Here is a 57,671-nt window from a genome sequence, read left to right on the forward strand (position 1 = left end):
TATTACTGATGAAAATGCTCTCAATTGGTTTCATCATTGTGGTCTGTTTTTCAGCCCTATTAAATAGCTCTTTTTGTGGCTGGTTTGATCGCAAATTGCTGTAATTGCTCTTGAAACAACTTTACCAATTCAAGAGGATGCTCGTTTGCGCCGCCTAGCTTTAGCAGCCTTAAACGCTCAATTTGAGATTGATGGATGGAATCCAAGCCGCCGTTTGCGCCTTGTTCAATATCAAAACGATCCGGCGGCTTTTATAGCTTCTACTGCTCAGTTTATTTTTCCCACTCCAGAGATGGATGCGATCGCCCAATAGTTGTCAGCTTTTCGATAAAAAACCCGCTTTGTTGAGAAAGCGGGTAGAGTATTTTTAGCCAAAAGGTGTTAGTAATCTGACATTGGCAGACAAGAACAGATAAAATTGCGATCGCCAAAAGCGTTATCTATCCGACTAACCGCCGTCCAAAACTTATACTCTCGCGTCCACGATGCGGGATAAGCAGCGCTGTTACGACTATAAGAATGTTCCCATGCGTCAGCCATTAATACTTCCGCCGTATGGGGGGCATTTTTCAAGACATTATCTTGCATATCTGCGTTGCCTTGCTCAATCTCTGCGATCTCTTGGCGAATTAAAGTCATAGCTTGGCAAAAACGATCTAATTCTGCTTTCGATTCGCTTTCTGTGGGCTCTACCATAATCGTTCCAGCTACGGGCCAAGAAACTGTCGGCGCATGAAAGCCGTAATCCATAAGTCGTTTGGCAATATCATCTACCTCAATACTGGCGCTTTTTTTCAAGCTCCGCAAGTCCAAAATACACTCATGGGCGACGAGTCCAGCTTTGCCTTTATACAATACGGGATAATGATCTTGAAGTTGATGAGCAATATAGTTAGCGTTGAGAATTGCTACTTTAGTGGCTTGAGTTAACCCTTCAGCGCCCATCATGGCGATGTACATCCAGGAAATAGTCAAAATGCTGGCACTACCCCAAGGAGCCGCCGCTACCGCTCCGATACCTTGTCCGCCCAGAGAAACTACCGCGTGTCCTGGCAAAAATGGCACTAAATGAGCCATTACCCCAATGGGGCCCATTCCTGGCCCGCCGCCACCGTGAGGGATACAAAAAGTTTTGTGCAAGTTCAAGTGACAAACATCCGCGCCAAAGTCTCCCGGACGACATAAACCGACTTGGGCGTTCATATTTGCCCCATCCATGTAAACTTGTCCGCCGTGACTGTGAACTATAGCGCAGATATCCTTAATTTCCTCCTCAAAAACACCGTGAGTAGAAGGATAAGTTACCATCAGCGCCGCTAGTTCGTTGCTATGCTTTTGGGCTTTAGCTTGCAAGTCGGCTAAATCTACATTTCCTTGTTCGTCACAGGCGACGGGAACTACTTTCATGCCGCACATTACCGCACTAGCAGGGTTTGTACCGTGAGCGGAAGTAGGAATTAAACAAACATTTCGATGTCCTTCGTTGCGCTGTTCGTGGTACTGACGAATTACGAGTAAGCCTGTATATTCTCCTTGAGATCCTGCGTTTGGTTGCAGCGAAATTCCGGCAAAACCTGTAATTTCTCCTAGCCAGTCTTCAAGTTGGGCAAATAATTCTTGATAACCCCTAGTTTGACTTAGCGGTGCAAAGGGGTGAATGTTACCAAATTCTGCCCAGGTTACAGGCATCATTTCCGCCGTTGCGTTTAACTTCATCGTGCATGAACCCAAAGGAATCATTGATGTAGTTAAAGATAAATCTTTAGATTGCAAGCGGTACAGGTAACGTAAAAGCTCGGTTTCGCTCTTGTAACTGTTAAATACTGGATGAGTTAAGTAGCTGCTAGTCCGTTTTAAAGTGGGTGGATTTACTTTAACTTGACTTGCTAATTCTTCAATATTAAAAGGCAACTCACTATTCAAGGCAAAAATTTCTAACAGTTCTTGAACGTCTACTAATGTAGTAGTTTCATCTAAAGAAATGCCAAGAGATGTATTGCTCAAATCCCGGAGATTAATTTTTCGTTCTTGGGCGGCTTTGAGGATGCCCTTGACAATTAGGCGATCGCCCAGTTCTACCCTAACTGTATCAAAAATCTCTGTACTACCCAACTTATAACCCAACTTTTGCAAGCCTGTAGCCAACACTGCGGTCAAATCGTGGATATCTTGAGCAATGTTTCTTAGTCCTTCTGCGCCATGATACACCGCATACATACCCGCCATTACCGCTAGTAAAACTTGCGCCGTACAAATGTTGCTAGTGGCTTTGTCGCGTCTAATATGTTGCTCTCTTGTTTGCAAAGCTAAACGTAGCGCCGTTTTACCTTTTACGTCTTTAGAAACTCCCACAATTCGCCCTGGTACTTGGCGTTTATACTCCTCCTTGGTGGCGAAATAAGCCGCGTGAGGCCCCCCGTAGCCTAGGGGAATCCCAAAGCGCTGAGTGCTTCCTACAGCTATATCTGCGCCAAATTCTCCTGGAGGCATGAGCAAAGTCAAACTCAATATATCGGCAGCTACCGTTACTAAAGCGCCTTGAGTATGAGCTTTTTCTACAAAAGCGCGGTAATCATAAATTGTCCCGTCGGTGGCTGGATATTGCAGCAATCCGCCAAAAACTTGTTGCTCAAAGGTAAAATCTTGATGGTTGCCAACAATTACTTCAATACCTAATGGTTGGGCGCGAGTTTGGATAACTTCAATAGTTTGAGGATGACAGCTATTACTAACAAAAAATGCTTTTGATTTATTTTTGCTAATTCCATAGCTCATAGTCATAGCTTCCGCCGCCGCCGTTGCTTCATCTAACAAGGAAGCATTGGCAATTTCTAACCCTGTTAAGTCAATAATTACGGTTTGAAAATTGAGCAGCGCCTCTAGTCGTCCTTGGGCTATTTCTGGTTGATAAGGAGTATAAGCCGTGTACCAACCGGGATTTTCTAAAATATTTCTTTGAATTACAGGCGGGGTAATGCAGTTGTGGTAGCCCATGCCAATAAAAGAGCGAAAAACATCGTTTTTGAGCGAAATTGCCTTTAATTTGGTTAAAGCTGCTTGTTCGCTCAAAGCTGCGGGTAAATTTAGCCTTTTATTATACCTAATTGACTGGGGAACAGTTTTATCTATCAAGTCATCTAAGCTTGCTAGTCCTAATACTTCTAGCATTTGTTGAATTTGAGCGGCGTTCGAGCCAAGATGCCGTTGCAGAAAATCAGGCGATCGCGCTAATATTTCCTTGTCATTTATTGCTTGAGTAGGAAGACTAACTACCACTAAATGGCTCTCCAGGTGTGACTTTATACATATTCTGCAACATTTTTTTGCAAATGGGGACTAGATTATTAATAATTTTGAGTGAAAATTTATAGTTTTCTAGTCCCGCAATATAAAGTTAGTGACCTTCTACTAAAGCGCGGTATTCTGAAGCCGTTAAAGCATCATCCGCTTCGCTTTGATCGTCAACGCGGACTTTGAGCAACCAGCCTTCACCATAAGGATCTTCAGCTACTTGTTCGGGGGTTTCTATTACCGCCTCATTGCGCTCGATTATCGTACCGCTAATAGCTGATACTAAGTCTTCAACGGCTTTTACTGATTCTACTGAGCCAAAGGTTTCGCTCTTTGTGACAACTTCGCCAACTTCGGGCAATTCTAAAAAGACAATATCGCCTAATTGGTCTACAGCAAAAGCACTAATCCCAATAGTTGCAATATCGCCATCGAAGCGCACGTACTCGTGAGAGTCTAAGTATTTCAAGTCGTCTGGGTATTCTAAAGCCATAAAATTATTACTTTTTTGCTCCTAGGATTACTTTTTGCGCGATAGCGCAAGCGCGCCCGGTAACGGGCTTCGCACTTTGATAAAAATAGCAATAACAGGGATCGAATTGACAGCAATAGGGTAACTTATCTATTTTGCACTGCTTGTAGTATTAGGGAGTGCGAAGCCCTGCATACGCTTGTGCTATCGCGCTTCCTTATAATGAAATTAATGAAATTTGAAGCATTTTGCCTTAAACATTATGGATCTCCGGGCAAAATACTGTCCTCTAACGCCAAGTTTGAGATCGAAGCAGATAAAGCCCACTAACACCAAAAAGTTTGAGGTCTTGGAATGAGCAATAACGAGTTAATTTTGGCATCTAGGCTAATAGTACGTCCAGCAGAAGTCGCAGAAGCAGAAATAATTTTATCTTTTATTACCAAGAAGTCGGAGTTTGACCGCAATATCGGCGCTTTCTCCGGAAAGATTGAAACTTCCGCACCAAAAATCCGCCAAACTATCTTTAGTACCAATCCTTCAGCGCAAGTTTTGTTTGCTGAGATAGAACAACCGATTGGATTTGCTTTGTATTATTTTAGATACTCCTCGTTTAAAGGGTTGCCTAGTATTTGGCTTGACGATTTGTATGTAGATGAAAAATTTAGAAGTAAACAAGTAGGCGCAGCACTAATGAGTTATTTAGCTCAAGTTGCTAACAATCATCACTGTACTCACCTGGCTTGGACGGCTGATGTTCGCAATACTCGCACGGTTGGTTTTTATCATCGCTTGGGCGCAGAAGTTATAGAGCAAAAGGGTAACGTTTGTTTTTTCCAGTGGATACCGCAATAATGTACCTGCTTGAGGACAGATACAGTTTTTTAACCCAATACGTTAAATTAGAAGTACGCAGTCAGACATTCTCTACAGCATGAATTTACCTAATCTTGATTCGGAAGCTATCGATCGCATCCTAGAAATGGCGTGGGAAGATCGCACCCCCTTTGAAGCGATCGCCTTACAATTTGGATTACAAGAACCTCAAGTTATTGAGCTAATGCGGCAACAAATGCAAGCATCTAGCTTTAAGATGTGGCGCAAGCGCGTCACTGGGCGCAAAACTAAACACCTCAAACAGCGCGACTTTATAAGTGGGCGTTTTCGCTCTGATAATCAAAAAGGTTCGTAAAACTCAATAAGCTTTTTTATAAAAAGGTTTTTTAACTACCAATGCTGGGTAAGTTTTCCCTCTAATTTCTACTTCCAATGATTGCCCAATTTTAGCAAGTTCCGTAGGCACGTAAGCCAACGCTACCGGATAACCCAAAGTTGGCGATATTGTCCCGCTAGTAATTTCCCCTACAATCCGACCGTTTGATAATACTTGGTAGCCGTGACGGGCAATATTGCGCCCCTGCATTTGCAAACCTACAAGTTTCCTCGGTACTCCTGCTAATTTCTGCTGCTCTAATACCTTTCTGCCAATAAAATCACCTTTAGTATCTAAATGCACTAACCAGCCTAAACCCGCCTCTAGAGGTGTAGTGGTTTCATCAATATCCTGCCCGTAGAGTGCCATTGCTGCCTCTAAACGCAATGTATCTCTTGCACCCAAGCCGCAGGGAATAACACCCGCCTCAAACAGATTTTGCCATAACTGTATACCTACAGTTGGCTCTACCATAATTTCAAAGCCATCTTCTCCTGTGTAACCCGTCCGCGCTATAAACCCTGGCTGCTCTAATACAGTAGCGTTGAGGTGTCCAAAAGCCTGAATTGGGGTTAAATCTTCTTTGACAAATTGCTGTAAATAAGTAGCCGCTTGAGGCCCTTGGACGGCAATTAATACCTGTGGGGGTAGCTCCTGTAACTGTGCTAAATTTGGGTCTAACTCTTGCAACAACCAGGCTTTGTCTTTAGCATTAGTTGCAGCGTTGACAATTGCGATCGCGCGCTGCTGCCCCTTGGCATCTTCTCCTTGGTAGTAGAAAATAATATCATCAATAATCCCCCCTTGAGGATTTAATAGTACCGTGTACTGCGAAGTCCCGCTTTGCAATCGGCTTAAATCTGAAGGAACTAAACGCTGAAATTGAGTAATTAAATCTTTCCCTTGACACGCAAACTTACCCATGTGGGAAATATCAAACATTCCTGCCGAAGTTCTCACCGCTTGATGTTCGTTCCCAATTCCTCCAAATTGTACGGGCATTTCCCAACCGCCAAAGCTAGTTAGCCTAGCTTTGAGTTCTACAGCTAGTTGAAATAGTGGTGTTTGAGCTAGAGGTTGCAGTAATTCTTCGTTCGCCACAGATAGTTATTTTGGTAGGTGAATATTACCTTTATATCTTGGTTTCTAACCTTGGCTAGGGAAAGTTCTTTCTACAGCAAGTCTTATAAGAACCAGTATGTAGAATTAGCTAGAGAATCCGGGGTCATTTTTAAAGCCTAAACCCTCAGTTCTTAAAGCAAGTTCAAAGCGATTCTGGCTTAACAATTTCTGTCTTACCTCAATTAAATTATGGATATATATGGATATATAGGATCGCTTTACCGCCCGTAAATACGACAATAGGCAATAAACCAGTAAGTTATATTCGTATAGTAGAGCGCTATTGAGAAATCTTTATGATATTTGGACTTGGCAAAAAAACAACTCTCCCTACCGCCGAAAAAGCACTGCCTGGGCGATCGCAATCAATGCAAGTACCCAAGAGCCATTTCGTCAATAATAATCCCCTCCAGCCTCCTTATCCTGATGGTATGGAAACTGCTGTGTTTGGACTTGGCTGTTTTTGGGGAGCGGAGCGCAAGTTTTGGACGATAGAAGGCGTTTATACTACGGCGGTAGGCTACGCTGCCGGAATTACACCTAATCCTACCTACGAGGAAGTTTGTTCGGGAATGACAGGACACAATGAAGTAGTTTTAGTTGTCTTCGAACCCAAGGTTGTCAGCTACGAAACTCTGCTTAAAGTTTTCTGGGAAAGCCACAACCCAACTCAAGGAATGCGTCAAGGCAATGATGCCGGGACTCAATACCGTTCGGGCATTTATACTTATTCTGACAGTCAAAAACTTGCTGCCGAAGTTTCTAAAACCACTTATCAGCAAGCACTAACTAAAGCAGGCTACAAAGAAATTACTACCGAAATTGTTGATGCTCCTGAATTTTACTTTGCTGAAGGCTACCATCAACAGTACCTCGCCAAAAACCCCGGTGGTTATTGTGGTTTAGGTGGCACAAATGTTTCTTGTCCTATCGGCGTTCAAGTTTAACTTCTTCAGCTAAAAGTAACAAAAACATTGACAAGCGTATTCATAATGAGTACGCTTTATATAAGTTCACAAAGATTGAGTAGCCAAATTAATGTTGACTAATATTGAAGGGCAAAGAGTCCCTACTGTCACCTTTCGGACTCGCAAAGATAATCAATGGATGGATTTAACCACCGATGACTTATTTGCAGGTAAGACTGTAGTCGTATTTTCATTGCCTGGTGCTTTTACGCCAACTTGTTCTTCAACGCACCTCCCTGTTTATAACGAGTTAGCGCCAGTCTTTAAAAAAAACGGTGTAGATAGTATTGTCTGCATTTCTGTTAACGATACCTTCGTGATGAACGAATGGATGAAAGATCAACAGGCAAACAATCTCACAGTAATTCCCGATGGTAATGGCGACTTTACCGAAGGTATGGGAATGCTAGTAGATAAAACAGATTTAGGCTTTGGTAAGCGCTCGTGGCGCTATTCGATGCTAGTGAAAGATGGCTTGATTGAAAAAATGTTTATCGAGCCAAATGTACCCGGCGATCCCTTCGAGGTATCGGATGCGGATACAATGCTAAGTTATATCAATGCTGAAGCTGTCAAGCCCAAAGTAGTATCTTTGTTCACAAAAGTAGGTTGCCCTTTCTGCGCTAGTGCTAAAAAAATGCTCACTGAGCATGGCTTGGAATACGAAGAAATAGTATTGGGCAAAGAGATCACTAACCGCTCTTTACGGGCTGTTACGGGAGCAATAACCGTTCCTCAAGTGTTTATTAATAGCAAACTAATCGGCGACTCTGAGGCATTAGCTTCCTACCTTCAGGCTTCCTAGTGTATTGGTAGAGACGTAGCATTGCTACGTCTCTACATAATTAATTATTAGGGCGATCGCCAATCAAATTAAACATTCCCCCAAAGGTAGATTCTTTCGTTATGGCTAAAAAGTCATGAGGAAAGCCAAGCTCAATCGTGCTGACATCATCTAGAGCTTTTAAGTGTTCGGTTGATAGCTGAAAATCAAGACAAGCTAAGTCGGCTTGCAACTGGGATATTTTATTTGCTCCCAAAATAGGGATAATACCTTTGCTGCGTACCCAATTGATGGCTACTTGGGCGGGAGTGCAGCCCGTTTCTTGGGCTATTTGTTGAACAAGGCTGGCGATCGCAAATTCGTAATTAGTTAGTTCGCCAAACCCTACTTTGTTCAATGATACGGCTTCCGGGAGCGATTGACTATTGACTTTTCCTTTTAAAAGAATCCCACTTGCCAAAACAGACCAAGCAACTATGCCAATATTAAGCTTTTGTGCCATTGGCAAAAGTTCGCGCTCTGGAGTACGTTCTACTAAATTGTACTCAATTTGGGTAGCAATAAAGGGTGTCCAGCCGCGCAACTCAGCTATAGTATTAGCGCGAGATATCACCCAAGCAGGAGCATCGGCAATCCCAATATAAAGTACCTTCCCCGATCGCACCAAATCGTCAAAGGCGCGCATAATTTCTTCTATCGGAGTCACAAAGTCCCAAGAATGCAGCCAGAATAAATCGATATAATCGGTTTTGAGCCGCTTAAGACTTCTTTCTAAAGACTGCACCATATTTTTGCGTTGATTGCCTGCAAGGTTAGGATCGTTTGTTGGTAGGCTATCAGTGTATTTTGTAGATAAAACAATGCGATCGCGATCGGTGGCGATAAATTCTCCTAAAAACTTCTCACTACTACCACCGTTATAAACTTCGTTGGCGGTATCGATAAAATTTCCCCCGCCTTCTACAAACGCATCAAAAATTTGGCGGCTTTCTGGTTCGGAAATTCCCCAGCCAAAATCTTCTCCAAAACTCATAGTTCCTAAACAGATTTCTGAAACCCTTAGCCCACTGTTTCCAAGTAACTTGTATCTCATAACCTTTTGTTATATTTATCTACTGTTTTAAGCCCAAAAAATACTTTTTGGGCAACTTGGATTAAGGCTTTGCTAATTTTCGCTAAATCTTGATGAAAACACTATTAGGCTACGAATTTTTGCCCGTTACATTTGACTAAACTAGGCAAATACAGTTAGGATGAATGATTTGCACTGTCTCTAAAATTAGAGAAGCAGTTGTTGGTTGTTTATTAACGAGGTGAACATGGCAAAGCGCCGTAACCCCAAGAAAGAAAAGGCGCTACGGAACCAGGCATATGCCCGGAAGTTTCGTAAACGGACTACTACAGGGCGGTTCCAAAGAAGGTTTAATCAAAGATCGCCTAAGAGTGAAGAAGACGAAGGAGCAGCTACAACGGCTGCTGACTAAGTAGCACTCTAAAGTATGATTAATTAAAAAAAAGTGGCAGCGAACTAATTGCTGCCACTTTTTTATTTAGTTAAATAACGTTGCAAGTCTACGGTGCGTTGCTGTGTCACTCTAGAGATGCAAGCGGAGTAAGCAGCAGATGCGCCCGTACCTCCTTCCCATTCCCCTGCTTCGTATTCACAAGTGCGATCGCGAAATTTAATCCACTCCGACTGAGCTTGGGTTAATCTTTGCCTTTGTTTAGTAGATAGTTTTGGTCTTAATTTTTGATAGGTTTGGTTAAGTTGGCGATCGGCGGCTTTTGCTTCCCGCGCCGTACATTCATTTATCTCTACGGTATTTGTAGCTTTAACACAATTAATAGATAGTGTTAATGGCGGAGCAGCAATACTTTGTCCACCGAATAGAGAAATACTTGCGATAATTATCGTTAATAAGCGCCAATTCATGCTTTAACCTCGATTTGAACGCGAGCGGTAGCGATCGCACTTTTTACCTGCTCAAAGCCTGTACCACCGTAGCTATTACGGGCTGCAACTACTTGATGGGGTGCGATCGCATCATAAATATCTTCCGCAAAGGCTGGGTGCAATTGTTGCCATTCTTGCAGACTTAAATCTTTAAGTAATTTCCCTTCAGCTAAGCAAGTTTTGACTACTTTACCAACTAAATTGTAAGCAGTGCGAAAAGGAATACCCCGCGCTGCTAAATAATCGGCGACATCTGTTGCATTAGAAAAATCTTCCGCTACCGCTTGCGCTAGGCGTTTAGTCTGAAATTCTAAACCTTCTTGAAACAAAATTGTCATTGCTTCTAAGCAAGCCCTAACAGTTTTTACCGTGTCAAATAAAGCTTCTTTATCTTCTTGTAAGTCTTTGTTATAAGCTAGGGGTAATCCTTTCATTAACATCAATAACCCTTGCAGATGTCCGCAAACTCTCCCAGTTTTGCCCCTAACTAATTCTGGTACATCAGGGTTTTTCTTTTGAGGCATAATACTAGAACCTGTCGCACAGCTATCTGTAAGCTTGACAAATCTAAATTCTTCTGATGACCACAATATCACCTCCTCAGACAGGCGGCTGAGGTGAACCATGATAATGCTGGCTGCACTCAAAAACTCAATGGCAAAATCGCGATCGCTTACTCCGTCTAAACTATTTGCATAAACTCCATCAAAATGCAACAGTTCGGCGGTGTAGTGTCTATCAATAGGGAAAGTTGTCCCCGCCAAAGCACCGCTACCGAGGGGAGAGATATTTACTCGCTTATATACATCTTGCAGGCGTTCCCAGTCACGCTGAAGCATTTGCAAGTAAGCAAGCAGGTGATGAGCCAAACTTATCGGTTGAGCGCGTTGGAGGTGGGTATAACCGGGGATGAGCGTTTCGACATTTTGCTCGGCAATTTGAAGCAAAGTTTTTTGAAACTTGCGGATATCTGTACTAATAAACTCTATTTTGTCGCGCAGATATAAGCGAATGTCTGTACCAACTTGATCGTTACGGGATCTAGCAGTGTGTAGCTTTTTTCCCACCTCCCCAGTAATTTCTGTTAGTCGTTTTTCGACAGCAAAGTGTACGTCTTCCGCGTCAACTCCGGGGGTAAATTGTCCGCTCTTGTATTCAAGGCGTATTTGTTCCAATCCTTGAACTAATTGCTCGGCTTCCTCTGGGGGAATAATTTTACTATGAGCCAGCATTTTGGCGTGAGCAATGGAACCTGTAAGATCGTACTCAATTAATTCAATGTCAAAGCCAATACTAGCATTGAAAATTGCGATCGCTGGATGTAAAGCTGATTCAAATCGTTGGCTCCAAGTTGGTTGTTGACTCACAGCACCTTATAAGGACGGTTTTCGTCCCTGATAATACAATAAATAGACATTCAACTATAAAGGTTTTATCTACTTCAGTTTGTCAAAATAGATGCAACGGTTGTGCCAGACTTGGATAAATTATCTTTAGCTGCTGTTACGCGCTTGGTAAACTAACAATTAGCTAGTAGCTAGTCAGACTGCGGAACAAATAGCCGATGATTAATCCTGTAAGCAAAGCCCAAATTTGACCAGTGGCGACGAAATGAGCAAAAGCTTTTTGTACGTCGCCTCCTAAGTCTGTTTGTTTGAGAGTTTGAGCTACGATAGTCCAATTGATGGGTAGCTTTAGCAGTAGTTGAGATATAGGATCGTAGCCTTGGCTGAAACTATCTATAAAAGTGGTTACTGTCTCAATTGCCATCATTATTTTAAACTCCTAAACTAAAAATTCAGTTTTAACACCAAATAGCAAATAAGCCTCCAATTGTTAAAGGTGGAGACTTATTTGCAAATCTGTCTCTGAGCAATATACAGGAAATTAATAGTTTTTAGCTAAATGCGTGGCAAGTGTAGATAAAATTAATTTTCTGCTTTTAAGGCAAAAATCTTTTCTACAATATCTGCTACAACTATATCCGGTGTAGAAGCTCCCGAAGTTACTCCGATTGTAATTGCACCTTTTGGTAGCCAGTTTTGACTTACTTGCAAGTTACCATCTAGCAACCGATGCTCGATTCCTTTGGTATCAATGCGTTCAACGCAATCGATATGATAGGAAGCTATACCCCTTTCTACAGCGATTTCTTGCAAATGGGTAGTATTAGAAGAATTAAACCCGCCAATGACTACCATCAAATCTAGCTTTTCCTCGACAAGCTGAAACATCGCATCTTGACGCTCTTGAGTAGCATCGCAGATGGTATTGAAGGTTTGAAAATGCTCGGTTAGCTTACTTGGACTATATTTTCGCATCATTGTCCGCTCAAACAACTTGCCAATAAGCTCGGTTTCACTTTTGAGCATGGTAGTTTGGTTAGCAATCCCAATTTGTTTTAAGTCTTCATCGGGGTTGAATCCCTCCGAATGAGCATGGTTAAATTTGCTCATAAATTCGTTAGCGTCACCGCCATTGAGAATGTAAGACGCTACATACTCCGCTTGAGTGAGATTGAGGACGATTAAATACTTCCCAGCAAAAGAACTTGTGGCGATCGTTTCTTCATGGTTATATTTACCGTGAATAATTGATGTATAGTCGCCTTTTTTGTGCTTTTCAACGGTATTCCAAACCTTAGAAACCCAAGGACAGGTAGTATCGACGATTTTACACCCTTTATCGTTGAGTAGCTGCATTTCTTGGACGCTTGCGCCAAAGGCGGGAAGAATAACTACATCGCCAGAATTGACAACAGAAAAATCTTTGTTACCGTTAGTTACTTCAATAAATTTCACCTGCATTTCGCGCAAACGCTGATTTACTGAAGGATTGTGGATAATTTCGTTAGTAATCCAAATTTGTTCGGTAGGAAAATGCTGACGAGTTTCGTAAGCCATTGCTACGGCGCGTTCTACACCCCAACAAAACCCAAAAGACTCTGCAAGCCGGATCGTGACATCACCGCGCGTAAGAGTGTAGTTATTGTCACGGATAAGTTGAACTAAATTGCTTTGATACTCGGTTTTCAACAATGTAGCAACTTCGGCGGCTTTACCAAATCCTTTACGGTGGTAGTTTTCCGAATGTTGAAGCGACTTTTTAAAAGCTTTTGTATCCATTATTTATACGCCTTAAGGCAATTTAGATTAAACAGAATCTATGTCAAATTGTAGACTAATTCGTTTTACCAGCATTTAATAATATTTCTGCACCAAAACGCACAGGATCGGTACAAGGTAATTGTGTCTCTTTTTGAACTTGCGCGATCGCATCTTGTGCCATATTTTCATCCAAATGCGCCGTATTTAAAGCGATCGCTTTCACCTTCACCGCCTTAAACGCTCCCCCCGCCGTCGCCACTGTTTCATAGAGCTTAACGACCTCTGTAAGCGGTGGAATCAATACATTTGGGTGGTTGCGGACGTTAGTTTGTCCGGCACGGTGAACTAAAATTAATGCCGTTGGTTGCGTACCCCGAATTAAAGGTAAAGTTGCGGTAGAACCGGGATGTAAGAGCGATCCTTGTCCTTCTACGTGCAAAATATCACAATCGCCATAACGCATAACTAATTGTTCTACCGCACCTGCTGCATAATCTACTCGCACCGCATCTAAAGCTACACCATCGCCAGAAATCATGATTCCAGTTTGTCCTGTAGCGATAAAATGCGATCGCATTCCCTGTTTTTGAGCAGCTTTATGTAATTCTAAGCTAGTAGACATTTTACCGATTCCCATATCCGTACCAACGGTAAGGAAGCGGTGACAAGAAAGAGTTTGCGCTTTAGCACTAGCAACTTCTATATTGCTTGGTTCTTTTCTAACATCCCAAATCCATTGTCCAGATTTGAGGGTTTGAAATTCTGGCATAGTCTTCATTGGAGTATGCAAACCATTAACAATTGATAAACCTGCGGCTATAGCTTGCTTAATTTCTGCTAACCATTCAATAGGTAATATTCCTCCAGAAGGCGCAATTCCAATTACTAATACGGATGGCGCATAATTCAAAGCTTCTTCTACAGTACCGACAATCGGCACGTTGCGATTAATTCCCGTCAATTGCGGTAACGATTCTCCCGCACACTGGCGATCAATTACAGCAACAATAGAAGCATTGCTAAACCGCAGTAATGCTAAACCTGTTTTGCCATAAACACCTTTAACCCCATCATGGAGCAAAATAGCAACTTTTTTCTTGAAAAGCTTGGGGGAGGTAGAACCATCCCCCCAACTTTCCGCTTCGTTACTTCCCAACCGCACGATATTCTACTCCCAAACCTGGTTTATTATTAGGCTGCAATCTTCCTTGTTGCATTATTGCACCGCTAAAAGGATCGTCTATTAAATTCAAGTGACTATCCAAGTCGAGATAATCCGCTAAAGGCGATAAATGTACGGCGGCGGTATTTGCCAGGGTACTATCAGAATAACAACCAAACATTATTTGCAATCCGTAAGCTTTAGCAGTATGTACCATCCGCAGCGCTTCACTCAATCCGCCAGCTTTCATTAGCTTGATATTAATCCCCGCTACAGAGTTGGCAAGTAAAGGGATGTCTGCGCTAGTCATACAGCTTTCATCAACAAATATCGGTAAAGGCGATCGCTTTTTTAATTCTAATAACTTATTTTCCTCTCCTCTTGGCAATGGTTGTTCTACATACTTTATTCCCAATTTTCCCAGCCAAGCGCACATTGTCACCGCGTCTTCCAGACTCCAACCGCCATTAGCATCAACAAACAATTCTTGAACGGGTGCTACTTCTTGCACGGCTAACAGCATTGCTTTATCGGCTTCAATTCCTGCGGTACTTCCTAGCTTTATTTTCAGTACCTTGATATCTACGAATTTCAACCAATCAATAGTTCGTGCTTGCGCTTTTTCGGGGGAATTGATGCCAATTGTTACCGAAGTTGGGACAATGCGATCGCAATCTAACCCCCACAACTGCCATAAGGGTAAGTTTACCTGTTTCCCTAACCAGTCATACAAAGCTATATCTATTGCCGCTTGCGCCGAAGACGGAATCGAGTAGGATTGCAATACTTGCTGAATTTGTTGCCTTTGCAAAGGATGATAATTACTTAAAATTGGTGCAACTTGTTGTAATGCTATTTGCAGCATTTCAGTAGATTGGCTATGGTTTCCTAACGAAAAAGGCGAAGCTTCTCCCCAGCCTTCAATGCCATCTTGTGATACTTTCACCCAAATATTAGTTGTTTGCGCCGTTGTACCGCGACTAATAGTTAAAGGAAAACGCTTATTTACAGTGAATAAGTCAATGCTAATTTGCATAAGTTAGTATAAGTGCGATCGCAATGGAGAATTTATTATGAAAGAACTACCAGATGAAAAAAACCTACTAGAATTACTTGAACTTGCTAAACACTCTGAACGTAAAGCCAGAGAAATGAGTGAAGTCGCCACAAATATAGCCTATAAGTGGCAAAAGAAAGCAGAAGCTAAACGTAAAGCAGCAAGACAACAATTTTAAGTAACAGAATAAAATGCGATCGCGCTAAATAAAGCAAAGTCACTCTAAAGTTACTTCATTTTCTGAATAATCTGCTGTTAATTTAAAGATTTTCAGCCATTGAGAACCTAATAAAATCTCTCTAATTTCATCTCCAGCAAATACAGTAACTTCAAATTCCTGGTCGTCTATAACTACCCTACCTAAATAAACATCAAAAAATGATTCCCCTTGGGCTGACTTTAATTTATTTTGACGTAAAAATACCCAATCAAGGCTCTGTACATCTTGTTTATTCATTGCTACAAGTTCTGTAAAACCAGTATCTAGCATTGCTTCTACAGAAAGACTCAATCCATCTGTATCTATTAAATTGATATCGAAGTATATTTGTCCTTTGTCTCCAAATCGTCCTTGAATCATATTCTGCCACTGACACCAGTTTCATTAATGCCGAAAATATGGTGAATGACATTAGGGTGTTTTTCCCGTGCTTTTCGACTTGCTAGTTCATGATCTCGATCGATAAAATAATCTCCGCTATCTGGTTCAATAGCAATATACCAACCGTAGTATTTATCTAATATTTCCGGCTTCAACTGCTCAAAAATCGGCCAGCAGCGTTGATAAAAAGCTTCCCTTCTTGCTCGATTCTCTGCCTTTTTTTCTTCTGACAATTCAATCCCTGGGAAAACTCTACCGCGTCGGACATTGGGGTTAGGTGTAGATTGATTCATAGGTAATATTTTTTGATTAGTTTTCTCTACTTTAAAAGATCACGGGTGTTAACGGAGTTGGAATGAGATCGCCCTCTAACCCCTACAAAGGTAAGTTTGCCTGTTTTCTCAATCAGTTATGCGATCGCCATATCTACATCCAGCTAAGAATGTCTCTATTAGCGTGTGGGAGCGGGATTTAGAGTAACAGAGAGTCTTTGTGCAAGAAAGCTATTGGATGAATTGTAAGAATTTTGTTAGATATTCCTACATATTGGGAATACTAAGGTCAACCAATGAAGCCTAAAGCAGGGTAAATAATATGTTGACAATACAGTGGCAAGAAGAAATTACATTATTGCAGAAAAGTTTAAAACTTGAAATAAACAAAATATCTGCTGGTTCGGAAATTAATATAATCAAGCATATTTGCATAAACAACTTAAAATCAAAGCTGGAACGATTACAAGAAATTGAGACGATTCTTAACATAGACAAATATAAACTTATATTCATCGGTACGATTGGTCAAGGAAAGACAACAGCTATTTGTCATATTTTTAATTTGATAAGCGACTTTAAAGTTTCCAGAATTAACAATAAGAAAACTACAAATTTCATTGCAACTAAAGAATTATTATCAACAGGATCGGGACGAACTACTATATGCGAGGTAATTCTTAAAGCTGCGGAAAAAACTTATATAGAAATAGAGCCTTATACTGTCGATGAGATGGAAAGTCTTATTTTTGAATTCTGCGACTCTATTGCAAATGAAAATAGTTCTAATCCAGAGTCTAAACCAATTATTTCTCAAGAGATTGAAAAAGCTATTAGGAATATAGTAGACCTGAAAATAATTTTCAAATCTGTTACGGAGGATAACAAAACTAAAAGCGTTCCAATTGATAAAGCTAAAGAATTATTTAAAGAGTTTGGAGAAGATGTACTAAGAAAGACTGCATTATTTAATGCAAACCTTGAATCTAGAACTATTATCAAAATTGATTTTGACAATCAAAACAAGGAACACGAATGGATAAAAGATACTTTCGCTGCTATTAATAATGTCCAATTACAAGAATTTGCTATACCAAGAAAAATAAATCTTTACGTCAGCGATAAGGTTTTATCTAGTTCAAATTTGTATCAGTTTGATTCTGTCGTTGACACCAAAGGACTAGATGAAAACCCAATTCGTAAAGACTTACAAAAATACATTGAAAGTCAAGATACGATTTGTCTTTTCGTAACTCCCTTCAATTCCGCTCCTGAAGCTAATATTAGTAAATTAATTAATTATCATCTTGCATCTAAATCAAAAGACTTTCATCATAGATTTGTAACATTGGTATTACCTCACATAAATGAACCTGAGAATGTAAATACTGCTGACGGAGATGGGGATTTAGGAATTCTAATTAAAAGCCAAGAAATACAAGGCGCGTTTAACAACTTAAACTTAGACTTTTTTCCAGAAAATATATTGTTTTATGATGCTTTAAAATATTACCATAGTAATCAAAATGCACTTAGACTGAATGAAGACTACGCAGAAGAAGATGTACAAGCAGATAAAAATAAATTTATTGAAGCTGTAGCAGGTGTAGTAGAACGTAGGAAAAATATTTTATTAGCCGAGATTAAAAGTATCCGAGAAAGCTTTGCGAAAATTAAGAATGGCGATGCTTTGACAAAAACAGAAATTAAAGCAATTGAAAACGCTATTCAAAAATTAAAGAGCTTACAACAATTAGGTCAAAGAATACCTGGTTTTGTTTATGAAGACTTTACTAAAAACTACATTGAATACTATTGCACTATTCATAAAGCATGGAACACTAAACACGCTATTCATAGAAGATTTGGTTACTATGAGCCAAGGGATATAGACATATATTATGACGCAAAGGTTTTTGTTGAAGGAACAGATGAAAATCAAATGCTGAAAAAGTTTACTAGAGAAGTGAAACAGGAGTTAGAAAATATTTTAAATGAGCTTACTTCTGCAAATGAATCTTTAGAGACACTTATCCCGGAATTAGTTAAAGAATTTTACGCATTATATGATAGTTTTATCTACACAGTTGGGACAGAAATTCAATGTGAGATTGTAAGAAAACTCTCACCTCAAAGTGAACAATCTGATTTTTGGAATGCTCTAATAAATGAAAAAGGTAAGGTTCATCCACCGGGAGAAACCTACACAGAGAATATATGTGAAATATTTATGCGAGAACTTAAATTAGAAACAAGCTTGAATAAGTTTTTACAAAGCAAAGCTGAATATCATTGGGAGAAATTAGTTAGTAAGATATTAGACTTTTTTGGGCAAAACTAAATAGTATTGATTAGGAAATCAATACACAATTTGGGGCGCAATATATTTGTGTCCCTAAAAAATTTTATCAACTGTTACTCAATTTCAAACTATTTATGATTCATTTAAACGCAGAAATGCAAAGCAAGCTTGATATATATCCTAAAAACAATCAGAAATACACAAGATGTTTAATTAGGAAAACAGAAATTGCACTTAATGGAAGACCAGAGGAGTTAGTCAGACAGATGTTTATTCACTATCTAATTAAAGAAAGTGGATTATTAGCTAATAAAATTAATATTAAAATTGAATCAAACAATCATGATATAGAAATATATAGAAGAGAAAGAAATCATAATTTTAAGCCTCATCAAGCTCCGCTAATAATTGTGGAAGTAAAACGAGAAAATACAAATTTGCCAAATCATTACCCTCAGATCAAAAGATATCTAAAAAATGCTCGTTGCAACCTAGGGATTTTATATAACTATCATCAAATTATACTATTTACTAAAATAGTAAATGAATTAGACAATTTTGAAGATAAACATCTTAGAAATTTTCAAGATGTAGAAAACTTGATTTTAACAGAAGGCAATGACATTGATAGCAATTTAGTAGAGTTTGAAAAAGCTGAGAATGGAAATTTTGAAAGTTTTACTTACCTCGTGAAAAAATATGGAAAGTATACAACTAATACAATAGTATTTAAACTGAAAAATCAGCAGCTAAAAACAAAAGGAGCTTTTTTTAACGTTCAAGGAAATAAAGTATATTACGATCCATGCGGTCAATTTGCTGACAAGCAACAATTTTTTGAGCGTCAACATTTTGAAAAATTAGTTTCTATCACGTACTAAATAGTTACAGGAGCGATATTGTACATCTGCAACGGGTAACAGAATCCGCCGCTACTGCACCAGGTGCGATCGCTAGTTAGCAATTAGCAACTGGGATGAAAAGTTTGTTGGTTGGGGAGGCAAAGCTCAAAATATCATCGAACGATATCTACAAGATGGGCGATTTTTGTCTCAATGCCCAAAACTTGTATACTTACATCTACCTAATCCACCCAACCAACACCGGACGGAAACAGCTTTTGTATACCAAAATAGACAACACTACTACACCACTATAAAATCTCGATGCAAAGATAATTAAGCGCTAACGGCTTCTTTTTGCTTAACTGTCGCAAGCTGTTTTTTTGGCTGCATTAGATCGGTATATAAATCGCCTAATTGAACTGCTACACCTTCCCAGCTAAACAGTTTTTCTACTCGTCTTCTCGCTGCAACGCCCATTTTTTCCCGTTCTTCTGGAGATAATGAAAGAATGCGATCTATTGCTTGGGAGAAAGCCGCGTCATCTTTTGCTGGTGCAAGTAACCCTGTTTCTTCAGGAACTACTGTAAACTGCAATCCGCCTACATCACTGGCAATTACTGGGGTTGCACTTGCCATTGCTTCGATTGCTACTAATCCAAAGGGTTCGTAATGACTGGGTACAACGCACACATCCGCCGCCGCATAGTAATTATGCAATGTCTCGTCACCCAAACGACCGGGGAAGACAGTAATATCGGTCATTCCTAATTCAGCTACAATACTTTCAATGCGATCGCGTTCCATACCGTCGCTTTGTCCCGGACGCGAACCACCACCAATAATTAACTTTATATCTTTTTTACCCCGTAGTTGCGATTGACCTACGGCTCTAACTAGCGTTTCAATCCCTTTACGAGGATCGAATCTACCTACATATAAAATTACCAATGATTCGGGATCTATGTCTAATTCTTGTCTCGCTTGCGCTCTAGTTACCGAACCAAAACGATGAATATCTGTACCGCAAGGAATTATATCAATATTTCCTTGTTTCGATACCAACTGTCGCATATGGACTTTTTCTTGAGGACTCGTTGCTACAATACTTTCAGCCGTTTCTAGCACTGCTTTCTCAACATCTAATCGCTTCTTAGCAATTAAAGGAACTGTTGGAACTGATTTGTATTTGACATAGCCCAAGGAGTGATAAGTATGAACTTGCTTGCTACCTTGAATTTTCTTTAACTGCATTCCCACCCAAGCAGAGATCCAGTAGTTAGTATGAACCAAAGCATACTTAATCCCATTATCTTTTTGAAACTTTAATATTTGCTGGACAAATTCAGCAGCGTAGGGAAATATATTATCTCTTGGTACAAATTCTTCAGGCCCAGCCACTAAACGAATTGTTCTACAATTAGAAGAGTGTTGAACGATTGCGGCTTGCTCGGCGTTGGCTTTGCGGGTAAACATATCTACTTGCCATCCAAGGAGAGCTAACGCTTCCCCTACTTGGCGCACGTAAACATTCTGTCCACCAGCTTCTTCTTTCCCTATTTCAATTGCAGGATCGCCGTGAACTGAAATTAAGGCAATGTGCTTTCGATTTGAGGTATTCATAGCTGATAATTACCAGATTTTAACTAAGTTTTATATAGAGTCCGCTTTGGGCGGTTTCCTTTTAGTGGAGCAGAATATTTTTGATTCCTGTTAATTAATATAAAGTTGATTAAAATTCTGGGCATCCACTGCGGGAAAGATTTTATATACTCTAATTGTCCGTCTTGCGGCTTTTTTCAGGCATAAAGTGTATTTTAAAATTTTTGTCAATCCCCCAATCTTGGTATGTATAGGGTATTTTAAGCTATTTTAGTTACTAAATAAACTTTTCTCAATTTAATAGACTATCACAGGTATTATTATTTACATTTTATCTTATATTTAGCCTAAACGAAGTTAGTTGCAAGCAGTCAAAATTGTTTTGCTTCAACGACTTAAACTAAGTATTAGTTAAAGGTGAAAAGTTTAATAGAGTATTAATTAGTTCATTACAATAGCGCTATGCAATTAGAGTTTGTGCCAATTGAAGATTTTTACTTTGCTTTGACACTGGCAGTCCGACCATTGGAAGATATTGGTGATGAGGATTTGGTCGCCCTAGTGCGATCGCGTTTAGAGTTATTGTGCGGTCAACCTTCAACGATTGCGGCGGCTACCCAAAATAATTTTAACTATGTCTTTGTCGTTGATGACAGCAATCATAGCCCGACTTCAAAGTTAGTCGTATCTATAGCAGATTGGCAAAATAAACTCCGCCTTAGTAGCGATTATGGCTGGGAGTTAGACAAAGAACGTAAACCTGTGCGTACTGAACTATTTAACCAACGTTCAGATTTTGCTCATCAATTGCGATCGCATTTAGAAGCCTGGCTAGAAATTCCTCTACCAAATTCTTCAGTTTCTTAAAAATAGGGTAATGGGCAACAATTACCCATTACCCATTAGCCATTACCCATTCGTAGTTTGGGCTGCCAACATTTGCTTGAGCTTTTCTAAATCCGCAGCCCAGCGAGGATCGGGTTGTACTCCTTCGCTAGTTTCGGTGGTGCTAGTTGTTGTGGTACTAGCAGGGCGACGAGATTTTTTATTGTTGCTATTGTTGCTGGTGGTGCGCTTAGTTGGGGCTGGTTTATCTGAAGTTACGCTACTGGTAATAGGACTCGCCTCATTATCCATCGGACGCTGTTCGCCGTCTTCCTCTGCACCTTTGGTACGAGGTAAAGCTTTCTCGATTTTTATAGGTATATCTTTAAATAAATAACCATTAAATTTTTCAATTATTTTGTCAGCGTGTTCGTCATCATTGACAGTTACAAAGCCAAAGCCGCGACATTTGCCTGTTTTGCGGTCTTTAATTACTTTAGTAACTACTGAATCGCCTTCCTCTGCAAAAACTGCTTGCAGGTCTTGACGTTCTACTTCTTCTTTGGGCAGATTACCAATATATAAACGAACTGACATGAACTATTCCTCTACAAATTGACAAAAAAATAATTTGGCATCGAACCGCTTAGTTGAGATTTGCTGATAATAAAGTGACATTGACTCTTGCTGCCACTAACTAATTTTTAAATTTTATCTAGCTTATCTATACCTTACAGGTGCAGTTTGTTAATTCAGTATTTCAATTATTAATCTCCTGAAAAAAATTTGGCTTTACAACTGCTTTCTCATTTGATGATTTGTTCAGTTGATCGCCTTTTTGCCATGAGCAACGTTTCTAATGCTACTAACCTGTAACGGTGACACTATTTTTTACAATATCACGCTCAGAGCTTGTAGGGTAGTTAATTGCATATAATTCCACCTTTAGCAATACTTGGGTTCTTACCTACCTAATTCCGTCCTTCTTAGTGCGGATATTGGCGGCTGAGAAAATTGTTACCAGTGATTAATACTTGCTGCTTGGCTTTTTTTAATTGCAAAAACTATATGTAACTAAATGTAACATTATCAGAAAAAGGCTGCAATTTATTTTTAGATTTTATCTACCCAAAACGATTGCGGCAGTACCGTAAAGAGCGATCGCACTTGCCATAATAGTAGCCCAAAGCGGTTGAAAACTATGGCTAACTTTGCCAGCTTGGGTTTGCAAACTATGCAGATCAATCCAGCTATTAGCACCGCGACGAAACCAACCTGTAACTAAAATATGGCGACCTAATAAATCTGTTGGATTGAGGGATTGCCTTAAAAAAAGATTACCAATAGAACCTAGGGCAGACTGATAATGTAGTTTAACTAAGCCTTGAGGAGAATTCAAGAGCAAGTCTTGTCCCAAGTGGTTAGCTATACCTTGTCGCCCCAAAAGCTTACCTTTGAGGCGTACAGGATGGCTATCGATAGGCAAAGCTTTTAGGTTTGCCCCTTGGTCGGTTAAACTTGGAGTAGCGGCGGCAGAGGCGGGTGTAATATCTGGAAACAAAAAATTTATCCGCAAAAATAGGCTAATACTCAACGCAATAGGAATAAAAGCTTTAATTAGCAACCAGTCGCCATACATCCAAGCAAGCCCTGGAATCCAGATTACTAGAGAAATTGCCCCAATTAGCCAAGCTATTGCTCCCAAAACCAAACCCGAAACCAGTCCAAAAACCGCAGTAAATTGTAAGAACGCCCTGTTATTAAGTACAAACTGCCATTGCCGTACTAACTTAGGCAAATCGAGCGCTACGTTGGATGAGGGAGGCAACTTTAGCTCTGTTTCGAGATGCCAAGATTGAGCTATGGTGTTTAGGCGTTGAATGCGATCGCCAATTAGAGGATGAGTATTATTGAGCGCAAGTAAATAACGATAAGGATTAAGACAATCCCAAGCCAAAATTGGCTCAATTTCAGGATAAAGACTTCCTAAAGTAATAGCTTGATCACAGCTTATAGGCATAAACAGGTTTAAGCTTTCTAATAAAAAGCTAGTGCATTCTTTTTGCTGAATGTCTTGAGTAATACCGATCGCCAGTTTGATTAACGCGCGAGTTAAGCCGTTAGGATTGCCAGTAAAACTAACAGCGAACCTATCGCTATAATATATTCGCAATTGAGACAACCACAAAGCCGGACGACAGAGCAACCACCACAAACCGTAAGCAACGCTAGAAATTGTTACCGCCGCAATTTTCATATTTGCATTGGTCGTGCGATCGCCCCAGATTGCTACGTAGCGATAAACCGCATAAATCCCTTGACTTAGCACCATAAATAAAGACATAACTGCAAAATCCCAACTAGCAATATGTCCTAGTTGCGCTGTGTAGATACTAGCAATTTCATCTTCAGCCAATTGTTCGAGTAATCCTTGACTAACAGCAATGCGAGCCGTGCGCCGAAGATTGCCATAGGTGAAGGCTACGGGCGCGGAAGTAGGTAAAATGACTAATTCAGGCAAACGCCAACCTTGTTGACGGCAAAAGCGTTGTAATACCCGCCCTGATTCGGGGCTATAATTGGCAAGCTGACTAATAGTTAAAGGTTGTATCCCATAACTAGACTGCAAAAGCCTGTCTAGCAACCAGGGAGAGCCAATGGCTAGTAATAAGAGCAAAAGACGCAACAAATTTGATGGGTCGTGATAAAAGGGTTGAAATGGCTCAAAATAAGGCAGTTTAACGAGCAGATCGTTGATAAAGAGCATGACAAACTTCAGCAACTCTCGTAGTAGCAAAAAAAGCGCCGTTACACTTCCAGCCATTAACAGCCACAAAGGGGCAAAATTAACTTCTTTTAAAGGTTGCCATCGTTGCGCTCTGGAGGCGTGCCATTCAAAAGGGGTAAGTGCTTTTTTAGTTATTGCTGGCTCTACAGGAGTGATTACAGGCTCAATGGCTACAGAAACCACTTCTTGCTTAACAACTTTTTGCTGTACTTCCTCAAAGGCTACAAATCCTGTTGCGTCGATAGGTAGGGGTTTTACAAGTTGAGGATAATTATCAGTAGCCCATTTTCTGACTTGAGGATCGCTACTTTGACTAAGAATTTTTAATAAATAAATTGCTTTACGATCTTCTCCCTTCCCCACATAGGCATCTACCAAACCTTTTTGGGCTTCTACCTTGGTAGCTGTTGGCTGAGAGGAATTTTGACAAACAGTTTCAAATTCGGCGATCGCCTTATCAAAGTTACCTTGCTTTAACGCCGTCAATCCATCTTCTAGAGGCGATTCGGGAACCGCAGCCATAAAAAACACGCTCCGACAGGGATGTGTTTTTAACATACCCAGATTTAGCTGATAATTAACAATTGTTGTCTAGTTTGAGTTTTCGTGGCGATCGCTACTTTTATGCCCAATCAACACCCAAAATCAAACAAGCTCCCTAATCAACAGATTTAGGAAGCTTGCTCAACACGATAACAATTCTGTAAATGGCTCACCGCAGCCGCACGGTGGTAATAGCCAATAGAAAACTAAGCTTGTCTGGAATAATACTCAACAACCAGTAGTTCGTTCACTTGCAGCGCTACCCATTCGCGCTCTACTAAGCTATTGACTTTGCCTACCATCTTGTTTTTGTCAAATTCTAGATGACTAGGCAAATTTGCTAAACCTGGATATTGCAAATTTGCTTCTACCAGTTTGCGCGATGCTTCTCGGTCTTTGACTGCAACAGTTTCGCCAGGGCGACATTGGTAACTTGCAATATCAACGACACGACCGTTTACGGTTACGTGACCGTGATTTACCAATTGACGAGCAGCCGGTATAGTGGGAGCCATCCCTAACCGAAATACGGTATTGTCTAAACGCATTTCTAATAGTTGTAGCAATACTTGCCCAGTAGAACCTGTAACTCGTCTTGCTCTACGCACGTATCTTAGCATTTGCTTTTCGGTCAAACCGTAGTTCATCCGCAGCTTTTGCTTTTCTTCTAAACGAACGGCGTATTCCGATCGCTTTTTGCGATTTTGTCCGTGCTGACCTGGTGGGTAAGCTCGTTTAGCGCTTTTGCGCGTCAATCCTGGTAAGTCTCCCAGGCGACGAATTATTCTTAATCGTGGTCCTCTGTATCGGGACATGAATTTTCCTGTATCTACTAATTACGCTTAAAGTTTGCCAAATATATGATTGTAGCAGTCAATAGCTACTAGGGCAAGGTAGTGGCTATTTATTTTCAAAAAATTACTTTGCTTGGCTGTCGGAAAAATGGGCAATAATAGAAGTTGTTAGCTAATAATGAATTTTAATTGCTCTATTGTATCCATGACAACTAAGTAAATCAGTGATATTACTTAAGTAAGAGCAAAATAAGTTTGCTTTTGGCAAGAAATTAGTCAAGTGCGATCGCCCGTAGCTAGAGAAATTGATAGATAATGATAATGACTGTTAATACTTCAACTACCAATAGCCTCGTAAAGGAAATAGAAATCTGTCAACAACAGCAGTTTACAGGCAGGTTAGAAGTAATAGCTACCGATAATCAGCAATGGAGCTTGTATTTTTGTCTAGGTAGATTGATTTGGGCTACCGGGGGAGTACATTTAATCAAGCGCTGGGAGCGACTAACAACTCAATACTGCCCTCAAATTAGTAGCCAAAAGCACGTGCCAAAAAATAATTGGGATTTAGGCGAATATCAGCTACTAATTAGTTTAGTAAAAAAGCAGGAAGTAAAAGGAGAGGAAGCCGTTAGAGTAATTCGCAATACTGTTACAGAAGTATTATTCGATTTGCTACAGCAAGAACAACTCGGACAATTAACATTTACAAGAAGTCGGCAAAATCTCTCAAATGCTTCATTGACGTTACTTAATCCTAAGCACGCAGTTTTATACTCTAGTCAAGCCTGGGAAAAATGGTGCAAAGCTGGCTTAAAAAATATCTCACCCAACGCTGCCGTATTGTTGAGCCAAAGAGAACAACTACAGCAGCATACCTCCGCCCCAGTTTACAAAACTCTTGTAAAAATTGTGGATGGAGAAAGGACGCTGCGTGATTTGGCTGTATTAATGAAGCAAGATTTGCTACTTGTAACACGCTTATTGAATCCCTACATTCGGCAGGGGATCATGGAGTTAATCAAAATTGGTGATTTACTACCTCCGGCTACGGGAAATGGCTTAGAAAATACTCTAAAAGCGCCAGTCAAAACGCCCACCACCAAAGGAGCTAAAGATTCTCCCCTCATTGCCTGCATAGACGATAGCCGAATTATGGGGCAACTAATGGAAAATATTTTAACTGGAGCGGGCTACAGGTTTGTTGGCATCGATAATGCGGTAGAAGCTTTACCAGTATTGCTCGAAAGTCAACCATCTTTAATATTTCTTGACTTAATGATGCCCATTGCCAACGGTTACGAAGTTTGCAGCCAAATTCGGCGAATTTCTCAGTTTAAAAATATTCCTGTGATAATTTTGACAGGCAATGACGGAATTGTAGACCGGGTGAGAGCAAAAATTGTCGGTTCGTCAGAGTTTTTAAGCAAACCAATTAAACCAGAGCAAGTGTTAGCCGTTGTCCGCAAGTATTTACCGCTTTTTTCAGACAAAAAAAAGATCGATACACAACGATAGCAAGGTTTTAAAGATTTTTTTCGGTGGCTAAAAGTTTATTGTTTCGGTGGATTTATGCGTACTGTCCTAATTGTTGAAGATAGCTTAGTTCAACTTCAAATCCTGACTGGTTATTTACAGCAAGCAGGTTTAAGCGTAGTTAGCGTTACTAGTGGCGAGGAGATGCTTGATAAGTTAATTAAGCACAAACTAGATTTGATTATTTTAGATGTGATCTTACCTGGTCAAAGTGGCTTTGAGTTGTGTCGAGAACTTAAAGCCGATCCTCAAACTCAGCAGATTCCTGTAGTCCTTTGTTCGACTAAAAATACTGAAGTAGATAAAATGTGGGGGAATATGCTGGGCGCAGACGCTTATTTGCCTAAGCCTGTAGATCGGTTGGAATTAATTCAACTGGTGCAAAAACTAATGAAATAAACCCAGGTTTGATGATTTTTAAACCAGAATTCCTTAATAGTTTGGATGTAGCTACAGATTTCAGTCAAACTAACGCGCAAAAATTTTTGCACTTTAACTTAAGTCAAGAATTAGCCGCTTTAGTCAAAGTTGAGGACATAGCCGAAGTTCTGCATATACCCAGAAATGCCATCCTCCCAATACCACAAATGCCCAAAGGCGTACTAGGTATTTATAACTGGCGGGACGAAATGCTGTGGAATGTCGCTATAGATCAAATAATTGGTCTACCGCTTGTTAGTACATCAAGCTATGTTTCTAATATAGCCGTGATAGTTGCACAGATTGACAGTCAATATTTGGGGCTAGTAGTGACTCAAGTAAACGATATTGAATGGCACGAATTAGACTTAATTCAACCCCCCACCGCGCAGTTGTTTCCAGACCAGCTATTACCCTTTATGCAGGGGTATTTGAGCGATTCGGGGACAATTATAATCGATGTCAAGGCGATCGCCCATTCACTGCTCATTGGCAATGCAAATTCTAACCTTTATTTAAAAACTTAACCTACCGTGATTAAACTATTTTCCTCTCGTGAAGATCGTAGCAGCAACTCGCCAAACATTTCTCAACCCTTGGCGATCGCCCAAACTAACCAAAAACTAAAAATAGATCCGCCCCCCAATAGCAACAGCCAAAGCTCTTTTAAAATCCAGCGCCAAAACCTATCGGCGATCGCAGTACAAATGCGCCAGTCGCCGTCTTTGGAGGCTTTATTTGCCACAACTGTTAACGAAATTCGCAATACCTTGAAAACAGATCGAGTATTAATTTATCGGTTTGAATCAAATAATAAAGGAATAGTAGTAGCGGAAGCGATCGCTAGAGAATGGACACCAACTTTAGGTGAAATTCTCCCTGCTACCTGGTTTGGCGAAGATGAAGCCAGTACCTATTTAACTAAGCAAATTGTCGAAATAGCGAATAATACAGGTACTACGCCCTACCAACAACAGTTGCTAGAGCGCTTTCAAGTTAAAGCTAGTATCAGCTTACCTATATTAGTAGAGCGGGAAGTGTGGGGGTTGCTTGTGGTTCAGCAATGCTTTAATCCGCGCCAGTGGGAAGAAGCAGAAATTAGTTTGTTAGAGCGCCTAGCCTTAGAGCTAATGCTTACAGTCCAAGGGGTAGAATTTAGACTAAAACAAATTCGTCAAAACGAATTTACCCGCGCCTCTACTCAAGTATCCGCTAAGGTGATGGATAAAATTCGTCTTTCCTTTGATGTAGATGCAGTCTTTGCCACTACGACTCACGAACTACTGCAACTATTAAAAGCCGATCGCATAGCAGTTTACAAATTTCATCCAGACTGGAGCGGACAATATGTCTATGAAGCCGTTGCGCCGGGCTTGATTTCTTTGGTGAAAAATGGAAATAACCCAGTTTGGGACGATACTTATTTACAAGAAAACCAAGGTGGTAGGTATAGTCGCAACGAAACCTACGCCGTTGATGATATCTACAAAGCTAGTTACACGCCTTGTCATATTAGTAGCTTGGAAGAGTTTCAAATTAGAGCCTACGCGGTCGCGCCAATTTTCTTTGGTGGCGATTTGTGGGGATTACTCGCCGCTTACCAAAACTCTGCGCCGCGCCAGTGGGAAGAAGTAGACGTAAATTCGTTAGCTCAAGTAGGTACGCAATTAGGTGTAGCCCTGCGTCAGGCGGAGTATTTGCAGCAAGTCAATGCCAAAAACGAAGAATTAGCCCAAATAGCCCAGCAAGAGCGCGCTGTAGCCAAAATTATCGAGAAAATTCGTCAATCCTTAGACATTGATATAGTATTTAACACAACTACCCAAGAAGTCCGCCAATTACTCCAAGTAGATAGAGTAGTAGTTTATCGCTTCAATGCCGATTGGAGCGGTGAATTTGTCGCCGAATCTGTAGCACCCGGCTGGACTCCGGTAATTAGTAAAGGGTTTAAAGAAAAAGTAGGCGATTGTGCGGGTTTGCAAAGCCTTAAACCCGGTACTTCTATCTATCAACAACAAGCACTAGCCGCTCAAGATCGTAATAGACAATCATTCTCCGTTGACGATATTTATAAAGTAGGATTTTCGGCTCAATACCTAGAATCAATGGAGCAGATAGAAGCCAAAGCCTATCTAACTACATCTATTTTTGTCGGCGACAAGCTCTGGGGATTACTTGCTACTTACCAAAATTCTGCACCGCGCCAGTGGCAAAAATCCGAGGAAAAATTGCTAACTCAAATTGGCACTCAATTTGGTATTGCTTTGCAGCAAGCTGAATATTTACAACAAGTAGAAGCAAAAACTAGGCAATTAACGCAAATAGCGCAGCAAGAACGCACAGTAGCTAGAGTAATTGATAAAATCCGTAAGTCTCTTGACTTGGATACAATTTTTAGAACTACTAGCCAAGAAGTGCGTAAGTTGTTAGCCGCCGATCGCGTCATTGTCTATCGCTTCAATCCTGATTGGAGTGGTGAAGTTGTCTCCGAGTCGGTAGGTGGCGGCTGGACACCTCTGGCGGCGCAAAAACTAAAGAGCGATCTCGTTGACTGCGATAGCGTGCGCGGTATGGCAAAGGGAAATAATCGCTATGAAGACACTTACCTTAAAGAAAATCAAGGCGGGAGATATCGTCAAGAAAAAGCAGGCTTTAGGGTTAATGATATTTATGAAGCAGGCTTTTCGCCTTGTTACATTGAAAGCTTAGAACGTTTTGAAGCTAGGGCTTACATTACTATCCCAATTTTTGCGGGAGAAAAACTGTGGGGTTTGCTATCAACTTATCAAAATTCCGCCCCGCGTCAGTGGGAAGAATCTGAGGAAAATTTGGTAAATCAAATTGGGACTCAATTTGGCATTGCCATTCAACAAGCCGCTACTTTAGAAAAAGTCCAAGTGCAAGCGCAAAAATTGCTGGATGCGGGAAAACGGGAAAGAGCCGCCAAAGAAAAACTCCAGCAAACCGCCGTGCAGTTATTAATAGCTGTACGCCCTGCTTTAGAAGGAGATTTGACCGTAAGAGCAACTATTACTGAAGACGAATTAGGCACGATCGCCGATGCTTACAATAATACGATTCAAAGCCTACGCAAGCTGGTAATTCAAGTCAAAAATGCTGCCGATAGTGTGGCTTTAACGTCTAATAATAGCGAGTCGGCAATTGTTAACCTGTCAACTCAAGCCCAATACCAAGTTGAAGAACTCAGTGATACCTTAGAGCAAATTCAAGAAATGGTTAATGTTACTCAAGTTGTCAGCAACAAAGCCCAACAAGTAGAAGTAGCATTGCAGCAAACAAATCACACGGTAGAAACAGGTAACGCGGCGATGAGTCGCACTGTAGACGGGATTTTAGAAATTAAAAAAACTGTCACCGATACCGGGAAAAAGATTAAGCGGTTGGGAGAATCGTCGCAAAAAATCTCACGAGTAGTTAGTTTGATTAGTAATTTTTCAACTCAGACACAATTACTCGCCTTGAATGCGGCAATTGAAGCGACAAGAGCGGGAGAATACGGGCGCGGGTTTGCAGTGGTAGCCGATGAAGTACGCTCTTTAGCTCGTCAGTCGGCAAAAGCAACTACAGAAATTGAAAAATTGGTGCAGGAAATTCAAGCTGAAACTATTGATGTAGCTTTGGCAATGGAAACAGGAATTGAGCAGGTAAACCAAGGAACTGATTTAGTTAACCAAACGCGCCTTAGCCTAGATGCGATCGCCCTTTCTACAGCGCAAATTGGTCAATTAGTTCAGGGAATTACTACTTCAACCTTGGCTCAAACTCAACAATCAGAAGCTGTAACCCAAACCATCGCCGATTTAGCTGTAGTTGCAACCAGAACATCAGAAGGATCGATGCAAATTTCTCAATCTTTCCAAGAGTTGCTTGTAACGGCTGAAAATCTGCAATCTAGCGTGCAGCGATTTAGAGTTAGTTAGTTGATGCGCCAAAAATAGATCCCCCCTTTTTTAAGGGGGAAAATAAATCACCCCTAACCCTATGACAACTAACCGCACTATCAACGACGAGACTCGTGATTTATTTTTAATCGAAGCGCCAGAACTATTAGAAAATATTGAGCGCGATTTGTACAGCTTAGGCGAAGATCGTAGCAACGCTAAAGTACACAACTTAATGCGAATGACGCATACGCTTAAAGGTTCGGCGGCTTGTGTTGGGTTAGAGACAATTAAAACGGTGGCGCATTATTTAGAAGATGTGTTTAAAACTCTTTATAACCCCGAAGTAGTTATTGATTCTGAACTAGAAGCTTTGTTATTTCAAATTTATGAATGCTTGCATATCCCTTTAACTGCCGAACTTACAGCTAATACTATTGATGAAGCAGCTATTCTCAATCGCGCCGCCGATGTATTTGCTCTATTGCAAGTAAAGTTGGGCGATTTCTTTAATAATGAAGCTTTGATGCCAACATCTGCTGAATTAGGGTTTGATATTACAGAGTCAATTTTTACAACCGGAGTCAGCAAAAGGCTAAAGGAATTAACCACAGCTTTAGAAAATCCGGAAGTAGAAAGTATAGCTTTGCTATTGCAAGAACAAGCTACCGTATTTATGGGACTAGCGGAATCGTTGGGTTTACCAGGTTTTGGCGCGATCGCATCCGCTACCCTAACTGCTCTAAATACACACCCTGATGAAGCTGTAACTATTGCCCGTCTTGCCTTAGCAGACTTTGAACAAGGACAAGAAGCAGTAATAAAAGGCGATCGCACTGAAGGCGGCGAACCAAGTTTTGCGCTTCAAGAATGGGCGATTAGCAACCAATCTCTAGAATTAGATATGCCCGATCCAGCACTTTTAGAGCAGTTGATTAGTGGCGAAATAGAGGATGAGCTTTTTACGAGTAATGTCGATAACTGGGACTTTGGCGAAGAATCTCTAGAGTTATCAATGGATGGAGTATTTGGTAACTTAGTTGATCAAGAAACCCCAATAGAGGATTTTGAGCTAAAACCAGAACGTTCTAAAGAACCCCTAGTAGCACCTTCTGCCCAAATTCGGGTTGAAATAGCCAAACTCCAACGCCTCAATTATTTGTCTGGCGAAATGCTCACCAATCAAAACCGCCAAGTTGCAGCCGATGAACGCATCCAAGAAACTATCAATTCATTGCAGCAGCAATTAGCCCAACATCAAAAAAACCTTAAACAAATCCGCGAATATTGGTCGGATTTGATGTTAGAACCGCAAACTAACGCTAATAATGCTTTGTCAGCAGATATTTATCACGAATTTCAACCTCTATTAGATTTAGCCTGGGATGATTCGGTACAAATTGCTGAAAGTATTGAAGAAGTAGATTTATTTAGCGCTTCCTCAATTCAAATCCTCGAAAAACAACAACGGCTATTAACTAACGTCCGCGATGACTTGCTTTCTGCTCAAATGTTACCTGTGGGAGAAATATTTAATCGCTTCTATAGAGTATTGCAACAATTGGTTGCCGGACATGGAAAACAAGCCCAATTAGAAATTAGTGGGACAGAAATATTAGTTGATAAAGCAATTGCCGAAAAGCTCTACGATCCTTTACTGCACTTGGTTCGTAATGCCTTCGATCATGGTCTAGAAAGTAGTGAAACCCGCGCCCAAGCTGGCAAACCAGAGGTTGGGGAAATATTTATCAAAGCTTACAAACAAGAGCGTTGGACGGTTATAGCTGTAGGAGATGATGGCAAAGGTTTAGATTTTGAGAAGATAGGCGATCGCGCTTTAGAGCTAGATTTAATTGCCCCCGAACAAGCCCAAAGCATTACAGAAGACAAATTAATCGATTTATTATTTACGCCGGGATTTACAACCGCGTCTCAACTAAGCGATTTATCGGGGCGCGGGATTGGGTTAGATGTAGTTCGCACCCAAATCGAAGCTTTGCAAGGCACAATTACCGTGCGATCGCACTCAGGGCAAGGTACAACATTTTTACTGCAAATTCCTATCAGCCTCAAAATTGCTAAAGTTTTGGTGGTAGAAGTAGGCGATCGCCTGTGCGGTTTTATCAGCGAAGCGGTTGAGCAAATTATCATCCCTCAAACTGACCAAATTAAACATTGGCATGATGGTCAAAAAGTTTGGCAACCACCAGGAAACGGCGCTATAGTACCTATTCGCAAACTATCAACAATTTTGCAATCTATTGATTCTTTTGCAGGCGATTCGCTTCCGGTACTTTTAGTGCGTCAAGGTACGGAATTAGTAGGGCTAGAAGTTGATCGCGTTATTGGCGAACAAGAATTAGTCATCAAACCCGTAGGTAAACTAATTACTCCGCCAAGTTATGTATTAGGATGTTGCGTTTTAGCAGACGGGCGTTTGAGCTTAATAATTGATAGTAGCGCCTTAATCGCTCAGTTACCGCCCGTAGTTATTAGTACCCAATCAACTCCAACCAATAATCAGTCCCAAATTTTGCTCATAGATGATTCGGTTACTGTGCGTCACAACTTAGCTTTAATGCTGCAAAAAGTAGGTTATCAAGTATGGCAAGCTAAAGATGGTACTGAAGCTGTTGCCCAAGTCTTGCTGCATCCAACTATCAACTTGATAATTTCTGATGTTGAAATGCCGGGAATGAATGGATTTAAGTTTTTAAGCCATCGGTTGCAAGACTCTGTGCTGCAACAAATTCCGGTAATTATGCTGACTTCTCGTAGTAGCGACAAGTATAGACAGATTGCCCAAGAATTAGGCGCTAATGCTTACTTAACTAAGCCTTACATAGATGGAGAAGTTTTAAATGCGATCGCAAGTTTAATTGAAAACAACCCTAAACCAGCTATTTAGTCTTAAAATTCTTTCAAGTAACTCTAAGTAATATGTTTAATTTCAAACAAAATAGTAAGTTTAATTGGTCAATTGCCGCTACTTCCTTCGCAATTTCTGGATTAGCGCTAAATTTCCCGGCGATGGCGGCTTCTGTACCCTCTACCTACCTCAATGATTATCGTTATTGCTCTGCGCGATTATTAGCGCTCAACGTCTCCGCCGAAGCTGTCTCAACTGCTTGCGCCAACGCTTTGAATCCCAAAAGATTAGCTACTTGTGTCTACGACATTCAAAGGCAAACAAATATATTAGCAACCGATGCTTTAGCTACTTGCACTCAAGTTAGACAGCCGGATGAATTGGCTACTTGTGTAGTGGGAATTAGTGTTAATAGCCAAGAGGAGACAATTCCCGAAGTGCTTAATTATTGCCGTCTTAGCTTGCTACCAGTACGTTTTGCTGAATGTGTAGTTGGTTTGCGCCGCGAGATTGATGTTACACCTATTCAGGCGATGAATACTTGCATTGATGGTAGCGATCGCGCGATCGTGCCGATAATTTCTAAGCCTTAGTCACTAAGCACAGCAACGCCAAAATACCGCCAATTAGGTAAAAGGTAGCTACTACCTGAACTTCTGACCAACCCGAAAGTTCTAGATGATGGTGTAAGGGAGCCATTTTAAACAACCGCTTACCTACTCCATCCTCGCCTTTTGTTGCTTTGTAATAACTTACCTGTGCCATTACTGAAAGAGTTTCGACAAAAAAGATCCCACTCAATACAAATAATGCCCACAATGTATTAGTTAACAGCGCTACGGAGGCTAAAGCGCCCCCCAAAGCCAAAGAACCCGTATCGCCCATAAAAACCCGCGCCTTGTTGCGATTGTGGACGAGAAACCCCATACAGCTACCGCTCGTACAAGCGCAAAAGGTCATTAATCCGGGGTGACTTGGTGCAACTAATACCCCTAATCCTAATAATGCGATCGCACTTGTCCCGGCGGCTAAACCATCAACGCCATCCGTTAAGTTAGTTGCATTGCTCTCTGCTACCAATACAAACACTGCCAATAGCCAAAATAGCAAGCCTAAAGGCAATACAACTTTAAAAGGTAGCGCAATATTGGTAATATCACTGTGACTCCACGCCAGCCACAAGCAAAACAGCACAGCAAAGCCAATTTGTAAAGCTAATTTTAGTTTGGGCGAAATACCTTTATTAGACTTGTAGCGCAAAATTTGCCAATCATCTAACCAACCAATCAGCGCGTAACCCATTGTTAAGGCAGACACCGCCAATACTTCCGCCTTCCACCCCGACAATAATATCGCAAAAATAATTGCTACCGGGACAAAAAACACCCCGCCCATAGTAGGAGTACCAGCTTTTTTTAAATGAGCTTGGGGCCCGTCTTCTCTGACAATTTGCCCAGTTTTTAGCCTTACTAGCATCGGAATTACCCAGTAGCCTAGCAATGCTGTAGCGATCGCACAGAGCAAAAAAGGCAAACTTAGCGAATCTAGTTGCCAAGGTAAGCGACTAGCGATCAAATCTCTCGTCAACGCCCCACCGCTCAACACTATACTCAGAGCTACCAGTAAGCTAGTTCCCGAAAGATTGAATAATAAGCTAGGAGATTTTGCTTCCACAATATTTTTTTAGATCGGTACTTAGCAAGTAAGAAGCCCTAAGTAGTTTCTCAAAGCTTCTTACCAATAACTAAAATGACTAACAACCGTTAACCCGCTTCTTCTTCTGCTGGCTCGTCGTTATCTTCAAAGTCATCATCGTAGTTAGGATCGTCAGGATCGATAATATCAGCAATGTCTGACAGGGGTTCACCTTGAGCAACGGGATCTGTTTCACTGCGATCGCGCGCTACTAATCTACCACTAGCTCTTAACCAGTCTAAGATTGACAACTCGTTCCTCGCAGGAATTACCGATGCTACTCGATTGCGGGGCTGTTCTTGTAGGGGCGAAGTTGGCATAGGGAAATGTTTAAATAAACGGATTCAATTATAGTACAAAGTTTAACATTATTTAGAGATGCGTTATTTTTCCTGAGTGGGAAAGAGGATAATAATTAGATAATTATTATTAAACCAATGTTTGTAAAATCAGCATTAATAGAAGAACTCGCCGGGAAAAATCGCGGTTTACTAGCCACCGAGTCAGAAAAACAAGCAATATTAGGTGCGATCGCCCAGTTAGAAGAGCGAAACCCTACACCGCGCCCTATAGAGGCTTCAGAGTTACTAAATGGCGACTGGCGGCTACTTTATACCACAAGTTCTGGCTTACTGAATATTGATCGCTTCCCTCTATTAAAACTCGGTCAAATTTATCAATCGATTCGCGTCAAAACTAGCAGTGTTTACAACATTGCCGAGATTTACGGCTTACCTTATTTAGAAGGATTAGTAAGTGTGGCGGCGGAGTTTGAACCCTTGAGCGAAAAACGGGTGCAAGTAAAGTTTAAACGCTCAATTTTAGGTTTGCAACGGTTAATTAGCTATCAATCCCCCGCTAGTTTTATTGACCAAATTGAGTCTAATCATAAGTTTACAGCTATTAGTTTTGCGATCGATAGCCGCGAACAACAAGGATGGTTAGATATAACTTATTTAGATAGCGATTTGCGGATTGGGCGAGGAAATGAAGGTAGCGTATTTGTATTAGCTAAAGTTTAAACTTGTTGGTATGGGATTTGAGATTGTATCGCTTTTTTCTGGTTGTGGTGGGCTTGATTTAGGATTTTCTCAAGCTAGTTTCAATGTCGTATGGGCAAATGAATTTGATAAAGATATTTGGGAGACTTACGAGCAAAATCATCCTTCAACATTTTTAGATAAAAGAGACATTAGAAAAATTGATTCTCAAGAAATACCAGATTGTGTAGGAATTATTGGCGGCCCACCTTGTCAAAGTTGGAGTGAAGCTGGTACTCAAAGAGGAATCAATGATGAGCGAGGACTACTTTTCTCTGATTATGTGCGGATTTTGCAAGAAAAGCAGCCTTTATTTTTCTTAGCTGAAAATGTTTCAGGAATGCTTCACAAAAAACACAGTAGCTCGATTAAAAGTATTGTTGAATCTTTTGAAAAGGCTAACTATAGTGTTTCTTTTAAATTACTTAATGCTGTAAGTTATAACGTTCCTCAAGATAGGAAACGGGTAATTTTTGTGGGTTATCATCATAGCTTAAATAAGAGGTTTGATTTTAACTCAATAGTAAAAACAACTCCTATACCTACCTTACGCACAGCAATAAGAGACTTGCTTGAAACAGTGCAATCTGATCATAAGTTGAAGGCTCAAACCTGTATATTTCCCAATCATGAATATATGCAAGGCGGATTTTCTAGCATTTATATGTCACGAAATCGAGTTCGTGCTTGGGATGAATCTTCTTTCACAATTCAAGCTGGCGCTCGTCATGCTCCCATTCATCCCCAGGCGAATAAAATGATTTGTGTAGGTACAGATAAATGGATTTTTGACACTGAATCTCCAGCACCTTATAGAAGATTATCTGTTAGAGAGTGTGCAAGGATTCAAACTTTCCCGGATAATTTTATATTTCACTATAAAAACATAGTTGCAGGTTATAAAATGATTGGCAATGCTGTACCTGTCAATTTTAGTTATGCGATCGCTCAAGCTATAAAAAAAGATTTATCTGATAGTAATCAATTACAAAACAGTGATACTGCGAGATATGTACCATTACAACTAAGCTTAAATCTTATTTAAACATGACAAATATTTTGCAAGCTGTTCGAGTAATAGTCAATAGTAAGATTCCAGACGTAGCAAGCTTTTACCGTAGCCAAAATAGAATTAATGCTGTGGGCGATGCTTTGGAAGCTTTTGTTAAAGATATATTTGCTAATACTGTAAGTGAAACTGATGCAAGTTCTAAGTATGAAGCTTATAGCAAGTTATTTTCCTATTCTGGGAATGCTAATAACCTACCGGATTTAATGATAAAGGGAGGAGATGCAGTAGAAGTAAAAAAAGTAGGATTGGGAACGGGCAAAATAGCATTAAATAGCTCTTATCCTTCAGCAAAATTATTTTTTGATAGTCCAATGATTACCTCTACTTGTCGTAATTGCGAAAGCTGGACAGAAAAAGATATTATTTATGCTACTGGATGTTTTGCAAATAATAAATTAGAAATCTTATGGTTGATTTATGGAGAGTGTTATGCTGCAAGCCGAGAAACCTATGAAAAGATTAAAAATAAAATTTCTCAAGGAGTTAGTGAAATTAGTTCAGTTGAGTTTAGTGTTACAAAAGAATTAGGGAGAGTCAACAAAATAGATCCTTTAGGAATAACTGATTTAAGAATAAGGGGAATGTGGCAGATAGAAAACCCTAGAAATGTTTACAATTATATTGATATTGATTACAAGTTAAATAAAAGCTTTCGATTGTTTATTCTAATTCAAGAAACTAAATATCTGTCCTTTCCAATTGAAGATCGAAAACAACTTGAATCTTTAAATAATCCCGATTTAGTCATCAAGAATATCAAAATTAAGTCACTAGACAACCCAGTTAAACTTATTTCAGCAAAACTTATAAATTATCAAGTCTAAGAAGACCTAATATAATTAATTTTTTCTTTTGAGTTAATAACGTTGATAATCAACAAGCTAAAAGTCTAAATCGCGTTCATCTAGGGTGTAAGAAAAATAAACTAAGTAGCAGAAGTAACATCACACTTTAAAAAAAATAAAATAGCGATCGCTATACTTGTATATGCTGCTCTAGCAAACTAGCAAGCGCTTCCTTAGACATTTCTCCTTGAGCTACTTTCATCACCATGTTGTAAACTTCATTTTCTGTCATATTGAGTTCGTAGCCGTTTATCTGCAAAAAAGCGATAGTGGTAGCAAAGGCAGTACGTTTATTACCGTCTAGAAAGGGATGATTCTTAGCAAGATGATACAAGTAGGCAGCAGCTTGAGTAAAAATAGTTGGATGCAGCAGTTCACCGAAGAAACTAGCTTGTGGTTGAGCGAGGACTGAATCCAATAGTCCTTCATCTCTAATTCCATTGAGTCCACCAAATCTCTCAATCTGACCAACTGGCGAGCCTTAAATGCCCCTGTTTTCAAACATGGGGATAAGGCGATAGGGACTTAAAAGTCCCGTGAAGAAACTATATTGCCTTTCTTCATGCTATAATAAATAGATGCTCACACTAACTTACGAGTATCAAATCAAGCCAAATCGCCAACAGGAAGAACAAATGTTTTTCTACTTGGAAACTTGCCGCAAAGTATACAACTATGCTTTAGCGGAAAGAAAGGCTTGGATAAATTCTCGATCTTGTGCAATAAATTCTTGCAGTATTCGGCATGAATACATCATGAGGGCCGACGCTCCTAAACCTAGCTACCACTGGCAATGTAAGTCATTAGCAGCAGCTAAGAAAGATATACCAGAACTAGCATTGCCTCATACCCATGTTCTACAGCAAGCGCTCAGAACACTAGAAGCTTCTTTTGTAGCAATGTGGGAACGGGGGCATGGTTTTCCAAGATTTAAGAAACCAGGAAGGATGCGTTCTTTTTTGTTTCCGCAAATGGGTGTTAATCCAGTCCAAGAGAATAGATTAAAGCTGCCTAAAATCGGTAGCGTCAAGATGCGTTTGTCGCGTCCTATTCCTGATGGGTTTGAGTTAAAGCAGGTAAGGATAGTAAAGAAAGCATCCGGCTGGTTTGCCATGCTTTGCTTGCAATGTGATGTTAGCATTCCCTCTGCTATGCCGCACGGACATAGCTTAGGAATTGATCTAGGATTGCTCAGTTTTCTGGCAACTTCAGATAATGAGACTATTGCCAGACCCAAGTTTTTCGTAGATGCTCAACGTAAGCTGAAATTGCTACAAAAAAAAGTGTCTTCTAAATTAATTGGGTCAAGTAATTGGCGCAAGGCTCAAAATAAAGTAGCTAGATTCCATGAGCATATTTCTAATACTCGCAAAGACTTTCACTTTAAGACAGCACATCATTTATGCAATCAAGCAGGAATGATTTTTGCTGAGGACTTGAATCTAAAAGCTATGTCTAGAGGGATGCTGTGTAAGCATACTTTAGATGCTGGTTTTGGTCAATTTCTTAACATCCTAGAGTGGGTTTGCTCAAAACGCGATGTGTTTTTTGCAAAAGTAGATGCTAATTTTACATCCCAAACTTGCCCAAGTTGTCGAACGCATACGGGTAAAAAAGACTTGAGTGAGCGAGTACATTCTTGTCCACATTGTGGATATAAAACAGATAGAGACGTTGCAGCAGCGCAAATTGTAATGATTCGAGGAATTGTAGCTGTAGGACATACAGTGTTAAAGCTTTCTGAGGGTAAAGATATTAGTCTCCCCATGAAGAAAGAATCCCCTAGCTTCTAGCTATGGGGAGTGTCAAGTTTGTGGATACTAAGTACATCTGATTTAGGAATAAAGTTAGGAATCTGCAAGGCGACGATATACCTCTGACCATTTTTCTTCAGAATCCAAATAGGCTTGGAATGCCTTACCTTCAAGTGGCTTTACCTGCAAAGCACGCACAAACTCTAACGCCTCCGCTAATAGCGGTTCTGGTAAGTGTTCGATTTCTTGGATAATTTGTTCTTTAGTGTTCATAAATGCGATCGCTCTAACTTTAGCTAAATAGAGATATTGCTTGCTCCCTTAAGCATTACCTATTATTCTGTCCACCGTAAGTAACAATATGAGCGCTAATTCCGTTAATTCAGCTAGATGTAAATTAGCGATGAAAACACTGATTTAGTAGGTACTACAGCTAACCTTAAGCATTTCACACAGTATTAAAGAGAAACTAATAATAATTTGCCGATCGCGCTTTATCTGCAAAACTAGACGGGATAGCAGCATTTCGCCTTTTTGGCATCGATGCAGACTTAAAGTAAAGCTCCTTTGGGTGGAAATACGCCTCTAGTGATGGGCGATCGCCGATCCACCAAAAACCTATCTATTCATACAATGAGTAGATAAAGAAATTTCTATCATCCTACCTTGACGCACTTAAGGCGGTTTCATAAAGACTATGCAACCAACAAACCCCAACCAATTTACAGAAAAATCCTGGGAAGCGATTTCTCGTACTCCCGACATAGTTAAAGCTAACAGCCAACAACAAATTGAAAGCGAACACTTGATGAAAGCTCTTTTAGAGCAAGATGGTTTAGCTAATAGTATTTGGACGAAAGCTGGAGTGAATATGCAAAAACTCCGCGATCGCACTGACCAATTTATTCAAAAACAGCCGAAAGTGTCGGGAAGCGATAACGTCTATGTGGGACGCAGCCTAGATACCTTATTAGATCGCGCCGAAATCTACCGTAAAGAATTTGGCGATGACTTTATCTCGATCGAACATCTACTATTGGGTTATGTCAAAGATGATCGTTTTGGCAAAAGCTTAATTAGAGAATTTGGTACTGATGAAACTAAGCTCAAAAATATTATTAAAGAAATTCGTGGGAGTCAAAAAGTGACCGATCAAAGTCCAGAAGGCAAATACGAAGCACTGGAAAAATACGGACGTGACCTTACAGAAGCCGCCAAGCAAGGTAAACTCGATCCCGTAATTGGACGCGATGACGAAATTCGCCGCACAATTCAAATTTTGTCACGCCGTACCAAAAATAACCCCGTATTAATTGGCGAACCCGGTGTAGGTAAAACTGCGATCGCTGAAGGACTAGCACAAAGGATTGTAGCGGGTGATGTACCTCAATCTCTTACTGACCGCAAACTCATTAGTTTAGATATGGGTTCGTTGATTGCTGGTGCTAAATTTCGGGGAGAATTTGAGGAGCGGTTAAAAGCTGTACTCAAAGAAGTTACAGAATCGCGCGGTAATATTATTCTGTTTATTGACGAAATTCATACTGTAGTTGGTGCGGGTGCAACTCAAGGCGCAATGGATGCGGGAAACTTGCTCAAACCCATGCTGGCGCGGGGAGAATTGCGTTGTATTGGTGCGACAACTTTAGATGAGTACCGCAAGTACATTGAAAAAGATGCAGCTTTAGAAAGACGCTTTCAACAGGTGTATATTGAGCAGCCAAATGTTGAAGATACTGTATCAATTTTGCGCGGATTGAAGGAGCGTTACGAAGTTCATCACGGGGTGAAAATCTCTGATAGTGCTTTAGTTGCGGCTGCTATGCTGTCTAATCGCTATATTAGCGATCGCTTTTTGCCTGATAAAGCAATTGATCTGGTAGACGAAGCCGCCGCCAAGCTGAAAATGGAAATTACTTCTAAGCCAGAAGAATTAGACGAAATCGATCGCAAGGTTTTACAGCTAGAAATGGAGCGGTTGTCGCTGCAAAAAGAAACTAGCGCTGTTTCTAAGGAAAGGCTAGAAAGAATTGAAAAAGAACTTGGCGATCTCAAAGAAAGTCAAAGAGCAATGAGCGCTCAATGGCAATCGGAAAAGGATGTAATTTCCAAAATTCAGAAAATCAAAGAAGATAGCGATCGCGTTAATGTTGAAGTTCAGCAAGCCGAGAGAGACTACGATCTCAATAAAGCCGCCGAGCTAAAGTATGGCACATTAACCGAGTTACAAAAGCAATTGCAAGAAGCCGAAGCGCAACTAAGCCAAGCACAAACAAGCGGTCAATCTTTGTTGCGAGAAGAAGTTACAGAATCCGACATTGCCGAAGTTATTTCTAAATGGACGGGTATCCCCATTAGTAAGCTAGTGGAATCGGAAAAAGATAAATTACTGCAATTAGAAGACGAGTTGCACCAGCGCGTTATCGGTCAACATGAAGCCGTTACCGCCGTTGCTGATGCCATTCAGCGATCGCGCGCCGGACTTGCCGATCCTAATCGTCCTACGGCTAGTTTTATTTTCCTTGGGCCCACAGGTGTAGGTAAAACAGAACTTGCTAAAGCTTTGGCGGCGTACTTATTCGACACTGAAGAAGCGCTAGTTCGCATTGATATGTCGGAATACATGGAGAAACACGCCGTTTCTAGGCTGATTGGTGCGCCTCCAGGGTATGTAGGTTACGACGAAGGGGGCCAACTAACTGAAGCCCTGCGCCGCCGTCCTTACGCCGTAATTTTGTTTGACGAAATCGAAAAAGCGCACCCTGATGTATTTAACATCATGCTCCAAATCCTCGACGATGGGCGCGTTACTGATGCTCAAGGTCATACGGTGGATTTCAAAAACTCCATCATTATTATGACTAGCAATATCGGTTCGCAATATATTCTCGATTTGGCTGGCGATGATTCTCAGTACGATGAAATGTATCGGCGGGTAATGGAAGCAATGCGCGGGAGTTTTCGCCCTGAATTTCTCAACCGCATTGATGAAACAATTATCTTCCACGCCTTACAAAAACATGAGTTGCGGCAAATTGTGCAGTTGCAAATAGTTAGACTAACCGAAAGATTAAGCGATCGCAAAATATCGTTAAAACTCTCTGATTCTGCTTTAGACTTTTTAGCAGAGGTGGGCTACGATCCTGTATTTGGTGCGCGTCCGCTCAAACGAGCAATTCAAAAAGAGTTAGAAACTCAAATTGCTAAAGCCATCTTACGCGGCGAGTTTCATGATGGCGATACAGTTTTTGTGGATGTCGAAAACGAACGGATTGCCTTTAAGCGATTGCCCTCGGAATTAGTTATAACACAACCTGGGGCGTAATAAATATGGAGACGTTGCACTGCAACGTCTAATAAATATGGAGACGTTGCACCGCAACGTCTCTACGATCCACAAATCACCTGGCGCATTTTTCGCATATTTGCAGGTAATTCTAACTGCATTGCTTGCTGGATAAACATTGTAGGAATAGGAATATTTGGGGTTGCTTGCACGGCATAGGTTAGCAAAGTACCGCCTTGACAATCTTGCAAGCTCAAATCGGCGGCAAAATCAACAAACGTACCCCTTTCTAAACGAAACTGAATTTGCTGCTGTACTACTTCAATCACGTTTAGGTAAACTTCTACTTGCGCCGTAAAAAACAAAAAGGCTTTTTTAGCAGCTTGATATAAACGCTTTGCTTCGCCTCGGTGCAAAACTTCGCTTTTAGTTACATCAGGAAAATACTGCACCCAACGAGGGTAATCGGTGACTTGTTGCCAAACGTGCGATCGCACTACAGGTAAATACATTGTAGCTGTTACTGCCCCGCCCCAAGACGAATGCGATCGCGTTTCGACTAAAATTTCTCCCCCAATCATTGTTATTTGCTGGTGCTTACTCCACTCAGCAACCGATTTACTTACATCATTAGCAGAAAATTTATTCATTCTACGCGCGAGGTTCCCTAGACCAATAAATAAAAAAAGTGTAAAAAGTTACAGTAATTTAGTTAACTCAAGTAATAATTATCACTCAACTGTTTAGCAGTTTTGTAAAAAGATGCTAAACCTGCGATAAAGGTTCCAAGAACTTATACATTTTAGGTAAAGAGTAATAAATGTAATTAATACAAAGGTATAGTTATAATTCCCCGAAAATTGTCTGTATAGGTTATTACTAACTGTGGGCGATGGTTGGTAACTTGTGAAGTCTTGGCATCAAAAATCACATACCACATAAACCCTTTTCTTAACCCTGGCAAAAATTCCTCTATCCTTAGAATGAGAGAAATAGAAGGTAAAGCTGTAAATGTAGAGCAAAAACCACCTGTAGGTTGCATTCCTTAAATAATCATCAAGCAGCTTAAACAAGTATGAATTTTTGCAGTGACAATGTAACCGGAATATCGCCGGAAATATTAGCAGCATTAGCTGACGTGAACCAAGGCGCAGCTATGCCTTATGGGGAAGATGAAGGTACTAAAAGGTTGCAAACCAAGTTTGCAGAATTATTTGAAACCGACGTTACAGTGTTTCCTGTAACTACCGGAACAGCCGCTAACGCTTTAGCCTTATCTGTTATGGTTCCACCTTTTGGGGCGATTTACTGCCATACATCGGCACATATAAATGTCGATGAATGCGGTGCGCCAGAATTTTATACTGGTGGAGCAAAATTACTTACAATTCCCGGCAATAATGGTAAATTGTACGATCAAGACTTGACAAAAGCGATCGCACTTTCTGGTATTGGCGTTGTCCATCACGTCCAACCTACGGCTATTAGTATTACTCAAGCAACAGAAGCGGGGACAGTGTACAGCAAGTCCGAAGTTAGGCAAATTGCTGAAGTTGCCCGTACTTTTAACCTTAGCCTACATATGGATGGGGCGCGATTTGCTAACGCAGTTGCACACTTGGGTTGTTCTCCCGCAGATATTACCTGGCGTTGTGGTGTAGATGTGTTGTGTTTTGGAGCAACTAAAAACGGCGCTATGGCGGCGGAAGCTGTAATATTTTTCAACCCTGATTTAGCCCAAACCTTTAGCTACAGGCGCAAACGTAGCGGACACTTGTTGTCAAAAATGCGGTTTTTGTCAGCGCAGTTAGAAGCTTATATAGATAACGATTTGTGGTTAAAAAATGCGGCTCACGCGAACAAAATGGCGGAAAAACTTGCTACAGGACTTAGCAAGCTACCAGAAGTAAAACTTTATTATCCGGTAGATGCAAACGAGATATTTGTACAGTTACCCGAAGCTGTTATTGCTGGATTAATAGCAGATGGTTTCAAGTTTTATCGTTGGGAAGGAGAAGATTCACTGGTGGTGCGCCTCGTAACTGCTTTTGATACAAAAGAGGAATCTGTTGAGGCTTTAATAAAAGCGGCGGATTTTTATTCGGTTGCTGTATCTGGGAAGATTTAAGGGCAATATTGTCGCCCTTAAAACATAACTCCGATTGACTAGATAGCTTTTGTGGCGTTGCCCAATTCAGGGCGCGAAAATGATAAATGTGTGATTTCAAAACCAATGTAGAGACGGAGCAGCGCTACGTCTCTACACCGCGCTGTACGCGATTGAATTATTTGGATTATCTACCGCCGACAGTAATTGAATCTACCTTGATGTGTGGTTGACCTACAGTCACATAAATACTGCCACTTACAGAGCCACAAAAACCTGCTGCTAATCCTAAGTCTTGGGAACACATAGAAATTTTGTTCATGATTTCTTGCGCGTCGCCAATTAGGGTTGCACCTTTGAGGGGTTTAGTTAGTTTGCCATTTTCAATTAGATAAGCTTCATCGACAGCAAAGTTAAATTGACCTGTTGCGCCGACACTACCGCCGCCCATTTTTTTGCAATAAATGCCTTTATCGATAGAAGCAAATAAATCCTCTGTAGCGTAGTCTCCTGGAGCGATGTAGGTGTTACGCATCCTTGAAGCGGCTGCAAAGGTGTAATTTTGCCGACGACCGCTACCAGTGCGGGGTTGCCCGGTACGCATCGAACCTGTGCGATCGCTGATAAAGTTCTTTAATATGCCTTTTTCAATCAATAAGGTACGCTGGGCTGGCATTCCCTCATCATCCATATCGATTGTACCAAAAGCTTCGCTAGACAATCCCTCATCCCAAGCGGTTAGGCTTTCGTGGGCAATTTTTTGTCCTTTTTTATCGGCAAAAGGTGTAGTTTTGCGTTCAATTTGCGTCGTTTCTAATAGGTGTCCGCAGGCTTCATGAAAAATTACGCCGCCAAACTGATTTGCCATAATTATCGGATAATTGCCCGATTCAACGTAATCGGCGTACAGCATTTTTCCGGCGGATTCTGCCACTTCTGCGGCGGTAGTTGCGTAATCCCATGTTCTCAGGAAACTAGGAGAACTTGTATCGCCAACTCTCTGATTAATCGCCGCGCGGTTAGCTCCTTCGGCGCATAGCAAGCTATAACCAACTGATTGACTGAGGCGAATATCTCTGGCAAAAGTGCCGTCACTTGCAGCAATTAAAACTTCTTGCCAATCTCGAAAATAAACTGCTCGTCTTGATTGTACGTGACTTGCTTTGACTTTTAGTTGGGCATTTGCGTCTAACAATACTTCGCCCATTTCTTGCATTGAGCTACATCCCGACAGCCAAGTATCTTTACTTTTTTTGGTGGCGTAATCTCTCAGCAACTCTAGGTTAATTTCAGGTACATAAGCGTTTGGAGACGGTAGTTGCAAGCCAAGGATAGATAAACCCTTTTCTAAAGCCGCTTTTAGCCCGTTAAATGATAAATCGTTGGTGCTAACGTAACAATCCGCCGAGCCGCGAAATACTCTAACTCCCGCGCCCGTAGATAGTCGGGGGGAAATGCTGGTAATAGTGTCTTCTTCAGCTTGACAACTAATGTAATTTGCCCGCTCTAGGAAAAACTCGATAAAATCAGCACCCGCCGCTCGTCCTAAACCAAGCAGTGTAGAGAGGGGAGCTTCCCAAGTTTCATCAAAGCGATCGCTTGTAGAATTGTATTGTAAACTTAGTAGTTCTTTTGATAATAGGGTACTTGGGTACGTCGATAGCATCATCGGGTGTGCGCGTCCTTGGTTGAGGTGATACCTAGCTAAACTAAGTCTAACAAACCCCTCTAAGTCTCGTTGGCTAAAAGCTTTATAAAAATTGCTTGCTTAAGAATCTAGAAAATATATCAGCAGACCATGCTTTGATACTGTTACTTTTTCCTAAAAACAGGGATTAATAAAAATACAGTATGAACAAAATTATATGCCTCGCCGTATTCGTTACAGTAAAATACCTAGTGAACTCCGCGATATAGTTGTGCAGCAAGCAAAGTTACACGCTAAGTCCAGACAGCGCTCGATAAATGGACAAGCAATTAGAATGCCTCCATTGAATAAGCTTGTTAAATTAGCAGGGAATACTTGGGAATTTGCCAATGAAATAGCATTAGAAGATTTTATTTGGGATAACTTGACTGCTATTTTTAATTTGATTCCCCTAGAACGACAACGCCGGATTAACGGCGAACGATGCGATATTATTTCTGCATCTCAAAATAAACAGCTAGTAATAATAGAACTCAAAAACTCACTAGATAGAGGAATTGTTCAGCAATTAACTAGGTATTATGCCAATCTTGCAAAAAATAAATTATTTGATGTAGATTACGATTTACCAGTTAAGTTAATTGCAATTACGCCAAGTTTCCATTCACACAACTATATTGATCGAGAGTATAGTAAGCTAAACTTTGATTTTATTGAATTCAAGCTTGTAGTAACAAAAGATAGCGAACTATATCTTCATTTAAACAATGTTGATACAGCGCAAACTTGGGAAGCTCAAGTTACATACAACTTAGAGCAAGTTCACGATATCAAAGATTATTTACCACCTGTACCTAGTGTACTAGCTAAGATGATAGAGGGCTGTTCTGATGAACAGAAACAAATAATTTTACAAGTTAGGGAAAGATTTTTATGCTTCCACGAGCGCATTCAAGAAATTAAGGGAGCAAATTTCGTTAAATATGGTAGAGGTAAAAGTAATATATGTGCAGAGATACGTGCAAATACATACAGTGCTGAGATGCGAACCCTAGGTTTCAATCAGCCTGCATTATTTTTATATTTACCTATACCTGATCGCAGAACATCACGTACTTTGAATAACGATGAGTTGAATAAATTGTATAGACATCCTTTAGGTAGAATGCAAATTTGTTGCTCTACCAAAGACTGGAAGACATTTCACCCAGTTGTTAGTATTGCAGCATATATTCCCCCAGGTAAGAGAAGTTCAATAGGTGGTTACAGCATGGCTTCCTTTGCTCCATTCATAATAAATAAAGCTGATTGCGAATTAAATACCCTTGTGGACTTAGCACTGCAAAGCTGGCTCAATAAACTATAAATTATTTAAGCTAACGTGCGTGTTGATGATATGCCATATCTTCAATTCCCGTATCAATAATAGATTTATCAATTAGTTGCTCAAATTGATCCCACGCAGAATTATAATCAATAATTCGACAATTGTTCAGGAGTCCGATAATGCGCGAGTCTACGATGTATCAAGCTATTTTACGGGAAGGTCGGGCTGAGGGACTGCAACTTGGATTGACTCAAGGTCGCACCGTTGAAGGTAAAACATTAGTTCTCAAGCAGCTTACCCGGAAGTTGGGTAGTTTATCACCCGAAATTACAACAAAAGTGAGCGCTCTGAGTCTTGAAGATTTAGAGGCTTTGGGAGAGGCTTTGTTGGATTTTACAAGTGTTGAGGATTTGGAATCTTGGTTGGGGTAATTCAATGACAAATAAGTTTTCTTTTGGTATTCAAACTAGCAAGAACAATCTTGAATAAGAACTAAGAAAGTTATGCAAAGACCTTGAGAGCAATAGAAAGCTCTGGCTTTTGTTAGAGCAGATTTTGAAGACGTTGCATATTCAGTTTAACCTGCTCTAGTCATTGAGAGAAGGAACCCATCCTTCCGGGGTCGAAGCGATATATATTTAATTTTAATCCAACACAGCCAACACAGCTTTAGGCAACAACTTGTCTTTAAACCAGATGATTTTTGCTGGAACATCAGTTAAATTTACTCCAGCTTTTTCTAAGTTCAATCGTTCAGAAATAGCTAAAATTAAATCGTCTCTTTCGGCGCGGCGCACTTGGGAAAACTTTTTTTGTAGATATTCTGGTCGCCAATAACCAACTATTTCTAGTAATAAGCTGCGCCCGTCAGGATGTACTAATCGAAAATCGGGAATCATGACACTACCAGGAATCGGAATTAAATCAACTTCCCTCTCTAATACCCAATCGGATTTCAAAGATTCCCAGCGACTAGCAAAGGCTTCTTCTAACATACTGTCGTAAGGTTTACCTGGCGGATAATGAGATACTAAACCGCAATTGGCATCAAGGCTAAACTTTCCTGTTTTCCAATTGTTAGTATAAAAATCGCGGGTTTGTAAGGTGGCGCTAAGACTCCATTTTGTAACGTGCAACAGTGCGGGAATCATTTTTGCGATCGCAAGTCCATACCTCGTACTAGGCTTAAATAAGCTAGTTGCCCCATCTATAGTAATTGTAAACCCATGATCGGCATCCCCTTCTATATAAGCCATCAATTGAAACAGTTTCAAATACCGAAACAGCAGCTTATACTCTCCCGGAACATTGCGATGAGCATTTAATACTAATTGACTAGCACGATAAAATACTCCCTGTACTTGCGAAAGATTGTATTTATGTAGCAATTGCTCTGGTGTTGGTTCTTCAAACTCCATCAAAACCTTATTTTCTGCCAAGTCTGCGTAAAGTCCTTCCCGAATGTGCGCGGGTAAAACTTCTCGTTCTAATTCCTGACTAAGTTGCAAAGCCAATGTATCCAAAGTTTGACAGCTTTGAGGAGAACTTGGAACACTCAACGCCGATAAACTAAATACTCGCTCTCTTAATAATGGTGGTTCTAAAGGACTAACAACTTCAAACTCACACGCACTTTTAAGTAAATGAGCAAGTCCCCTTTTAAAGCGATAATCGGGGCTATCTCCTTCCAATTCTTGCAACTGACTATCTAATTGTCCTTGAGTACCGCCCCGCGCTGCTAAAAAACAATCAATCAATTCTCTTGCAACAGCTAAAGTTTGCTCATCAATCCTCAACCTTTTTGGGGTTATTGTCTCCCCATTTAGCCGATGAGTCAGCAACTCGCTTGGTAACATGATTATTCACTCCATACAACGGTACAATTTCTAGCTGTTTTGGCTCTGGTGGGGGTGGGAGACGTAGCACCGCTACGTCTCTACGTTGTTGTTCGCCTCGCCGCCGCGCCGATGTACCTTCTTCGCTAGTATCTTCTGCCACTACTTCATACATTATCGCCAATTTATGCTCGTCTCCCTTACGCAGCACCCGCCCCAACCTTTGCACGTATTCCCGCGCCGAACCCGTACCAGATAAGATAATCGCTACACTAGCGGCGGGTACATCTACCCCTTCATTTAAGACGTGAGAAGCTACTAAGGTTTTATATTCACCTTCTCGAAACCGCGTTAAAGTCTCGTGACGCTCTTTTACGGGGGTTTGGTGAGTAAGGGCGGGAATCAAAAATTCTTGGGAAATTCGGTAAACTGTAGCGTTATCGGCGGTAAAAATTAGCGTCCTTTCGGGGTGGTGTTGGGCGAGGATATTGCTCAAAATCCGCATTTTGCCGTCTGTACCTAAAGCAATTTCCTTCGCTTCTTTGTGGGCTAACATCGCTCTACGTCCGGCTGTAGAGCGCGCGCTGGCTTGAACGAACATTTGCCAGCCTTTGAGACTTCCTAGGGAGATTTTTACATCTTTTAAAAAACTATTGCGCTGTTCGATTAATTGCTTGTATCTTTCTCTTTCTAAATCTGAGAGTTTGACCTTAATTTGGACAATTTCATGCTTGGCTAAAGCGCTTCCGGCTAGTTCTTCCGCCGTTTTGCGATAGACTTCTTTGCCAATAAGTAGGTTTAAGTCTGCGTGTTTGCCATCGGTACGTTCGGGGGTTGCCGATAATCCTAACCTGTAAGGCGCGATCGCATATTCGGCAATAACTCGATTAAAATCTGTAGGTAAGTGGTGACACTCATCAAAAATTAGCAATGCGTAGCGGTTTCCGAGGGCTTCAGCGTGGATGGCGGCGCTGTCGTAGGTAGAAACTAATATAGAAGTGCGATCGCGCGATCCTCCCCCCAATAACCCGATCTCTGCGTCGGGAAATGATACCAGTAATTGAGCATACCACTGGTGCATTAAATCTATAGTCGGTACTACGATTAATGTGCTGCGTGGAGTCGCTTGCATTGCTAACAATGCTAAATAAGTTTTTCCGGCGGCGGTAGGAAGCACCACTACACCATTACGCCCTGCTTGTTTCCACGCTTGTAATGCCTCGCTTTGATGAGGATAAGGCTCTCTTTCCATACTAGAAAAGAGTTCTAAAGTCTCAAAAGCTCTAGCATTATCAATAAAATCCGTTTTTTCCCCTTGCAAAGCTTCGATAAAAGCTCTGTAATAGATAGCAGGGATGCGAAATTTCTCAACGCGATCGTCCCAAGTAGCGTAATCTACCCAAGTTTTACCTTTAGGTGGTGGATGCACAATTAACGTGCCGCGATCAAAGGATATTGTCGGGATTCGAGCCATTTAAGCCAATATTTTAGGGCAGATTTATATTTCCAGTCTAAGGATTAATGGTGTTTTCTGAAACTGTACTGTTGCGGCTCAAATTAATGTAATAGTTTATACTTTTGACGGTATATATCTACTACTTTTGATAGATTCCTAGTTGAAAGTATACTCAGGGGGGATTTTTTAAGGAGACAATAATTAGTTAGCGATCCCTCTCAATTAGGTTTTGGGGAAATTGTTTAACTAGCTGCTCATGCAATTCTACAGTTCTACGCGCCCATTTCGATGAAACTAGATCCCCTAAAAAGCATTAAATCTCATAGAGCGTGGATTCCGTATTTTGTGTTAGCGATCGCGCTTCTATTTACTGGTGCAACTACGTCTTATGTGTCAGTAACAGCTAAAGCAAATGATAAATTACGCTTTGAAAATACTGCTGATCGCGCAAAGCAGGATATTCAAGCTCAGTTTGAAACTTATATTACCTTGCTACGGGCTAGTAGCGGTTTATTTGCAGCAAGCGATCGCATTACCCGCTCGGAGTTTGCGGCTTTCGTTGACAGATTGAGATTAAAAGAGCGTTATCCAGGCGTACAAGGAATAGGCTTTTCGGTAAAGGTGCAGCCAGGAGAAAGAGCCGCCTTAGTCGCCGATTTGCAACAACAAGGACTAAAAAACTTTAATATTCGTCCAGATTTTGCCCGTAACGAGTATCACTCAATTATCTATTTAGAACCGTTGGATCGACGCAATAAGGAGGCAATTGGCTACGATATGTTCTCTGAAAAAGTGCGCCAAGCTGCGATGATTCGCGCCCGTGATACTGGCACACCCGCCGCTTCAGGAAAAGTCACTCTAGTACAGGAAATTGAGCAGCAAAAACAAGCAGGTTTTCTACTTTATATTCCCGTTTACCGCAATGGCACAATACCCGACACTGTAGCCCAAAGACAAAGAGACTTACTAGGTTTTGTTTATAGTCCGTTTCGCGCCAACGATTTAATTCAAGGGATTTTTGGAGATGACAAGCATCCAGGAATCGACTTTGCAATCTACGAGGGGAAAGATATTACCCCAGAAAATTTGCTGCACAATTCTCAAATTGCCGCAAATAACCCTAATTACAAACCATTTTTTCAGCAACAATCAACTATCGATATTGCTGGGCGCACTTGGAGCATTGTATTGAGTTCCCGTCCAGAATTTGAATTAAGTTCTGAAACTAGACTTGTACCTTATATTGGGTTTGTGGGCATTGCGATCGCACTTATTCTATTTGGCGCAACGCGAAGCCTAGTTATCGCCCGTGACACTGCGGAGAAATCTTCTGAAGAACTCCGAAAAAGCAGCACTCGGTTAAGATTTGCTCTAGATGCGGCACAATTAGGCGATTGGGATTTTGACCTTGCAACCCAAGCCACCCGGCGAAATCTTCAGCACGATCGCATATTTGGTCACAATACTTTGCTCCCAGAGTGGAGCTACGAAATGTTTTTAGAGCGCGTCCATCCTGACGATCGCCAAGACGTTGATCGCCAGTTTCAACACACTTTAGCTACCAATGAAAATTTGAATTTTGAATGTAGAGTATTTTGGGACGACCGAAGCATTCATTGGATTTGGATAACAGGTAGTGTTTATCGCAATGAGGAAGGTAAAGCAATACGGTTATTAGGAATAATTAAAGAAATAAGCGACCGCAAATTACTCCAAGACACGCTAAAACAAAAAGCTATCGAGCAAGAAGTATTATTAGATTCTGTTCCCGCCGTAGTTTTTTACAAAGACTTGGAAGCAAAATATATTGCGATCAACCGCCGGGGTGCGGAAATTATTAATAAACCAGTTGCGGAAATTATTGGTAAAACTGATAATAATTTCTTTCCCCAAGACCAAGCAACAGCATTTTATCATGACGACCGCGAAGTTATGACATCGGGCCAACCCAAACGCAGCATAGAAGAACCTGTAACGGGCGCTGATGGTAAGACAATGTGGGTAATAACTTACAAATCTCCTTACTTTAACTCCCAAGGAGAAGTTGCAGGGTTAGTCGGAATTACCATGGACATTAGCGATCGCAAATATGCGGAGATCGAACGCGATCGCTTTTTTACCTTATCCCTCGACTTGCTGTGTATCTGTGGGTTTGATGGTTATTTTAAACGCATAAATCCAGCCTTTGAAAAAATCCTCGGTTATACTTCAGCAGAAATACTTGCCAAACCATTTCTTGATTTTGTTCATTCTGAAGACGTAACCGTAACAATAAACGAAGTAGACAAATTGGCTATAGGCGAGCCTACTAAGTATTTTGAGAATCGCTACCAGTGCAAAGATGGTTCCTATCGCTGGTTAGCTTGGACAGTGTTTCCTGTAGTGGAGGAAGGATTGATGTATGCTGCATCTCATGATATTACGACACGCAAAGCCGCCGAAATAGAACGCGAACGACTCTTAGAGAGCGAACAAACTGCCCGTGCTACCGCCGAAGCTGCAAATCGGATGAAAGATGAGTTTTTAGCGACCCTTTCCCACGAGCTTCGTACCCCTTTAAATGCAATGGTAGGCTGGATTCAATTGTTGCGGACTCGTAAGTTTAATGAAACTACTACGGCTAAAGCTTTAGAAACTATAGATCGCAATACCAAGTCTTTACAGCAATTAATTGAAGATATTTTAGATGTATCGCGGATTATTACTGGAAAAATCCGCTTAGATTTCGCTTGTATATCACTGCAACCAATTGTAGAATCCGCCCTTGAGACAGTTCAAAGTGCAGCCCAAGCAAAAAATATTCGCTTAGAGTTTTATGTAGCACCAGAAATTAATCGAGTCCAAGGAGATTCTAGCCGCCTGCAACAAGTTTTATGGAATCTGTTATCTAATGCCGTCAAATTTACGCCCAAAGGCGGACGAGTTGAAGTGCGATTAGAAGTCCATAATTCTCGCGTCCAAATTAGTATCAAAGATAGCGGACAAGGTATTAGTCCAGACTTTTTACCTTATGTATTTGAGCGTTTTCGCCAAGAAGATGGGACAACGACAAGAACCTATGGCGGTTTGGGACTAGGTTTAGCAATTGTCCGTCATTTAATTGAACTTCATGGCGGAACAGTAAAAGCCGAAAGTGAAGGGATGGACAAAGGATCGACTTTTATAGTAACTTTGCCTATTAGCTCGGTAGTAAATACGGTAAAAGAAGTACCGCTACAAATGCCTGTAGTTGCTACTGAAGAACCAATTTTTTGTTTACCGTCCCTAGAGAATTTACGAGTATTAGTTGTAGATGATGAAGTAGATGCGCGAGAGGTAGTTAGTGCGGTATTGCTAGAGTATGGAGCCGAAATAAAAGCTGTAGCTACCGCTCAAGAAGCATTGATAGAAATTAGTCAATTTCAGCCTCATGTATTGGTAAGCGATATCGGAATGCCAGGAGTTGATGGCTATACACTAATTCGGAAAGTCCGGGCGCTTACGCCAGCACAAGGGGGGAAAGTTCCTGCTCTTGCTTTGACGGCTTACGCTAGAGCCGAAGATCGCAAAAAAGCTTTACTTGCAGGGTTTCAGTTGCACGTCCCCAAGCCGATAGATGCCGCAGAATTAGCGGTTGCGATCGCTCGTTTAGCCGGAAGAAATGTATAAGCTATATAAAATCGTCTTCGTTGGCTTGATGCTCGTTAGGGGTTGAATCTTTCACTTGATAGACTGCTGCTACCTTTGCAACACGGCAGAAACGATAACTGTAACTGTAGCAGCAGAAATTAAAGCAAAAGCAAGATTTACTACTTGATTAGACGCTTTTTGATAAGCATCTATTCTAGTGTTGCTCTCTAACTGCTTTATTTCTAAAGCTTGAATTTCCCTATCTAGTTTGTCAAATCTATTTAATACTTGCTGTTGGAAATCTTCTGTAGATTGCATTATTTTTTTACCTAATAGTTAAATTTTTCGGCGTTGCTGAAAGTATGATAATTTTTCTTTATCTCCTCCTCATTCATACCGCATTAGGAATTGTTCATTAAAATCATTACCAATTACCAATTACCAATTACCATTTTCTTAAATTACAGCCCTGCAAACCATTCATACCCTTGGTCTTCCCAATAACCTTTAATCGGTAATAACTTCTCAACTAAAACTATGCGTGTCACCCATTTACTTTGTTTATATCCAAGTTTAATTGGCGATGCCAAACGCAAAGGCGCACCATTTTCGACGGGCAAAGGTTGACCATTTTTTTCATAAGCCATCAAGGTTTGAGGATGCAAAGCCGAAGCTATATCCCAACTTTCGTAATAGCCATCCGCCGATTCAAAATAGATGTAGCGGACGTTTGATTTAGGTTTAGCAAGCACAACAATATCTCGCAATTGTAACCCGCCCCATTGGACAATTGCCGCCCATCCTTCAACGCAGACATGACGAATTATCATTGATGTATGGGGCATTTGTTGAATATCTGCCATGCTCAAACTTAAAGGATTATCAACATCGCCTTCAACTAATAACCTAAATTTTACTGTGTCAATTTTTGGCGTAAACCTATAACTATTAATAATTAAAGCGTCAGGTTCAATAGCACTAATACTAAATTCTGGTACAGGCTGCTGGGGATTTAATAATAATTCTTCTAATCTTTGATTTAGCGGTTCAAAAGCTTGTCCAACAACTTCTTCAAATAATCTGATTCCACACCCACTTAATAACAAGCTAAGGCTAGAAAAACCTGATAACTGTAAAAAACGACGACGTAATAATAGGCGATCGCGTTGCATCGGTTCCATAATATACTACCAAAACATTGATTCTTGTAAACGCGAACCGCCAACTTTTAGCCCTAAAAGAGAATGAACTACAGCAAACATAATTACTATCGGTACAGTGCTAAAATGCACAATCCGTAAGGCTTGCCAATCGCCAAAACAGTCCACAATCCAGTAAAATTGAGCAGGCTTATACATACCCGCACCACTAAATACAGCTAAGAGCAAAATAGGAATAATTGCTGTATACGCCAACCGATGCCAAGCGTAGTTTTTTCTTTTTTGATTATTACTTACTTGCAAAGCTTTAACATCTTTGCCGCTAACAAATCTGTGCTTCCAGCGTCGAGTTATGGCAATATAAACCCCGTAAAACAATAAATTAAGGGCAAACAACCACATAGCGGCAAA

The 57,671-nt window shown here is 40.7% G+C and carries 54 protein-coding genes (1 of these 54 running past the window's edge); 26 read left to right on the forward strand and 28 right to left on the reverse strand.

Annotated features, from left to right (window positions below; genetic code table 11):
* Positions 1–145: 145 nt before the first annotated feature.
* Positions 146–313 carry a hypothetical protein gene (locus tag C7B70_RS26330; protein WP_158260484.1) on the forward strand — a complete coding sequence of 56 codons (168 nt, stop codon included), beginning with the start codon at positions 146–148 and terminating at the stop codon, positions 311–313.
* 68 nt (positions 314–381) lie between these two features.
* On the opposite strand, the gene gcvP is transcribed toward C7B70_RS26330, so the two are convergent.
* Complete coding sequence (gene gcvP / locus C7B70_RS11510; protein WP_106369193.1) at positions 382–3,276, reverse strand: aminomethyl-transferring glycine dehydrogenase; 2,895 nt, start codon at positions 3,274–3,276, stop codon at positions 382–384.
* A 118-nt stretch (positions 3,277–3,394) separates the two neighbouring features.
* On the reverse strand, positions 3,395–3,784 hold the full coding sequence (gene gcvH, locus C7B70_RS11515; RefSeq protein ID WP_106369194.1) for a glycine cleavage system protein GcvH: 390 nt from the start codon (positions 3,782–3,784) through the stop codon (positions 3,395–3,397).
* Positions 3,785–4,117: 333 nt separating this feature from the next.
* Here gcvH and C7B70_RS11520 point away from each other — a divergent pair, with 333 nt between their 5' ends.
* Complete coding sequence (locus C7B70_RS11520; RefSeq protein ID WP_106369195.1) at positions 4,118–4,618, forward strand: GNAT family N-acetyltransferase; 501 nt, start codon at positions 4,118–4,120, stop codon at positions 4,616–4,618.
* Positions 4,619–4,697: 79 nt separating this feature from the next.
* The gene (locus C7B70_RS11525) at positions 4,698–4,955 is read left to right on the forward strand and encodes a TIGR03643 family protein (protein ID WP_106369196.1); all 258 of its coding nucleotides are present in this window, start codon (positions 4,698–4,700) and stop codon (positions 4,953–4,955) included.
* A gap of 3 nt (positions 4,956–4,958) precedes the next feature.
* Here C7B70_RS11525 and gcvT read toward each other — a convergent pair whose 3' ends face one another.
* Positions 4,959–6,059 (reverse strand): glycine cleavage system aminomethyltransferase GcvT, encoded by a 1,101-nt coding sequence (gene gcvT / locus C7B70_RS11530; protein WP_199192214.1) that lies wholly within the window; start codon positions 6,057–6,059, stop codon positions 4,959–4,961.
* Between the two features lie 335 nt (positions 6,060–6,394).
* On the opposite strand from gcvT, the gene msrA reads away from it, so the two are divergent.
* Both msrA and C7B70_RS11540 read left to right on the forward strand, forming a co-directional pair.
* Positions 6,395–7,045, forward strand: coding sequence for a peptide-methionine (S)-S-oxide reductase MsrA (msrA, locus tag C7B70_RS11535; RefSeq protein ID WP_106369198.1), 651 nt, complete (start codon positions 6,395–6,397; stop codon positions 7,043–7,045).
* Between the two features lie 91 nt (positions 7,046–7,136).
* Positions 7,137–7,871 (forward strand): glutathione peroxidase, encoded by a 735-nt coding sequence (locus C7B70_RS11540; protein WP_106369199.1) that lies wholly within the window; start codon positions 7,137–7,139, stop codon positions 7,869–7,871.
* Positions 7,872–7,911: 40 nt separating this feature from the next.
* On the opposite strand, the gene C7B70_RS11545 is transcribed toward C7B70_RS11540, so the two are convergent.
* Entirely contained in the window at positions 7,912–8,943 is a 1,032-nt protein-coding gene (locus C7B70_RS11545) for an aldo/keto reductase (RefSeq protein WP_106369200.1), read from the reverse strand.
* Positions 8,944–9,169: 226 nt separating this feature from the next.
* Here C7B70_RS11545 and C7B70_RS26965 point away from each other — a divergent pair, with 226 nt between their 5' ends.
* Positions 9,170–9,334 (forward strand): hypothetical protein, encoded by a 165-nt coding sequence (locus C7B70_RS26965; RefSeq protein ID WP_009632648.1) that lies wholly within the window; start codon positions 9,170–9,172, stop codon positions 9,332–9,334.
* A gap of 62 nt (positions 9,335–9,396) precedes the next feature.
* On the opposite strand, the gene C7B70_RS11550 is transcribed toward C7B70_RS26965, so the two are convergent.
* The 6 genes from C7B70_RS11550 to C7B70_RS11575 all read right to left on the reverse strand — a co-directional run bounded on the left by C7B70_RS11550 (position 9,397) and on the right by C7B70_RS11575 (position 15,109).
* Positions 9,397–9,783 carry a lysozyme inhibitor LprI family protein gene (locus C7B70_RS11550; protein ID WP_106369201.1) on the reverse strand — a complete coding sequence of 129 codons (387 nt, stop codon included), beginning with the start codon at positions 9,781–9,783 and terminating at the stop codon, positions 9,397–9,399.
* Entirely contained in the window at positions 9,780–11,171 is a 1,392-nt protein-coding gene (gene argH, locus C7B70_RS11555) for an argininosuccinate lyase (protein ID WP_106369202.1), read from the reverse strand. Before argH ends, C7B70_RS11550 begins: the two co-directional genes overlap by 4 nt.
* 163 nt (positions 11,172–11,334) lie before the next feature.
* A complete protein-coding gene (locus tag C7B70_RS11560) occupies positions 11,335–11,577 on the reverse strand; it encodes a hypothetical protein (protein ID WP_199192217.1) in 243 nt (80 codons plus the stop codon).
* Positions 11,578–11,732: 155 nt separating this feature from the next.
* Positions 11,733–12,929: a 4-hydroxy-3-methylbut-2-enyl diphosphate reductase gene (locus tag C7B70_RS11565; RefSeq protein WP_106369203.1), complete on the reverse strand. Its 1,197-nt coding sequence runs from the start codon at positions 12,927–12,929 to the stop codon at positions 11,733–11,735.
* 55 nt (positions 12,930–12,984) lie between these two features.
* Positions 12,985–13,995 (reverse strand): DUF1611 domain-containing protein, encoded by a 1,011-nt coding sequence (locus tag C7B70_RS11570; RefSeq protein WP_233220907.1) that lies wholly within the window; start codon positions 13,993–13,995, stop codon positions 12,985–12,987.
* A 61-nt stretch (positions 13,996–14,056) separates the two neighbouring features.
* Positions 14,057–15,109, reverse strand: coding sequence for a dipeptide epimerase (locus C7B70_RS11575; protein ID WP_106369204.1), 1,053 nt, complete (start codon positions 15,107–15,109; stop codon positions 14,057–14,059).
* Positions 15,110–15,146: 37 nt separating this feature from the next.
* Between C7B70_RS11575 and C7B70_RS26970 the strand changes: the two genes are divergently transcribed.
* Complete coding sequence (locus C7B70_RS26970) at positions 15,147–15,308, forward strand: hypothetical protein (RefSeq protein WP_199192206.1); 162 nt, start codon at positions 15,147–15,149, stop codon at positions 15,306–15,308.
* Positions 15,309–15,347: 39 nt separating this feature from the next.
* Here C7B70_RS26970 and C7B70_RS11580 read toward each other — a convergent pair whose 3' ends face one another.
* Together C7B70_RS11580 and C7B70_RS11585 are read right to left on the reverse strand one after the other, a co-directional pair.
* Complete coding sequence (locus tag C7B70_RS11580) at positions 15,348–15,710, reverse strand: aspartyl protease (protein WP_106369205.1); 363 nt, start codon at positions 15,708–15,710, stop codon at positions 15,348–15,350.
* On the reverse strand, positions 15,707–16,024 hold the full coding sequence (locus C7B70_RS11585; protein WP_106369206.1) for a hypothetical protein: 318 nt from the start codon (positions 16,022–16,024) through the stop codon (positions 15,707–15,709). Before C7B70_RS11585 ends, C7B70_RS11580 begins: the two co-directional genes overlap by 4 nt.
* A 301-nt stretch (positions 16,025–16,325) precedes the next feature.
* On the opposite strand from C7B70_RS11585, the gene C7B70_RS11590 reads away from it, so the two are divergent.
* From C7B70_RS11590 to C7B70_RS27675, 3 genes are all read left to right on the forward strand, one after another.
* Complete coding sequence (locus tag C7B70_RS11590) at positions 16,326–18,344, forward strand: hypothetical protein (RefSeq protein ID WP_106369207.1); 2,019 nt, start codon at positions 16,326–16,328, stop codon at positions 18,342–18,344.
* Between the two features lie 95 nt (positions 18,345–18,439).
* A complete protein-coding gene (locus C7B70_RS11595) occupies positions 18,440–19,186 on the forward strand; it encodes a type I restriction enzyme HsdR N-terminal domain-containing protein (protein ID WP_106369208.1) in 747 nt (248 codons plus the stop codon).
* A gap of 95 nt (positions 19,187–19,281) precedes the next feature.
* On the forward strand, positions 19,282–19,464 hold the full coding sequence (locus tag C7B70_RS27675; protein WP_233220901.1) for a hypothetical protein: 183 nt from the start codon (positions 19,282–19,284) through the stop codon (positions 19,462–19,464).
* A 19-nt stretch (positions 19,465–19,483) separates the two neighbouring features.
* On the opposite strand, the gene C7B70_RS11600 is transcribed toward C7B70_RS27675, so the two are convergent.
* Complete coding sequence (locus tag C7B70_RS11600; RefSeq protein WP_106369209.1) at positions 19,484–20,770, reverse strand: glycosyltransferase family 1 protein; 1,287 nt, start codon at positions 20,768–20,770, stop codon at positions 19,484–19,486.
* A 441-nt stretch (positions 20,771–21,211) separates the two neighbouring features.
* On the opposite strand from C7B70_RS11600, the gene C7B70_RS11605 reads away from it, so the two are divergent.
* A complete protein-coding gene (locus tag C7B70_RS11605; protein ID WP_106369210.1) occupies positions 21,212–21,616 on the forward strand; it encodes a hypothetical protein in 405 nt (134 codons plus the stop codon).
* A 42-nt stretch (positions 21,617–21,658) separates the two neighbouring features.
* Here C7B70_RS11605 and C7B70_RS11610 read toward each other — a convergent pair whose 3' ends face one another.
* The 3 genes from C7B70_RS11610 to rpsD form a co-directional block, all read right to left on the reverse strand.
* Entirely contained in the window at positions 21,659–22,171 is a 513-nt protein-coding gene (locus C7B70_RS11610) for an RNA-binding protein (protein ID WP_106369211.1), read from the reverse strand.
* Positions 22,172–22,694: 523 nt separating this feature from the next.
* Positions 22,695–24,884, reverse strand: coding sequence for a M48 family metalloprotease (locus tag C7B70_RS11615; protein ID WP_106369258.1), 2,190 nt, complete (start codon positions 24,882–24,884; stop codon positions 22,695–22,697).
* A gap of 227 nt (positions 24,885–25,111) precedes the next feature.
* Positions 25,112–25,720: a 30S ribosomal protein S4 gene (rpsD, locus tag C7B70_RS11620; protein WP_106369212.1), complete on the reverse strand. Its 609-nt coding sequence runs from the start codon at positions 25,718–25,720 to the stop codon at positions 25,112–25,114.
* 300 nt (positions 25,721–26,020) lie between these two features.
* Between rpsD and C7B70_RS11625 the strand changes: the two genes are divergently transcribed.
* The 6 genes from C7B70_RS11625 (at position 26,021) to C7B70_RS11650 (ending at position 35,019) form a co-directional block, all read left to right on the forward strand.
* Positions 26,021–27,217, forward strand: coding sequence for a response regulator (locus C7B70_RS11625; protein WP_158260485.1), 1,197 nt, complete (start codon positions 26,021–26,023; stop codon positions 27,215–27,217).
* 54 nt (positions 27,218–27,271) lie between these two features.
* The gene (locus C7B70_RS11630) at positions 27,272–27,634 is read left to right on the forward strand and encodes a PleD family two-component system response regulator (RefSeq protein WP_106369214.1); all 363 of its coding nucleotides are present in this window, start codon (positions 27,272–27,274) and stop codon (positions 27,632–27,634) included.
* Between the two features lie 11 nt (positions 27,635–27,645).
* Entirely contained in the window at positions 27,646–28,182 is a 537-nt protein-coding gene (locus tag C7B70_RS11635) for a chemotaxis protein CheW (protein ID WP_106369215.1), read from the forward strand.
* A 6-nt stretch (positions 28,183–28,188) separates the two neighbouring features.
* Entirely contained in the window at positions 28,189–31,596 is a 3,408-nt protein-coding gene (locus C7B70_RS11640; RefSeq protein ID WP_106369216.1) for a GAF domain-containing protein, read from the forward strand.
* Positions 31,597–31,657: 61 nt separating this feature from the next.
* The gene (locus C7B70_RS11645) at positions 31,658–34,465 is read left to right on the forward strand and encodes a response regulator (RefSeq protein WP_106369217.1); all 2,808 of its coding nucleotides are present in this window, start codon (positions 31,658–31,660) and stop codon (positions 34,463–34,465) included.
* Positions 34,466–34,497: 32 nt separating this feature from the next.
* The gene (locus C7B70_RS11650; protein ID WP_106369218.1) at positions 34,498–35,019 is read left to right on the forward strand and encodes a hypothetical protein; all 522 of its coding nucleotides are present in this window, start codon (positions 34,498–34,500) and stop codon (positions 35,017–35,019) included.
* Here the strand turns inward: C7B70_RS11650 and mraY are convergent.
* Both mraY and C7B70_RS11660 read right to left on the reverse strand, forming a co-directional pair.
* Positions 35,009–36,100 carry a phospho-N-acetylmuramoyl-pentapeptide-transferase gene (gene mraY, locus C7B70_RS11655; RefSeq protein ID WP_106369219.1) on the reverse strand — a complete coding sequence of 364 codons (1,092 nt, stop codon included), beginning with the start codon at positions 36,098–36,100 and terminating at the stop codon, positions 35,009–35,011. The genes C7B70_RS11650 and mraY overlap by 11 nt on opposite strands.
* 89 nt (positions 36,101–36,189) lie before the next feature.
* Entirely contained in the window at positions 36,190–36,441 is a 252-nt protein-coding gene (locus C7B70_RS11660) for a DUF3134 family protein (RefSeq protein WP_106369220.1), read from the reverse strand.
* A 117-nt stretch (positions 36,442–36,558) separates the two neighbouring features.
* Between C7B70_RS11660 and C7B70_RS11665 the strand changes: the two genes are divergently transcribed.
* From C7B70_RS11665 to C7B70_RS11675, 3 genes are read left to right on the forward strand one after another with little or no spacing between them, the layout of a single operon-like run.
* A complete protein-coding gene (locus C7B70_RS11665) occupies positions 36,559–37,143 on the forward strand; it encodes a PAP/fibrillin family protein (protein WP_106369221.1) in 585 nt (194 codons plus the stop codon).
* Positions 37,144–37,153: 10 nt separating this feature from the next.
* Positions 37,154–38,206, forward strand: coding sequence for a DNA cytosine methyltransferase (locus tag C7B70_RS11670; protein ID WP_106369222.1), 1,053 nt, complete (start codon positions 37,154–37,156; stop codon positions 38,204–38,206).
* Positions 38,207–38,208: 2 nt separating this feature from the next.
* Positions 38,209–39,057, forward strand: coding sequence for an NgoPII family restriction endonuclease (locus C7B70_RS11675; protein WP_106369223.1), 849 nt, complete (start codon positions 38,209–38,211; stop codon positions 39,055–39,057).
* Between the two features lie 151 nt (positions 39,058–39,208).
* On the opposite strand, the gene C7B70_RS11680 is transcribed toward C7B70_RS11675, so the two are convergent.
* Positions 39,209–39,541 carry a type II toxin-antitoxin system death-on-curing family toxin gene (locus C7B70_RS11680; protein WP_106369224.1) on the reverse strand — a complete coding sequence of 111 codons (333 nt, stop codon included), beginning with the start codon at positions 39,539–39,541 and terminating at the stop codon, positions 39,209–39,211.
* Positions 39,542–39,656: 115 nt separating this feature from the next.
* On the opposite strand from C7B70_RS11680, the gene C7B70_RS11685 reads away from it, so the two are divergent.
* A complete protein-coding gene (locus tag C7B70_RS11685) occupies positions 39,657–40,871 on the forward strand; it encodes an RNA-guided endonuclease TnpB family protein (RefSeq protein WP_106369225.1) in 1,215 nt (404 codons plus the stop codon).
* A gap of 54 nt (positions 40,872–40,925) precedes the next feature.
* Here C7B70_RS11685 and C7B70_RS11690 read toward each other — a convergent pair whose 3' ends face one another.
* The gene (locus tag C7B70_RS11690; RefSeq protein WP_106369226.1) at positions 40,926–41,105 is read right to left on the reverse strand and encodes a DUF2281 domain-containing protein; all 180 of its coding nucleotides are present in this window, start codon (positions 41,103–41,105) and stop codon (positions 40,926–40,928) included.
* A 424-nt stretch (positions 41,106–41,529) separates the two neighbouring features.
* Between C7B70_RS11690 and clpB the strand changes: the two genes are divergently transcribed.
* Positions 41,530–44,157: an ATP-dependent chaperone ClpB gene (clpB, locus tag C7B70_RS11695; protein WP_106369227.1), complete on the forward strand. Its 2,628-nt coding sequence runs from the start codon at positions 41,530–41,532 to the stop codon at positions 44,155–44,157.
* 62 nt (positions 44,158–44,219) lie between these two features.
* Here the strand turns inward: clpB and C7B70_RS11700 are convergent, their stop codons facing one another.
* Together C7B70_RS11700 and C7B70_RS26335 are read right to left on the reverse strand one after the other, a co-directional pair.
* Positions 44,220–44,768: an SRPBCC family protein gene (locus C7B70_RS11700; protein ID WP_106369228.1), complete on the reverse strand. Its 549-nt coding sequence runs from the start codon at positions 44,766–44,768 to the stop codon at positions 44,220–44,222.
* A 176-nt stretch (positions 44,769–44,944) separates the two neighbouring features.
* Positions 44,945–45,160, reverse strand: a complete 216-nt coding sequence (locus C7B70_RS26335; RefSeq protein ID WP_158260486.1) for a hypothetical protein — start codon at positions 45,158–45,160, stop codon at positions 44,945–44,947.
* A gap of 33 nt (positions 45,161–45,193) precedes the next feature.
* Here C7B70_RS26335 and C7B70_RS11705 point away from each other — a divergent pair, with 33 nt between their 5' ends.
* The gene (locus C7B70_RS11705; RefSeq protein ID WP_106369229.1) at positions 45,194–46,246 is read left to right on the forward strand and encodes a low specificity L-threonine aldolase; all 1,053 of its coding nucleotides are present in this window, start codon (positions 45,194–45,196) and stop codon (positions 46,244–46,246) included.
* Positions 46,247–46,412: 166 nt separating this feature from the next.
* Here the strand turns inward: C7B70_RS11705 and C7B70_RS11710 are convergent, their stop codons facing one another.
* On the reverse strand, positions 46,413–47,891 hold the full coding sequence (locus C7B70_RS11710; RefSeq protein ID WP_106369259.1) for a TldD/PmbA family protein: 1,479 nt from the start codon (positions 47,889–47,891) through the stop codon (positions 46,413–46,415).
* 199 nt (positions 47,892–48,090) lie between these two features.
* Here C7B70_RS11710 and C7B70_RS11715 point away from each other — a divergent pair, with 199 nt between their 5' ends.
* Positions 48,091–49,239 carry a hypothetical protein gene (locus tag C7B70_RS11715; protein WP_106369230.1) on the forward strand — a complete coding sequence of 383 codons (1,149 nt, stop codon included), beginning with the start codon at positions 48,091–48,093 and terminating at the stop codon, positions 49,237–49,239.
* Between the two features lie 140 nt (positions 49,240–49,379).
* Positions 49,380–49,631, forward strand: a complete 252-nt coding sequence (locus tag C7B70_RS11720) for a DUF4351 domain-containing protein (RefSeq protein ID WP_106369231.1) — start codon at positions 49,380–49,382, stop codon at positions 49,629–49,631.
* 213 nt (positions 49,632–49,844) lie between these two features.
* Here the strand turns inward: C7B70_RS11720 and C7B70_RS11725 are convergent, their stop codons facing one another.
* Complete coding sequence (locus C7B70_RS11725) at positions 49,845–51,056, reverse strand: DUF790 family protein (protein WP_106369232.1); 1,212 nt, start codon at positions 51,054–51,056, stop codon at positions 49,845–49,847.
* Positions 50,986–52,509 carry a DEAD/DEAH box helicase gene (locus C7B70_RS11730; RefSeq protein WP_106369233.1) on the reverse strand — a complete coding sequence of 508 codons (1,524 nt, stop codon included), beginning with the start codon at positions 52,507–52,509 and terminating at the stop codon, positions 50,986–50,988. The genes C7B70_RS11725 and C7B70_RS11730 overlap by 71 nt, the downstream gene beginning before the upstream one ends.
* 270 nt (positions 52,510–52,779) lie before the next feature.
* Here C7B70_RS11730 and C7B70_RS11735 point away from each other — a divergent pair, with 270 nt between their 5' ends.
* Positions 52,780–56,139, forward strand: coding sequence for a CHASE domain-containing protein (locus tag C7B70_RS11735; RefSeq protein ID WP_106369234.1), 3,360 nt, complete (start codon positions 52,780–52,782; stop codon positions 56,137–56,139).
* Positions 56,140–56,208: 69 nt separating this feature from the next.
* On the opposite strand, the gene C7B70_RS11740 is transcribed toward C7B70_RS11735, so the two are convergent.
* From C7B70_RS11740 to C7B70_RS11750, 3 genes are all read right to left on the reverse strand, one after another.
* Positions 56,209–56,418: a hypothetical protein gene (locus C7B70_RS11740; protein WP_199192208.1), complete on the reverse strand. Its 210-nt coding sequence runs from the start codon at positions 56,416–56,418 to the stop codon at positions 56,209–56,211.
* A 143-nt stretch (positions 56,419–56,561) separates the two neighbouring features.
* On the reverse strand, positions 56,562–57,281 hold the full coding sequence (locus C7B70_RS11745) for a molybdopterin-dependent oxidoreductase (RefSeq protein ID WP_106369236.1): 720 nt from the start codon (positions 57,279–57,281) through the stop codon (positions 56,562–56,564).
* 6 nt (positions 57,282–57,287) lie between these two features.
* Positions 57,288–57,671, reverse strand: partial view of a cytochrome b/b6 domain-containing protein gene (locus tag C7B70_RS11750; protein WP_106369237.1) — the 3' portion only. 213 nt of this gene lie beyond the right edge of the window; only the last 384 of its 597 coding nucleotides appear in the window; its start codon lies beyond the right edge, outside the window; its stop codon occupies positions 57,288–57,290.

This window comes from Chlorogloea sp. CCALA 695 (assembly GCF_003003885.1).
Classification (GTDB): Bacteria; Cyanobacteriota; Cyanobacteriia; order Cyanobacteriales; family Chroococcidiopsidaceae; genus Aliterella.

Bases quoted from the DNA above. Each gene is read 5' to 3' on its own strand.
- C7B70_RS11520 (WP_106369195.1), top strand. From the start codon at position 4,118: ATGAGCAATAACGAGTTAATTTTGGCATCTAGGCTAATAGTACGTCCA.
- C7B70_RS11735 (WP_106369234.1), top strand. From the start codon at position 52,780: ATGAAACTAGATCCCCTAAAAAGCATTAAATCTCATAGAGCGTGGATT.
- C7B70_RS11745 (WP_106369236.1), bottom strand. From the start codon at position 57,281: ATGGAACCGATGCAACGCGATCGCCTATTATTACGTCGTCGTTTTTTA.
- C7B70_RS11700 (WP_106369228.1), bottom strand. From the start codon at position 44,768: ATGAATAAATTTTCTGCTAATGATGTAAGTAAATCGGTTGCTGAGTGG.
- C7B70_RS11720 (WP_106369231.1), top strand. From the start codon at position 49,380: ATGCGCGAGTCTACGATGTATCAAGCTATTTTACGGGAAGGTCGGGCT.
- C7B70_RS11705 (WP_106369229.1), top strand. From the start codon at position 45,194: ATGAATTTTTGCAGTGACAATGTAACCGGAATATCGCCGGAAATATTA.
- C7B70_RS11605 (WP_106369210.1), top strand. From the start codon at position 21,212: ATGCAATTAGAGTTTGTGCCAATTGAAGATTTTTACTTTGCTTTGACA.
- C7B70_RS11635 (WP_106369215.1), top strand. From the start codon at position 27,646: ATGATTTTTAAACCAGAATTCCTTAATAGTTTGGATGTAGCTACAGAT.
- gcvH (WP_106369194.1), bottom strand. From the start codon at position 3,784: ATGGCTTTAGAATACCCAGACGACTTGAAATACTTAGACTCTCACGAG.
- C7B70_RS11550 (WP_106369201.1), bottom strand. From the start codon at position 9,783: ATGAATTGGCGCTTATTAACGATAATTATCGCAAGTATTTCTCTATTC.
- C7B70_RS11580 (WP_106369205.1), bottom strand. From the start codon at position 15,710: ATGATTCAAGGACGATTTGGAGACAAAGGACAAATATACTTCGATATC.
- C7B70_RS26965 (WP_009632648.1), top strand. From the start codon at position 9,170: ATGGCAAAGCGCCGTAACCCCAAGAAAGAAAAGGCGCTACGGAACCAG.
- C7B70_RS11645 (WP_106369217.1), top strand. From the start codon at position 31,658: ATGACAACTAACCGCACTATCAACGACGAGACTCGTGATTTATTTTTA.
- C7B70_RS26970 (WP_199192206.1), top strand. From the start codon at position 15,147: ATGAAAGAACTACCAGATGAAAAAAACCTACTAGAATTACTTGAACTT.
- C7B70_RS11725 (WP_106369232.1), bottom strand. From the start codon at position 51,056: ATGTTACCAAGCGAGTTGCTGACTCATCGGCTAAATGGGGAGACAATA.
- C7B70_RS11650 (WP_106369218.1), top strand. From the start codon at position 34,498: ATGTTTAATTTCAAACAAAATAGTAAGTTTAATTGGTCAATTGCCGCT.
- C7B70_RS11730 (WP_106369233.1), bottom strand. From the start codon at position 52,509: ATGGCTCGAATCCCGACAATATCCTTTGATCGCGGCACGTTAATTGTG.
- C7B70_RS11525 (WP_106369196.1), top strand. From the start codon at position 4,698: ATGAATTTACCTAATCTTGATTCGGAAGCTATCGATCGCATCCTAGAA.
- clpB (WP_106369227.1), top strand. From the start codon at position 41,530: ATGCAACCAACAAACCCCAACCAATTTACAGAAAAATCCTGGGAAGCG.
- C7B70_RS11660 (WP_106369220.1), bottom strand. From the start codon at position 36,441: ATGCCAACTTCGCCCCTACAAGAACAGCCCCGCAATCGAGTAGCATCG.
- C7B70_RS11610 (WP_106369211.1), bottom strand. From the start codon at position 22,171: ATGTCAGTTCGTTTATATATTGGTAATCTGCCCAAAGAAGAAGTAGAA.
- msrA (WP_106369198.1), top strand. From the start codon at position 6,395: ATGATATTTGGACTTGGCAAAAAAACAACTCTCCCTACCGCCGAAAAA.
- C7B70_RS11600 (WP_106369209.1), bottom strand. From the start codon at position 20,770: ATGAATACCTCAAATCGAAAGCACATTGCCTTAATTTCAGTTCACGGC.
- C7B70_RS11690 (WP_106369226.1), bottom strand. From the start codon at position 41,105: ATGAACACTAAAGAACAAATTATCCAAGAAATCGAACACTTACCAGAA.
- C7B70_RS11590 (WP_106369207.1), top strand. From the start codon at position 16,326: ATGTTGACAATACAGTGGCAAGAAGAAATTACATTATTGCAGAAAAGT.
- C7B70_RS11625 (WP_158260485.1), top strand. From the start codon at position 26,021: ATGACTGTTAATACTTCAACTACCAATAGCCTCGTAAAGGAAATAGAA.
- C7B70_RS11630 (WP_106369214.1), top strand. From the start codon at position 27,272: ATGCGTACTGTCCTAATTGTTGAAGATAGCTTAGTTCAACTTCAAATC.
- C7B70_RS11665 (WP_106369221.1), top strand. From the start codon at position 36,559: ATGTTTGTAAAATCAGCATTAATAGAAGAACTCGCCGGGAAAAATCGC.
- C7B70_RS11685 (WP_106369225.1), top strand. From the start codon at position 39,657: ATGCTCACACTAACTTACGAGTATCAAATCAAGCCAAATCGCCAACAG.
- C7B70_RS11675 (WP_106369223.1), top strand. From the start codon at position 38,209: ATGACAAATATTTTGCAAGCTGTTCGAGTAATAGTCAATAGTAAGATT.
- C7B70_RS11575 (WP_106369204.1), bottom strand. From the start codon at position 15,109: ATGCAAATTAGCATTGACTTATTCACTGTAAATAAGCGTTTTCCTTTA.
- C7B70_RS11595 (WP_106369208.1), top strand. From the start codon at position 18,440: ATGATTCATTTAAACGCAGAAATGCAAAGCAAGCTTGATATATATCCT.
- C7B70_RS27675 (WP_233220901.1), top strand. From the start codon at position 19,282: ATGAAAAGTTTGTTGGTTGGGGAGGCAAAGCTCAAAATATCATCGAAC.
- C7B70_RS11585 (WP_106369206.1), bottom strand. From the start codon at position 16,024: ATGAATCAATCTACACCTAACCCCAATGTCCGACGCGGTAGAGTTTTC.
- C7B70_RS11545 (WP_106369200.1), bottom strand. From the start codon at position 8,943: ATGAGATACAAGTTACTTGGAAACAGTGGGCTAAGGGTTTCAGAAATC.
- C7B70_RS11540 (WP_106369199.1), top strand. From the start codon at position 7,137: ATGTTGACTAATATTGAAGGGCAAAGAGTCCCTACTGTCACCTTTCGG.
- rpsD (WP_106369212.1), bottom strand. From the start codon at position 25,720: ATGTCCCGATACAGAGGACCACGATTAAGAATAATTCGTCGCCTGGGA.
- C7B70_RS11615 (WP_106369258.1), bottom strand. From the start codon at position 24,884: ATGGCTGCGGTTCCCGAATCGCCTCTAGAAGATGGATTGACGGCGTTA.
- C7B70_RS11670 (WP_106369222.1), top strand. From the start codon at position 37,154: ATGGGATTTGAGATTGTATCGCTTTTTTCTGGTTGTGGTGGGCTTGAT.
- C7B70_RS11560 (WP_199192217.1), bottom strand. From the start codon at position 11,577: ATGATGGCAATTGAGACAGTAACCACTTTTATAGATAGTTTCAGCCAA.
- C7B70_RS11565 (WP_106369203.1), bottom strand. From the start codon at position 12,929: ATGGATACAAAAGCTTTTAAAAAGTCGCTTCAACATTCGGAAAACTAC.
- C7B70_RS11710 (WP_106369259.1), bottom strand. From the start codon at position 47,891: ATGCTATCGACGTACCCAAGTACCCTATTATCAAAAGAACTACTAAGT.
- C7B70_RS11740 (WP_199192208.1), bottom strand. From the start codon at position 56,418: ATGCAATCTACAGAAGATTTCCAACAGCAAGTATTAAATAGATTTGAC.
- C7B70_RS11715 (WP_106369230.1), top strand. From the start codon at position 48,091: ATGCCTCGCCGTATTCGTTACAGTAAAATACCTAGTGAACTCCGCGAT.
- C7B70_RS26335 (WP_158260486.1), bottom strand. From the start codon at position 45,160: ATGCAACCTACAGGTGGTTTTTGCTCTACATTTACAGCTTTACCTTCT.